The 55,380-nt window shown below is 69.3% G+C and carries 57 protein-coding genes and 1 tRNA gene (2 of these 58 only partly in view); 37 read left to right on the top strand and 21 right to left on the bottom strand.

Translation table 11 applies throughout. From position 1 onward, the window contains the following. The 3 genes from BP05_RS01485 to BP05_RS01475 form a co-directional block, all read left to right on the top strand. Positions 1 to 53 (top strand) — tRNA-Ala (locus tag BP05_RS01485) (it extends 23 nt beyond the left edge of the window). A gap of 178 nt (positions 54 to 231) precedes the next feature. Further along, positions 232 to 1,221, top strand: a complete 990-nt coding sequence (locus BP05_RS01480) for a cyanophycinase (RefSeq protein ID WP_496359729.1) — start codon at positions 232 to 234, stop codon at positions 1,219 to 1,221. A 155-nt stretch (positions 1,222 to 1,376) separates the two neighbouring features. After that, complete coding sequence (locus tag BP05_RS01475; RefSeq protein WP_496359727.1) at positions 1,377 to 1,820, top strand: FHA domain-containing protein; 444 nt, start codon at positions 1,377 to 1,379, stop codon at positions 1,818 to 1,820. 26 nt (positions 1,821 to 1,846) lie between these two features. Here BP05_RS01475 and BP05_RS01470 read toward each other — a convergent pair whose 3' ends face one another. Continuing rightward, positions 1,847 to 3,256: an aminotransferase-like domain-containing protein gene (locus BP05_RS01470; RefSeq protein WP_496359725.1), complete on the bottom strand. Its 1,410-nt coding sequence runs from the start codon at positions 3,254 to 3,256 to the stop codon at positions 1,847 to 1,849. A 177-nt stretch (positions 3,257 to 3,433) separates the two neighbouring features. Here BP05_RS01470 and BP05_RS01465 point away from each other — a divergent pair, with 177 nt between their 5' ends. From BP05_RS01465 to BP05_RS01410, 12 genes are all read left to right on the top strand, one after another. Continuing rightward, a complete protein-coding gene (locus BP05_RS01465; protein WP_496359723.1) occupies positions 3,434 to 3,793 on the top strand; it encodes a hypothetical protein in 360 nt (119 codons plus the stop codon). Further along, complete coding sequence (locus BP05_RS01460; protein ID WP_496359721.1) at positions 3,790 to 3,996, top strand: twin transmembrane helix small protein; 207 nt, start codon at positions 3,790 to 3,792, stop codon at positions 3,994 to 3,996. The genes BP05_RS01465 and BP05_RS01460 overlap by 4 nt, the downstream gene beginning before the upstream one ends. Positions 3,997 to 4,098: 102 nt before the next feature. Continuing rightward, on the top strand, positions 4,099 to 5,502 hold the full coding sequence (gene hemN, locus BP05_RS01455) for an oxygen-independent coproporphyrinogen III oxidase (protein WP_496359720.1): 1,404 nt from the start codon (positions 4,099 to 4,101) through the stop codon (positions 5,500 to 5,502). Between the two features lie 7 nt (positions 5,503 to 5,509). Then, positions 5,510 to 6,274 (top strand): cyclic nucleotide-binding domain-containing protein, encoded by a 765-nt coding sequence (locus BP05_RS01450; protein WP_496359718.1) that lies wholly within the window; start codon positions 5,510 to 5,512, stop codon positions 6,272 to 6,274. Positions 6,275 to 6,551: 277 nt separating this feature from the next. After that, complete coding sequence (locus BP05_RS01445; protein WP_496359716.1) at positions 6,552 to 8,873, top strand: nitric-oxide reductase large subunit; 2,322 nt, start codon at positions 6,552 to 6,554, stop codon at positions 8,871 to 8,873. A 138-nt stretch (positions 8,874 to 9,011) separates the two neighbouring features. Then, positions 9,012 to 9,251 (top strand): hypothetical protein, encoded by a 240-nt coding sequence (locus BP05_RS01440; protein WP_496359714.1) that lies wholly within the window; start codon positions 9,012 to 9,014, stop codon positions 9,249 to 9,251. A gap of 13 nt (positions 9,252 to 9,264) precedes the next feature. Further along, the gene (locus BP05_RS01435) at positions 9,265 to 10,479 is read left to right on the top strand and encodes an NnrS family protein (RefSeq protein ID WP_496359712.1); all 1,215 of its coding nucleotides are present in this window, start codon (positions 9,265 to 9,267) and stop codon (positions 10,477 to 10,479) included. Then, positions 10,476 to 10,877: a SirB2 family protein gene (locus BP05_RS01430; RefSeq protein WP_496359710.1), complete on the top strand. Its 402-nt coding sequence runs from the start codon at positions 10,476 to 10,478 to the stop codon at positions 10,875 to 10,877. Before BP05_RS01435 ends, BP05_RS01430 begins: the two co-directional genes overlap by 4 nt. 125 nt (positions 10,878 to 11,002) lie before the next feature. Further along, the gene (locus tag BP05_RS01425) at positions 11,003 to 11,680 is read left to right on the top strand and encodes an alternative oxidase (protein ID WP_496359708.1); all 678 of its coding nucleotides are present in this window, start codon (positions 11,003 to 11,005) and stop codon (positions 11,678 to 11,680) included. Between the two features lie 182 nt (positions 11,681 to 11,862). Beyond that, complete coding sequence (locus BP05_RS01420; RefSeq protein ID WP_496359706.1) at positions 11,863 to 13,830, top strand: pyridoxal phosphate-dependent decarboxylase family protein; 1,968 nt, start codon at positions 11,863 to 11,865, stop codon at positions 13,828 to 13,830. A 9-nt stretch (positions 13,831 to 13,839) separates the two neighbouring features. Then, on the top strand, positions 13,840 to 14,979 hold the full coding sequence (locus tag BP05_RS01415; RefSeq protein ID WP_496359704.1) for a PLP-dependent cysteine synthase family protein: 1,140 nt from the start codon (positions 13,840 to 13,842) through the stop codon (positions 14,977 to 14,979). A 79-nt stretch (positions 14,980 to 15,058) separates the two neighbouring features. Then, positions 15,059 to 16,153 (top strand): GGDEF domain-containing protein, encoded by a 1,095-nt coding sequence (locus tag BP05_RS01410; protein ID WP_496359702.1) that lies wholly within the window; start codon positions 15,059 to 15,061, stop codon positions 16,151 to 16,153. Between the two features lie 13 nt (positions 16,154 to 16,166). Here BP05_RS01410 and BP05_RS01405 read toward each other — a convergent pair whose 3' ends face one another. Beyond that, complete coding sequence (locus BP05_RS01405) at positions 16,167 to 16,520, bottom strand: DUF2249 domain-containing protein (protein WP_496359700.1); 354 nt, start codon at positions 16,518 to 16,520, stop codon at positions 16,167 to 16,169. Between the two features lie 134 nt (positions 16,521 to 16,654). Here BP05_RS01405 and BP05_RS01400 point away from each other — a divergent pair, with 134 nt between their 5' ends. Next, positions 16,655 to 18,145, top strand: coding sequence for a UbiD family decarboxylase (locus BP05_RS01400; RefSeq protein WP_496359698.1), 1,491 nt, complete (start codon positions 16,655 to 16,657; stop codon positions 18,143 to 18,145). Positions 18,146 to 18,294: 149 nt separating this feature from the next. Here the strand turns inward: BP05_RS01400 and BP05_RS01395 are convergent, their stop codons facing one another. Continuing rightward, positions 18,295 to 18,771, bottom strand: coding sequence for a DnrO protein (locus BP05_RS01395; protein WP_496359696.1), 477 nt, complete (start codon positions 18,769 to 18,771; stop codon positions 18,295 to 18,297). 137 nt (positions 18,772 to 18,908) lie between these two features. Here BP05_RS01395 and ubiU point away from each other — a divergent pair, with 137 nt between their 5' ends. Together ubiU and BP05_RS01385 are read left to right on the top strand one after the other, a co-directional pair. Beyond that, a complete protein-coding gene (ubiU, locus tag BP05_RS01390) occupies positions 18,909 to 19,907 on the top strand; it encodes a ubiquinone anaerobic biosynthesis protein UbiU (protein WP_496359694.1) in 999 nt (332 codons plus the stop codon). Between the two features lie 5 nt (positions 19,908 to 19,912). Further along, positions 19,913 to 20,806, top strand: coding sequence for a U32 family peptidase (locus BP05_RS01385; RefSeq protein WP_496359692.1), 894 nt, complete (start codon positions 19,913 to 19,915; stop codon positions 20,804 to 20,806). Positions 20,807 to 20,851: 45 nt separating this feature from the next. On the opposite strand, the gene BP05_RS01380 is transcribed toward BP05_RS01385, so the two are convergent. After that, positions 20,852 to 21,739 (bottom strand): right-handed parallel beta-helix repeat-containing protein, encoded by an 888-nt coding sequence (locus BP05_RS01380; RefSeq protein ID WP_496359690.1) that lies wholly within the window; start codon positions 21,737 to 21,739, stop codon positions 20,852 to 20,854. A gap of 350 nt (positions 21,740 to 22,089) precedes the next feature. On the opposite strand from BP05_RS01380, the gene BP05_RS01375 reads away from it, so the two are divergent. Beyond that, positions 22,090 to 22,503 (top strand): SRPBCC family protein, encoded by a 414-nt coding sequence (locus BP05_RS01375; RefSeq protein WP_496359688.1) that lies wholly within the window; start codon positions 22,090 to 22,092, stop codon positions 22,501 to 22,503. Between the two features lie 261 nt (positions 22,504 to 22,764). Next, the gene (locus BP05_RS01370; protein ID WP_496359686.1) at positions 22,765 to 24,846 is read left to right on the top strand and encodes an alkaline phosphatase D family protein; all 2,082 of its coding nucleotides are present in this window, start codon (positions 22,765 to 22,767) and stop codon (positions 24,844 to 24,846) included. 100 nt (positions 24,847 to 24,946) lie between these two features. Here BP05_RS01370 and BP05_RS01365 read toward each other — a convergent pair whose 3' ends face one another. From BP05_RS01365 to BP05_RS01320, 10 genes are all read right to left on the bottom strand, one after another. Then, a complete protein-coding gene (locus tag BP05_RS01365; protein WP_496359684.1) occupies positions 24,947 to 25,651 on the bottom strand; it encodes a hypothetical protein in 705 nt (234 codons plus the stop codon). A gap of 117 nt (positions 25,652 to 25,768) precedes the next feature. Next, entirely contained in the window at positions 25,769 to 26,035 is a 267-nt protein-coding gene (locus tag BP05_RS01360; RefSeq protein ID WP_496359682.1) for a hypothetical protein, read from the bottom strand. Positions 26,036 to 26,571: 536 nt separating this feature from the next. After that, entirely contained in the window at positions 26,572 to 27,807 is a 1,236-nt protein-coding gene (gene fabB, locus BP05_RS01355) for a beta-ketoacyl-ACP synthase I (protein WP_496359680.1), read from the bottom strand. Then, positions 27,807 to 28,322, bottom strand: coding sequence for a 3-hydroxyacyl-[acyl-carrier-protein] dehydratase FabA (fabA, locus tag BP05_RS01350; RefSeq protein WP_496360598.1), 516 nt, complete (start codon positions 28,320 to 28,322; stop codon positions 27,807 to 27,809). The genes fabB and fabA overlap by 1 nt, the downstream gene beginning before the upstream one ends. A gap of 130 nt (positions 28,323 to 28,452) precedes the next feature. Further along, the gene (nadB, locus tag BP05_RS01345) at positions 28,453 to 29,925 is read right to left on the bottom strand and encodes an L-aspartate oxidase (protein ID WP_496359678.1); all 1,473 of its coding nucleotides are present in this window, start codon (positions 29,923 to 29,925) and stop codon (positions 28,453 to 28,455) included. Further along, a complete protein-coding gene (gene nadA / locus BP05_RS01340; protein ID WP_496359676.1) occupies positions 29,922 to 30,935 on the bottom strand; it encodes a quinolinate synthase NadA in 1,014 nt (337 codons plus the stop codon). Before nadA ends, nadB begins: the two co-directional genes overlap by 4 nt. Then, positions 30,932 to 31,795, bottom strand: coding sequence for a ubiquinone anaerobic biosynthesis accessory factor UbiT (ubiT, locus tag BP05_RS01335; RefSeq protein ID WP_496359674.1), 864 nt, complete (start codon positions 31,793 to 31,795; stop codon positions 30,932 to 30,934). Before ubiT ends, nadA begins: the two co-directional genes overlap by 4 nt. Continuing rightward, positions 31,785 to 32,219, bottom strand: a complete 435-nt coding sequence (locus BP05_RS01330; RefSeq protein ID WP_496359672.1) for a putative zinc-binding protein — start codon at positions 32,217 to 32,219, stop codon at positions 31,785 to 31,787. The genes ubiT and BP05_RS01330 overlap by 11 nt, the downstream gene beginning before the upstream one ends. Next, positions 32,216 to 33,469: a hypothetical protein gene (locus tag BP05_RS01325; protein ID WP_496359670.1), complete on the bottom strand. Its 1,254-nt coding sequence runs from the start codon at positions 33,467 to 33,469 to the stop codon at positions 32,216 to 32,218. The genes BP05_RS01330 and BP05_RS01325 overlap by 4 nt, the downstream gene beginning before the upstream one ends. Then, positions 33,450 to 33,872, bottom strand: a complete 423-nt coding sequence (locus tag BP05_RS01320; protein ID WP_496359668.1) for a DUF2249 domain-containing protein — start codon at positions 33,870 to 33,872, stop codon at positions 33,450 to 33,452. The genes BP05_RS01325 and BP05_RS01320 overlap by 20 nt, the downstream gene beginning before the upstream one ends. Before the next feature lie 258 nt (positions 33,873 to 34,130). On the opposite strand from BP05_RS01320, the gene BP05_RS01315 reads away from it, so the two are divergent. The 5 genes from BP05_RS01315 to azu all read left to right on the top strand — a co-directional run bounded on the left by BP05_RS01315 (position 34,131) and on the right by azu (position 37,755). After that, positions 34,131 to 34,280, top strand: a complete 150-nt coding sequence (locus BP05_RS01315; protein WP_496359666.1) for a hypothetical protein — start codon at positions 34,131 to 34,133, stop codon at positions 34,278 to 34,280. A 17-nt stretch (positions 34,281 to 34,297) separates the two neighbouring features. Beyond that, positions 34,298 to 35,821: a copper-containing nitrite reductase gene (gene nirK, locus BP05_RS01310; protein WP_496359664.1), complete on the top strand. Its 1,524-nt coding sequence runs from the start codon at positions 34,298 to 34,300 to the stop codon at positions 35,819 to 35,821. Positions 35,822 to 35,824: 3 nt separating this feature from the next. Continuing rightward, positions 35,825 to 36,604 (top strand): formylglycine-generating enzyme family protein, encoded by a 780-nt coding sequence (locus BP05_RS01305; RefSeq protein WP_496359662.1) that lies wholly within the window; start codon positions 35,825 to 35,827, stop codon positions 36,602 to 36,604. Further along, positions 36,601 to 37,203, top strand: coding sequence for an SCO family protein (locus BP05_RS01300; protein ID WP_496359660.1), 603 nt, complete (start codon positions 36,601 to 36,603; stop codon positions 37,201 to 37,203). The genes BP05_RS01305 and BP05_RS01300 overlap by 4 nt, the downstream gene beginning before the upstream one ends. A 93-nt stretch (positions 37,204 to 37,296) precedes the next feature. Further along, entirely contained in the window at positions 37,297 to 37,755 is a 459-nt protein-coding gene (gene azu / locus BP05_RS01295; protein ID WP_496359658.1) for an azurin, read from the top strand. Between the two features lie 133 nt (positions 37,756 to 37,888). On the opposite strand, the gene BP05_RS01290 is transcribed toward azu, so the two are convergent. Next, positions 37,889 to 39,124 carry an MgtC/SapB family protein gene (locus BP05_RS01290; protein ID WP_496359656.1) on the bottom strand — a complete coding sequence of 412 codons (1,236 nt, stop codon included), beginning with the start codon at positions 39,122 to 39,124 and terminating at the stop codon, positions 37,889 to 37,891. A 111-nt stretch (positions 39,125 to 39,235) separates the two neighbouring features. On the opposite strand from BP05_RS01290, the gene BP05_RS01285 reads away from it, so the two are divergent. Further along, complete coding sequence (locus BP05_RS01285) at positions 39,236 to 39,508, top strand: DUF6868 family protein (RefSeq protein WP_496359654.1); 273 nt, start codon at positions 39,236 to 39,238, stop codon at positions 39,506 to 39,508. Continuing rightward, positions 39,505 to 40,278 (top strand): SDR family NAD(P)-dependent oxidoreductase, encoded by a 774-nt coding sequence (locus tag BP05_RS01280; protein WP_496359652.1) that lies wholly within the window; start codon positions 39,505 to 39,507, stop codon positions 40,276 to 40,278. The genes BP05_RS01285 and BP05_RS01280 overlap by 4 nt, the downstream gene beginning before the upstream one ends. A 37-nt stretch (positions 40,279 to 40,315) precedes the next feature. Here BP05_RS01280 and BP05_RS01275 read toward each other — a convergent pair whose 3' ends face one another. After that, positions 40,316 to 41,131, bottom strand: a complete 816-nt coding sequence (locus tag BP05_RS01275; RefSeq protein ID WP_496359650.1) for a universal stress protein — start codon at positions 41,129 to 41,131, stop codon at positions 40,316 to 40,318. A gap of 136 nt (positions 41,132 to 41,267) precedes the next feature. Here BP05_RS01275 and ccoN point away from each other — a divergent pair, with 136 nt between their 5' ends. The 10 genes from ccoN to BP05_RS01225 are packed head-to-tail and all read left to right on the top strand — an operon-like array spanning position 41,268 to position 50,292. Then, positions 41,268 to 42,773, top strand: coding sequence for a cytochrome-c oxidase, cbb3-type subunit I (gene ccoN / locus BP05_RS01270; RefSeq protein ID WP_496359648.1), 1,506 nt, complete (start codon positions 41,268 to 41,270; stop codon positions 42,771 to 42,773). A gap of 9 nt (positions 42,774 to 42,782) precedes the next feature. Further along, a complete protein-coding gene (ccoO, locus tag BP05_RS01265) occupies positions 42,783 to 43,418 on the top strand; it encodes a cytochrome-c oxidase, cbb3-type subunit II (protein WP_496359646.1) in 636 nt (211 codons plus the stop codon). Between the two features lie 3 nt (positions 43,419 to 43,421). Further along, entirely contained in the window at positions 43,422 to 43,565 is a 144-nt protein-coding gene (locus tag BP05_RS01260) for a cbb3-type cytochrome oxidase subunit 3 (protein ID WP_496359644.1), read from the top strand. Next, the gene (gene ccoP / locus BP05_RS01255; protein ID WP_496359642.1) at positions 43,562 to 44,512 is read left to right on the top strand and encodes a cytochrome-c oxidase, cbb3-type subunit III; all 951 of its coding nucleotides are present in this window, start codon (positions 43,562 to 43,564) and stop codon (positions 44,510 to 44,512) included. Before BP05_RS01260 ends, ccoP begins: the two co-directional genes overlap by 4 nt. Before the next feature lie 24 nt (positions 44,513 to 44,536). Further along, positions 44,537 to 44,827: a hypothetical protein gene (locus tag BP05_RS01250; RefSeq protein ID WP_496359640.1), complete on the top strand. Its 291-nt coding sequence runs from the start codon at positions 44,537 to 44,539 to the stop codon at positions 44,825 to 44,827. Positions 44,828 to 44,864: 37 nt separating this feature from the next. Continuing rightward, positions 44,865 to 46,397 (top strand): 4Fe-4S dicluster domain-containing protein, encoded by a 1,533-nt coding sequence (locus BP05_RS01245; RefSeq protein WP_496359638.1) that lies wholly within the window; start codon positions 44,865 to 44,867, stop codon positions 46,395 to 46,397. A 2-nt stretch (positions 46,398 to 46,399) separates the two neighbouring features. Next, on the top strand, positions 46,400 to 46,924 hold the full coding sequence (locus tag BP05_RS01240) for a FixH family protein (RefSeq protein ID WP_496359637.1): 525 nt from the start codon (positions 46,400 to 46,402) through the stop codon (positions 46,922 to 46,924). A 2-nt stretch (positions 46,925 to 46,926) separates the two neighbouring features. Further along, positions 46,927 to 49,401, top strand: coding sequence for a heavy metal translocating P-type ATPase (locus BP05_RS01235; RefSeq protein ID WP_496359636.1), 2,475 nt, complete (start codon positions 46,927 to 46,929; stop codon positions 49,399 to 49,401). Continuing rightward, positions 49,398 to 49,580: a cbb3-type cytochrome oxidase assembly protein CcoS gene (gene ccoS / locus BP05_RS01230; RefSeq protein ID WP_496359635.1), complete on the top strand. Its 183-nt coding sequence runs from the start codon at positions 49,398 to 49,400 to the stop codon at positions 49,578 to 49,580. The genes BP05_RS01235 and ccoS overlap by 4 nt, the downstream gene beginning before the upstream one ends. Then, complete coding sequence (locus BP05_RS01225) at positions 49,570 to 50,292, top strand: sulfite exporter TauE/SafE family protein (RefSeq protein WP_496359634.1); 723 nt, start codon at positions 49,570 to 49,572, stop codon at positions 50,290 to 50,292. The genes ccoS and BP05_RS01225 overlap by 11 nt, the downstream gene beginning before the upstream one ends. 31 nt (positions 50,293 to 50,323) lie before the next feature. Here the strand turns inward: BP05_RS01225 and fnr are convergent, their stop codons facing one another. From fnr to rbfA, 5 genes are all read right to left on the bottom strand, one after another. Further along, positions 50,324 to 51,085 (bottom strand): fumarate/nitrate reduction transcriptional regulator Fnr, encoded by a 762-nt coding sequence (gene fnr / locus BP05_RS01220; protein ID WP_496359633.1) that lies wholly within the window; start codon positions 51,083 to 51,085, stop codon positions 50,324 to 50,326. Positions 51,086 to 51,226: 141 nt separating this feature from the next. Next, entirely contained in the window at positions 51,227 to 53,335 is a 2,109-nt protein-coding gene (gene pnp / locus BP05_RS01215; RefSeq protein ID WP_496359631.1) for a polyribonucleotide nucleotidyltransferase, read from the bottom strand. A 246-nt stretch (positions 53,336 to 53,581) separates the two neighbouring features. Continuing rightward, positions 53,582 to 53,842: a 30S ribosomal protein S15 gene (gene rpsO, locus BP05_RS01210; RefSeq protein ID WP_386752217.1), complete on the bottom strand. Its 261-nt coding sequence runs from the start codon at positions 53,840 to 53,842 to the stop codon at positions 53,582 to 53,584. Positions 53,843 to 54,028: 186 nt separating this feature from the next. Further along, a complete protein-coding gene (truB, locus tag BP05_RS01205) occupies positions 54,029 to 55,003 on the bottom strand; it encodes a tRNA pseudouridine(55) synthase TruB (RefSeq protein ID WP_496359629.1) in 975 nt (324 codons plus the stop codon). 82 nt (positions 55,004 to 55,085) lie between these two features. Then, on the bottom strand, positions 55,086 to 55,380 hold the 3' portion of the coding sequence (gene rbfA, locus BP05_RS01200) for a 30S ribosome-binding factor RbfA (protein WP_496359627.1). The gene runs 77 nt beyond the window's last position; only the last 295 of its 372 coding nucleotides appear in the window; its start codon lies beyond the right edge, outside the window; it ends in the stop codon at positions 55,086 to 55,088.

Raw genomic sequence — 55,380 nt, 5'->3', positions numbered from 1 at the left:
GCGTCGCGTTCGCAATGCGAAGGTCGGGAGTTCGATCCTCCTCCGCTCCACCAATCCGATCCAGCAAGAACCCCGCCTCGTGCGGGGTTTTTCTTTTTCCGCCCCAGCGCTTCGCCGACTGCCCACCGCGGGCGCCGCGGCTGAGCCCCCGCGCGGCGTGCGGTATAACGGCCCGGCAGTCGCTCGAATCCGCGTTGGACGCTCCCGCCCACACTTGCGCCGAGGATGCCCATGACCCGCCTGCTCGCGTTCCTGTTGCTGCTGCTGGCGACGCCAGCAGTGCTGGCCGCCAAGAAGCCCGCCTACAGTTACTTCCGTATCGGCAATTCCACCGATGTCGCGGCGGCACCCACGCCGGGCATCGTGCTGATGGGCGGCAGCACCGACGTCGACGCGGCGTTCCAATGGATGTGCCAGCGCTCTGGCGGCGGCGATTTCCTGGTCATCCGCGCTACCGGCACGGACGCCTACAACCCGTACATCCGCGACCTGTGCCCGGGCCTCAACTCGGTTGCCACGCTGATCATCCCCGACACCGCCGCGGCCACCAATCCGTCGGTCGCCGCGATCCTGGCGAAGGCCGAAGCGATCTGGATCGCCGGCGGCGACCAGTCCAACTACATCAATTTCTGGACCGGGACGCCGGTGCAAGCCACGCTCAACACACTGATCGACAGCGGCGTGCCGGTGGGCGGCACGAGTGCCGGTCTCAACGTCCTGACCCAGTTCGTCTACACGGCGCAGGCGAGCCTGGGCGTCACCTCCAGCCAGGCCTTGGCCGATCCGTTCAACCGCTACGTGACGCTGGGACGCGACTTCGCCAACCTGCCGCTGCTCGCCGGCATCATCGGCGATCCCCATTTCGGGGCCCGCGATCGGATGGGACGCGACATCGCCTTTCTCTGCCGCATCGCGGCCAACGGCTGGAGCGCCGCCCCCCGCGGCATCGCCGTCGACGAACAGACAGCGCTCCTGGTTCCCTCCCAGGGCATCGCCACGGTTGTCGGCAGCGGCAGTGTCTACTTCCTGCGGGCTCCCGGCCTGCCCGAATCGTGCCGCAGCAGGCAGCCGCTGACCTATCGCAACATCGCGGTGGACCGCATCCGCGCGGGCGACGCATTCGATCTTCCGGCCTGGCAACGCTCGGGCGGCAGCGGGTACATGGTTTCGGCCGAAGCTGGCGTCCTGACGTCCACCCAGGCGGGCGGATCGCCCTATTGAGCTCGGGCCGCAGTGACGTGCGCCACAAGGCAATTGCGTGCGGGCGTCGCACTTTGTGCAAGCCATGCCCCTTGGCGACGATGGCCGCGCCGTTGGCGAATCAATCGGCGCAACGGCCGTGATAGCTTCGCCCGACGCAAACGCACCCGTCTCCGATGAACCAGTTTCCGTCTGATCCCGAATACGTATTGCGCGGCGTCGCAGGCCAGGCATTCGGACGCAGTTTTCCGCTGTTGGCCCCGACCACGGTGGGCCGCGCACCGGAGTGCGACATCTGCCTCAACGGCACGGGCATCTCGCGCATGCACGCGCGGTTGCGCCCGCTCGATTACGGCGTCGAGGTCGAAGACCTCAAGTCCACCAACGGCAGCTTCCTCAACGGACAGCGCGTCACCGTGGGCATCGCCCGGATCGGCGACGAAGTCGCCTTCGACGACCTGCGCTTCCGCGTGGAGCCGCGTCGCGGCCGCCAGTCGACCGGCGACGACCAGCCGCGCCAACGCGAGCAGCCCCGGCGCGGCCGCGGCCTGTGGCTCGGGTTCGGCGCCGCCGTGGTGATCGCTGCGCTGGCTTATGCCGTGAGCCGCTGGCTCGCCTAGCAGCAGCGGCAGTGCGGATCGGAACGCTATCCGCCGGCCAGCGTTCCCAATCGTTGCAGGCCGGCGGTGATCCGCGCATCGAGCGGATGTCCGCAGTTGAGCCGCAGGCAGTTGCCGAACCCGCGCCTGGCCGAAAACATCGGGCCCGGCGCGATGCTGATGCCCTCGCGTGACGCGCGCTGCTGCAGCCGCAGCGCGTCCGCATTCTCCGGCAACTCCAGCCACAGGAAATATCCGCCCGACGGCCGCGTGACGCGCGTGCCCTTTGGGAACGCCTGCGCCAGCGCTTCGATGTAGCGCGTCTGCTGCTCGGCCAGCGTCCGGCGCAGGCGCCGGAGGTGGCGGTCGAACCCGCCGCGTTCGAGATAGCGCGCCAGCGCGATCTGCGTGGGCACGTTGGTGTTGAGCGTGGAGGTGAGCTTGCGCCTTGCGATGTCCTGCGCGCGGCGCCCGGCCGCGACCCAGCCGATGCGGTAGCCGGGGGCGAGGCTCTTGGAGAACGAGGAGCAATGCATCACCAGGCCGTCGCGGTCGAAGGCCTTGGCCGGCAAGGCACGCCGGGGGCCGTAGTGCAGCTCGGCATAGACGTCGTCCTCGACCAGCGGGATGTCGTGGCGGGCAAGCAACGCCACCAGTTCGCGCTTGCGCTCCTCCGGCATGGTGCTGCCGAGCGGATTCTGGAAGGTCGGCATCAGCCAGCAGGCGCGCGGCGCGTGGCGCGAAATCGCGGATTCCAGGGCATCGAGGTCGATGCCGTCGCGCGGGTGGGTGGGCACTTCTATCGCGCGCAGGCCGTTGCGCTCGAGGGACTGCAGGCAGGCGTAGAAGCAGGGCGACTCGACCACGACCGCATCGCCGGGGCTGGTGACGGCGGCGATGCTCAGGTTCAGGGCTTCAAGCGCGCCGTTGGTGACGACGATCTCGTCGGCGCCCACGTCCATGCCATCGATGACGTAACGCAGGGCGATCTGCCGCCGCAGTGCGGCGTTGCCGGGCGTGAGGTCGTCCACCGTGCTCCATGGATCCAGGTGCAGCGCGGCCGTCGCGACCGCTCGCCCGATGCGGTCGAGCGGGAACAGGGTCGGGCTCATGAAGGCCGAGCCCAACGGGACCACGTCGCGATGCATCGCCGACTGCAGGATCTCGAACACCAGTTCGCTGACATCCACCTCGCGCGACTCGCCGTCCGGACGGGAGGGCGTTTCCGGCTCGGGCGGCAATGCGGCCGCGGCGCGGGTGACGTAGTAGCCCGAACGCGCGCGCGATTCGACCAGGCCCTGCGCTTCGAGGCGGTAGTAGGCCTGGAAGACGGTCGCCGGGCTGAGCTTGCGGGCGACGCTGGCCTGGCGCACCGAGGGCAGCCGCTCACCGGGCTTGAGCAGCCCGCTGCGGATGGAGCGGGCAATGTCTTCGGCGAGGGCTTCGTAGCGCTTCATCGGTGGGTCCGTGGGCAGGCCTTCCTGCCGATTGGCTGCGGGCACTCCAGCCCCGCAAGCGGCACACGAGGCGGGCTACCGGGCAATCTGCTCCGGTTTTTTTGTCCAAATGTGATTCTAGGACGACTGATACGGTCAGCCTAGGATGACGGCCACCCCCGCCCCCTGCCTGCCCGCATGAACCCGCTGGTCGAGCTCAACCTGGCCCTGATCCTGTTCCTGCCCTGGTTCACGATCCTGGCCGTGCTGTTCTGGAAATTCCCGCGCCATCCGCGCGGACCCATGCGCCTGCTGTTCGATGCGACGAGCCTGCTGCTCGCGGTCGTCGCGGCGGCGATCGGGATGTACTGGAGCATGGCCACCGCCGACCGCACGTTCGGCCACATGTGGCAACAGGTGCTGGCGACGTCGGTCTCGTATGGGCTGTTCCTGCTCGTGGTCGGAGTGGCGCTGCTGGTGCGCTGGCGCTGGCTGCCGCGCGCCACGCCCTCGCCCGACGCCATCGCATCTTCCGACTCCGAGGTACCGCAGCCATGAAAACGCTCGTAATCGTCGCCTTCCTCGGGCTGATCCTCTACAACCTGGGCGCCGGCCTGTACTACATGCTCGTCGACATGGGCACGACCAAGCGCACGGTGAATGCGCTGACCAAGCGCATCGCGCTGTCGGTGGCGCTCATCCTGCTGGTAGCCGTGGGAATCGCGACGGGATACATCGAGCCGCATGGGGTCGGACGCTAGGCCTCGTTCCGAGGGCCTGGATCGCCTGCCGCGCGGACCAGCCCGCCTTCATTTGACCCCAGTCAAGGCAGCCCCCCCTGCCCGCCCTCTACCTTGCCGGCCATGGCAAACGACACCATGGCCTTCGACTCCGACCTGCTGCGCCGCTACGACCGGCCCGGGCCGCGCTACACCTCATACCCGACCGCGCCGCAGTTCCATGCCGGCTTCGGCGAGGCGGAACTGCGCGACGCGGCCATCGCGAGCAATGGCGATCCGATCCCGCGACGGCTGTCGCTGTACGTGCACGTGCCGTTCTGCACCAGCCCGTGCTTCTACTGCGGCTGCAACCGCATCATCACCCGCGACAAGGCGCGCGGCGAGGCGTACCTGGCCCGGCTGTACCGCGAGATCGCGCTGACCGCGCAATTGTTCGACCGCGACCGCGAGGTGATCCAGCTGCACTTCGGCGGCGGCACGCCCAATTTCCTGTCGCCGCAACAGCTCCGCGACGTCGTCGATACGCTGCGCAGCCATTTCCGCTTTTCCAGCTCGCGCGAGCGCGACATCTCGATCGAGCTGGATCCGCGTTTCGTCACCCCCGACGACATCGCGCAGCTCGCCGATTCGGGTTTCAACCGTGCCAGCTTCGGCGTGCAGGATTTCGATCCGGCCGTGCAGGAGGCGGTGAACCGCATCCAGAGCGTCGAGGAGACCCGCGCGGTGGTCGACGCCTGCCGCGCCAACGGCTTCCGTTCCGTCAACGTCGACCTCATCTACGGCCTGCCCAAGCAGAACCTCGGGGGCTTCGCGCGGACGCTCGACATCGTCACCGGCATGCGCCCGGACCGCATCGCGGTCTACAGCTATGCGCACCTGCCGCAGTTGTTCAAGCCGCAGCGCCAGCTCAACGCCGATGACCTGCCCGACGCCGAGACCAAGCTCGCGCTGCTGCAGCTGGCCATCACCAGGCTCACCGCGGCGGGCTACGTCTACATCGGCATGGACCACTTCGCCCTGCCCGACGACGACCTCGCCATCGCGCAGGCACGCGGCGGGCTGCACCGCAATTTCATGGGCTACACCACGCACGCCGACAGCGACCTGATCGGCCTGGGCGTCAGCGCGATCAGCCACGTGGGCGACAGCTTCAGCCAGAATCCGCGCGACCTGCCCAGCTGGCAGATCGCGCTGGACGAAGGCCGCCTGCCGGTATTCCGCGGCATGCGCCTGAGCGAGGACGACCAGCTGCGCGCCGACCTGATCCAGGCGCTGATGTGCCAGGGCGAGATCCCGGTGCGCGCGCTGGAGCGGCGCTATGGCATCGACTTCGCCGACTACTTCGCCGACGCCCTCGACAAGCTGCACCCGCTGGCCGAGGACGGCCTGGTGCGCGTGGAGGCCGACCGGATCCTCGTCACATCGCGCGGACGGCTGCTGTTGCGTAACATCGCCATGTGCTTCGACCGCTACCTAGACCAGCCAGCCGCCACCCTGACCGCTCCGCGTTTCTCGCGCGCGATCTGAGCCGCTCATGGAGCCTTGCGTGAAGCACGCGGAATTCCCGCGCACCGATGCACGCACGCTGTCGGACGACGGCGACGCCCTGCACTTCTGCTCGACCTGCGCGTTCTCGCAGGCCTGCCTGGCCGAGGGCATGGACAAGTCCTCGCTGATGGACCTGCACGTGCTGGTCGAGCACGTCGGTCCGTTCCACGCCGGCGAGCACATTTTCCGCGAAGGCGACCCGTTCGAAGCCATCGCGGCGGTGCGCGCGGGCACGGTCAAGACCTACGTGATCGACCGCGAGGGCCGCGAGCACGTGCTCGGCTTCCACCTGCCCGGCGAAGTCATCGGCCTGAACGCGATCGATGGCGACCACTACCCCTGCAACGCCGTGGCGCTCGACACGGTGATGCTGTGCCGCTTCTCGTTCCCGAAGATCGCCATCCTGGCGACCCGGTTGCCCGGGCTGCAGCGGCAACTGTTCCGGCTGCTCAGCCGCGACATCGGCCGTGCCGCGCTGCTCGCCGGCGACTGGTCGGCGGACCAGCGCATGGCGGCGTTCCTGATCGGCCTGTCGCGGCGACTCGCCGCGCGCGGCTTCTCCGCCAACCGCTTCCAGCTGACCATGGCGCGCACCGACATCGCCAACTACCTGCGCCTGGCGCCGGAAACTGTGAGCCGCGTGCTGAAGCGCTTCCAGGAGGACGGATTGCTGCGCGTGGACCGGCGCGAGCTCGAACTCGTCGGCCGCGAAGCGCTCGAGGCGATGGCGGCGCCGATCCTGCGCGACTAAGTCCGCGACCACTCCAGCGCGCCCAGTCCTACACGAGGGGCGCAAGGTTGCTTCCATCGATGGGTTTCGCCTTCGGCTCAACCGATCCTACGGCCTGCGCCTATCCGGGCCTCGAGTGATCTCCTCCGCGGCCGCGAAACTCGCGTGCATCTCGACCCACGGTTAACGACCACCACCCTCCGGTCGTTCGGGAGCATGCGAAGGGCACCTTGACCTGAATCAATGCACGCAGTGGGTTGGGGAACGACCATGCTCGCCACGTAATGGGAGAACCATCATGAGCAATACGAGGAAGTTGTGGCTGGGCCTCGCGGCCCTGCTCATCGTCTCGTTCGGGGTGTTGCTGTGGGCGGGCACGGAGATCTTCCGTACCGCGCCGCCAGTACCCGAACGCGTGGTGAGCGAGAGCGGCCAGGTGGTCTACACCAAGGCCGACATCGAACGCGGCCGCCAGGTGTGGCAGTCGATGGGCGGCATGCAATTGGGTTCCATCTGGGGCCACGGTGCCTACGTCGCGCCCGACTGGAGCGCGGACTGGCTGCACCGCGAAGCCACCAACGTGCTCGACCTGTGGGCGCGCTCCGACGACGCTATGGCGACGTACGCGCAGTTGCCGGCCGAACGCAAGGCCGCGCTGCAGGGTCGCCTGCAGGAGATGATGCGCAAGAACACGTATGACGCCGCGACCGGCACGATAACGCTCAGCAACGATCGCGTCGTCGCGCTGTCGAATGTCGCCGCGCACTACGAGAGCCTGTTCGGCAACGACCCGACGACGCAGAAGCTGCGCGAAGCCTACGCGATGAAGAACGACACGGTGCCCGATGCGGACCACCGCCGCGCGCTCACCGCGTTCTTCTGGTGGACGGCCTGGGCCGCGACCACCGAGCGTCCGCGCGAACCGGGCGATGCGATGGTGCCCACGCAGGCCGGCGTGGTCGACCAGCAGGTCACCTACACCAACAACTGGCCGAGCGAGCCACTGGTCGGCAACCGCCCGGCCGCGCCCCTGTGGCTGTGGTCGGCCTTCAGCGTGCTGTTCCTGATCGCCGGCATCGCCCTGCTCGGCTGGCACCACGCCCGCACGCACGGCGAGGACGGCCCGGTGAAGCTGCCGGCGACGGACCCGCTCGCCGCGCTGCGCATCACCCCGTCGATGCGCGCCACCGCGAAGTATTTCTGGGTGGTGCTGGCGCTGTTCCTGGTGCAGATCCTGCTCGGCGCGATGACCGCGCACTACCAGGTCGAAGGCCAGGTCGCCTACGGCTTCAACCTCTCCAACATCCTGCCCTACTCGATCACCCGCACCTGGCACACGCAGTTGGCGGTGCTGTGGATCGCGGTCGCGTGGCTCGGCACCGGCCTGTACATCGCGCCGGCATTGAGCGGGCATGAGCCGAGGTTCCAGCGCCTGGGTGTCAACTTCCTCTGGGTCTGCCTGCTGGTCATCGTGGTCGGCTCGTTCGCCGGGCAGTGGCTGGCGGTGATGCAGAAGCTCGGCCTCGACCTGAACTTCTGGTTCGGCCACCAGGGCTGGGAATACGCCGACATGGGCCGCTTCTGGCAGTGGTTCCTGTTCGTGGGCCTGCTGGTATGGCTGACCCTGGTCGGTCGCGCGCTGTGGCCGATCCTGCGCGGCCCTGCCAGCGACACCAAGGCGATCGTCGGCCTGCTGTTCCTGTCCACCGTGTGCATCGGTCTGTTCTTCGCCGCGGCGCTGATGTGGGGCGAGCACACGCACATTTCCGAGGTCGAGTACTGGCGCTGGTGGCTCGTGCACCTGTGGGTGGAGGGCTTCTTCGAGGTCTTCGCCGCGGCGGTGATGTCGCTGATCTTCGTCAAGCTCGGACTGGTGAACACGAAGACCGCGACCACGGCGGTGCTGTTCGCCACCATCGTGTTCATGGCCGGCGGCGTACTCGGCACCCTGCACCACCTGTACTTCGTCGGCACGCCGACCGCGGTGGTCGCGCTGGGCGCGAGCTTCTCCGCGCTGGAAGTGGTGCCGCTGGCCTACATCGGCTTCGAGGGCTACCACACTTACAAGCTGGGCAAGGCGACGCCGTGGATGGCGCGCTATCGCTGGCCGATCCTGTTCTTCATCGCGGTGTCGTTCTGGAACCTGGTGGGCGCCGGCCTGTTCGGCTTCCTGATCAACCCGCCGCTGTCGCTGTACTACATGCAGGGCCTCAACCTCACCCCGCTGCATGGCCACACCGCGCTGTTCGGCGTGTACGGCATGCTCGGCATCGCGCTGGTGCTGTTCTGCATGCGCGGGCTGCGTGGGCAGATGGTATGGGACACCCGGGCGCTGAAGGTGGCGTTCTGGTGCTTCAACATCGGCCTGGGAATGATGGCGGTGTTCACCCTGCTGCCGCTGGGCACGATGCAGTTGCTGGCGGCGATCGAGCACGGCTACGCCTACGCCCGCTCGGCCGAGTTCATGCAGAAGCCCATCGTCGACATGCTGGTGTGGATGCGCGTGCCGGGCGACACGGTTTTCAGCGTGGGCGCGCTGGCGCTGTGCTGGTTCGTGTTCAGGCTGTGGGTCGCGCCCAAGCGCGCGACCGTGGAGGGCGCGGCGGAAATCGAACGCTGAGCCCTTCAGGTTCCAGGCAGCCCCGGCTTCGGCCGGGGCTTTGCTTTTGGCCGGCACGCAAAGGCGGCTGATTTGGATCAAGGCGGGCCAGCGGCGCCGACGGGACACTGTCGCCATCGCTCCAGAGGAACGACTGCCATGGAATTCCGTTACCACGTGACCGGCCCCGCGCCGGACCTGCCCGCGATCGAAAGCGCGATTGCCGCGCTCGACCCCGCCGTGCTGCTCGATGCCGACGCCTCCGGGCGCGCGGTGCGCATCTCGACCATGCTCGATGAATTCGACCTGCTCGCGTGCCTGCGCCGCGCCGGCGTCGCCGCCGCGTCCGCGGACCTCGAACGGATCCCCTCTGTGTGCTGTGGTGGCTGCGGTGGATGATCGGGTGACGCCTATGGCGTGGACACCGCTGTCGCCCGCGCTGCTGGGCGCGGCGCCGCACCGGCTGATGTTCTTCGTCGGCGCCAGCAACGTGCTGCTGGCGATGCTGTGGTGGGCGGCGTGGCTGGTCTCGTCCGCCTCGGGCCGCTTCGCGATGCCGCAGCCCCAGCCCTATGCCGGTTGGCTGCACGCCTTCGTGATGCAGTACCAGATGCTGGCGAGCTTCATCTTCGGCTTCCTGCTGACCGTGTTCCCGCGCTGGATGGGCCTGCGCGATTTCGAACGCTGGCGCTATGCGCCGGTGGGCGTTGGCCTGTTCGGCGGCCAGCTGATGACGCTGCTCGGCGCGATGGGCTGGAGCGCAGGCATCACCGTCGGCCTGTTCATGACGCTCGCCGGCTGGATCGCCGCGCTGGCGACGCTGGCGCCGCTGCTATGGCGCGAGAAAGGCACTACCTGGCATGCGCGTTCGTGCTTCGCCGCGCTCGCGCTCGGACTCCTCGGCCTGCTGGCGTGGACGGCGTTCGTGCTGGGCGCCGCGCCGATCTGGGCATTCGTGAGCATCAAGCTCGGCAGCTTCGGCCTGCTGTTGCCGGTGTACGTGACCGTCGCCCATCGCATGTTCCCGTTCTTCGCCGGCAACGCGGTGCCCGGTTACAAGCCGTGGCGGCCGCTGTGGCTGCTGGCGGCGTTGTGGGTCCTGGCGCTGGTGCATCTCGCACTGGAGCTGGTGCACGGATACGGCTGGCTTTGGCTGGCCGACGTGCCGCTGTTCGCGCTGACGATCGCGCTGTGCGTGCGCTGGTGGCCGAGCGGCCCGAAGCCGGCGTTGCTGACGGTGCTGTTCCTCGGGCTCGCCTGGCTGCCGATCGCCTTCGTGCTGTATTCGGCGCAGAGCTTCGCCTACCTCCTGAGCGGCGTGTACGCGCTCGGCCGCGCGCCGGCGCACGCGCTGTTCGTCGGCTTCTTCGGCAGCATCCTGGTGGCGATGGTCACGCGGGTCACGCAGGGGCATTCCGGCCGCGCGCTAGTGATGCCAAAGGCGGCGTGGTTCGCCTTCGGCGCGATCCAGCTGGTGGCGCTGACCCGCATCGGCGCGGAGTTCGCCCGCGATACGATGCAATGGCAGGCCATTGCGGCCGTGGGCTGGCTGGTGGCGCTGGCGCCATGGGTCGCGCGCCTCGGCCGCATCTACCTGTCGCCGCGCAAGGACGGCAAACCCGGATGAACGAGTTCTACCCGCAGATCCGCCAGTTCCACATCTTCGTCGCGCTGCTGAGCGGCACGCTGTTCGCGCTGCGCGGGGCCTTCGCGCTGGGCGGCGCGCGCTGGCCGATGGCGTTGCCGGTGAAGTGGTTCAGCTACGCCGTCGACACCGCGCTGCTGACCGCCGCGCTGATGCTGCTGACGATCCTCCCGGGCGCGATGTTCGCCAACGGCTGGCTCACGGTGAAGGTCGCGCTGGTCGTCGTCTACATCGTGCTGGGCGTGTTCGCGCTGAAGCGCGCGAAGACGCAGCGGGCGCGGCTGGGGTGCTACCTGGCGGCGCTGGCGACGTTCTTCACCATCTATTCGATCGCGCGCGCCCACAACCCGCTCGGCGTCTTCACTTACTGGTTCAGCTGACTGATGCGCCGCTGAATCGATCCGCATCGCCGGGCGCGCCTTGACTCGGGTCAAGGGTGTCCGGCGTCATCGGCGTAACGTGTGCCGCAGCAGAAGACAAACGCTGATCGAGACACGAAACCCGCATGAATACCGCACTGATCACCCCCGTCGTCCAGACCCCGGCCATCGTCGCGCTGGACACGCACCACAGCACCCGCGACTGGTCCGACCGGCTCGCGTACGGCATCACCCGCGGCCTGCGCTTCATGGCCGACACCTTCTTCGCCAAGCGCTACGGCAACCGCGCCATCGTGCTGGAAACGGTCGCCGCGGTGCCCGGCCTGGTCGGCGCCGCGCTGATCCACCTGCGCTGCCTGCGCTGGATGAAGCACGACCACGGCTGGATCCGCGCACTCATGGAGGAAGCCGAGAACGAGCGCATGCACCTGATGACCTTCATCGAGATCGCGCGCCCGAACTGCCTCGAGCGCGCGCTGGTGCTTGGCGCACAGGCCGGCTTCTTCACCTTCTTCCTCGCGCTGTACCTGCTGTCGCCGCGCACCGCGCACCGCCTGGTCGGCTACTTCGAGGAGCAGGCGGTGGTGAGCTACAGCCAGTACCTGCAGGAGATCGACAGCGGCCGCGTCGAGAACGTGCCCGCGCCGAAGATCGCCCGCGATTACTGGCAGCTGCCGGCCGATGCCCGCCTGCGCGACGTGGTGCTGGCGGTGCGGGCCGACGAAGCGGGCCACCGCGACGTCAACCATGGCTTCGCCAACCAGTTGCGCCCACAGGTGCAGGCGACGCGCCTGGCCGGCTGAAAGCACAATGGTGGAATTGCGGGTCCGGAGACGGACCCGCTTTTTTTTGCCCGCGTCGCCGGCGCGGTGCGTCGTCGCAAGCACTCGCGCGGGTTTGACCTGAGTCAACGCCATCGCACGATCCCCCGCCTACGCTGGCCCCAGATCGCGCTGCGCCGGGTGGCGCCGGCCACGGAGACCGCATGAACATTCCCCTCGCCGCCAGCGCCCACGCCGCGAACGAACCGCCGGGCCTTGGCCGCGACGCGCTGGACGCCTGCTTCCTCGGCCCCTATGGCGAGAACGACTCGCTGCTGGAAAAGCTCGTCGTCGAATTCCTGCGCGACCACGTCTACTGGCGGCGCAACTTCCATCCCGAGGATCCGCCGGCGATCCCCACGCGCGCCGCGCAGCAGCCCGGATACCAGGCGTTCGAGGCGCACATGCGGCGCGAGCTGCACGCACTGTCGGCAGCGCTGAAGAAATCGGTGCCTTTCCACAGTCCGCGCTACATCGGCCACATGGCCTCGGACCTGCTGCTGCCGGGGCTTGCCGCGCAGCTGCTCACCCTGCCCTACAACCCCAACAACGTCAGCGAGGACGCCGCGCCCGTCACCGTCGAGATGGAAGTGCGCGCCGGCCTGCAACTGGCGCGCATGCTCGGCTATCCCGACGATCCGTCGCGCGCCGACTGCGCCTTCGGCCATCTCACTTCCGGCGGCACGCTCGCCAACTACCAGGCACTGCGCCTGGCCCTGGCCCTGAAGGCATTTCCGGTCGCGCTGCGCGCCGCCGGCGTGCCGCGCTCGGAACTGCCCGGCCTGTGCGTGCCGGAAGACGACTGGACCGCATTCAACCTCGGCCCCGCCGCCGGCATCGCGTTGCTGGATGGCTGGCAGCGCTGGCTCGCCGCGCTGCCCGCGGCGCAGCGGCGCGACTGGCAGGCGCGCGTGCAGGCCGAACGCATCGAGACGCTGGGGATGGTCGGGTTCTTCCAGCGCCACTCGACGCTGCAACCACCGCGCGTACTGGCGCCAATCACCGCGCACTACTCCTGGAGCAAGGGACTCAAGCTGCTGGGACTGGGCCGCGCGCAACTGGAACTGCTGCCCGAGCGCGGCATGCGCCTGGACGCCGACGCGCTGCGGGCGACGCTGGAGCGCTGCCTGCGCGAACGCCAGCCGGTGCTGATGGTGGTCGGCGTGCTCGGCACCACCGAGTACGGCACCGTCGACCCGATCGACCGCATCCTTGCCGCGCGTGCGTCGGTGCAGCCGCGCGGGCTGGGCTTTTCCGTGCACGTGGACGCGGCCTGGGGCGGCTATCTGGCCACGCTGTTCCGCAACGGCGATGGCAGCCTGCGCAGCCGCGCCGACGTCGGCGCGGATTTCGCCCAGTTCCCGCAACCCGAGGTGCACGCCGCGTTCGCCGCGCTCGGCGGCACCGACTCGGTCACCGTCGACCCGCACAAGCTCGGCTACCTGCCGTATGGCGCGGGCGCCTTCATCTGCCGCGACCATCGTGCGATGGCACTGCTCGCCGAGGAAGCCGACTACGTGTTCGACGGCGCCGGCGCGGATGACTACATGGCGCGCTACCGGCGCCTGGGCCAGTTCATACCGGAGGGCTCCAAGTCCGGCGCGGCCGCCGCGGCGGTGTACGTCACCCACCGCGTGCTGCCGCTGGACCATGCGCACTTCGGCCAGTTGCCCAAGCAGACCGTGCTCGCGGCCGAGGCGTTTCACCGCCGCGCGCAGCGCTTCGCCACGGAACTGGACGGCCGCGTGCATGCCTGCGTGCCCTTCGCTCCCGACAGCAACCTGGTGTGCCTGGCGCTGAATCCGGCCGGCAACCACGACGTCGCCGCCGCCAACGCATTCGTGCGCCGCCTGCACGAGGAACTGCGCTGCGATCCGCAACGCCCGCTGCAGATGAAGGAATTCTTCGGCTCGATGACCACGCTGCGGCCCGATGTCATCGGCGCGGAGGACATGTGCCGCATCGCCGCGCAGCTGCAGCTGGATCCGGCGAGCTTCGACGAGACCGCCGACCGCCTGGTGATCCTGCGCCACACGCTGATGAACCCGTACCTGATCGATCGCGAGAACGGCATCAGCTACATCGACCGCTACTTCGATTACCTGGCCGCGCGCGTGCGCGCACTGGCCTGAGGGAAAGCCATGGACGCCGCCCGTGCCGCATCGAGTGCAGCCGCACCCTGCCTCGCGCCCGTGGCGAACGACGAACGCACGTGGTGCCGGGACGCGCTGGCCAGGCTGCGCCAGGAAGCCGCGCGTTCGGCGGACACCCACCTGCTGAAGCTCGACCTGCCGGGGTTTCCCGGCATCGCCTTCTACTTCAAGGACGAAGCCGCGCATCCCACCGGCAGCCTCAAGCACCGCCTGGCGCGCTCGCTGTTCCTGTACGCGCTGTGCAACGGCCGCCTGCAGCGCGGCCAGCCCGTCGTGGACGCGTCCTCGGGCAGCACCGCGATTTCGGAAGCCTGGTTCGCGCGCCTGCTCGGCCTGCCGTTCACCGCGGTGATGCCGGCCTGCACCGCGCCGCGCAAGATCCGCGACGTCGAGGCGCTCGGCGGTACCTGCGACCTGGTCGACAACCCGGCCGACGTGCATGCGCGCGCCGCGTGGCACGCCGCGCGCGGCGCCTGCCACCTCGACCAGTTCGGCCTGGCCGAACGCGCCACCGACTGGCGCGGCAACAACAACATCGCCGAATCCATCCTGCAGCAACTGTCGCGGGAACGCGACCCGGAGCCGGCGTGGATCGTGTGCGGCGCCGGCACCGGCGGGACCTCGGCCACGATCGGCCGTTACCTGCGCTACCGCGGCGTGGCCACGCGACTGTGCGTGGCCGATCCCTCCGGCAGCGGCTTCGCCAACGGCTGGCACGCGCGCGACCGCGCCGCGCGCGCAACCCGCCCCACGCTGATCGAGGGCATCGGCCGCCCGCGCGTCGAGCCGGGCTTCGTCTTCGAAGTCGTCGACGCCGTGCTCGAAGTCGACGACGCCGAATCCATCGCCGCGACCTGGCTGCTCGAAGACCTGCTGGGCCGCCGCTATGGCGGTTCGTCCGGCACCAACCTTGCCGCCTGCCTGCGCCTGGCCGCGGGCATGCGCGCGCGCGGCGAACGCGGCAGCATCGTCAGCCTGCTGTGCGACCGCGGCGAGCGCTACGACGCCACCCTGTTCGACCGCGACTGGGTGCGCGCACGCGGCGTCGATCCGCAGCCGCTGCACGAGCGGCTATCGCGCCTGATCGCGACCGGGGTGCCGCAAGGAAGCACGGTGGCGGCCCCCTGAAATGAGGGCCGGCCTCGCCAGGGCCTCCGCACGCGCCGCGACTTCATCGCGGCAGTGGCGCCGCGCATGGCGCGCATTCGTGCGCGGTTGCCGCGTTCCCGCCGAGTGCCGGCCGGCGCAGGAAGCCCTGATCCGCAAGCGCATCGCCGCGTTGGCGCCGGTACTCGCCTTGCTTACCCTGGCATGGATTCCCATGGACCTGGTGTGGCTTGATCCAGCGCATTCGCTACGGGCGCTGCCGTTGCGCGTGGCCATGGCGTCGATCCTGCTTTCCATCGGCCGCGGCGCGGAGCGGATGCCCGCCGCGATGGCGGTGCTCGCCTTCGCCTGGTCGCAGGCGATCGGATTCGCATTCCTGCAATGGCTGGTCGGGCCCCTGCAGGGCGCGGCGCTCGAAATCGGCTACGGGCTGTTCCCGTTCGTGCTGGCCGCGCAGCTCGCGGTGCTGCCCCTGCCCTGGGGCCGCAGCGTGCTCGCCGCCCTCGCGCCCGCGGCGAACCTGGCGGCGGCCCTGGCCTTGCAGCAGGAGCGCGAGGTCGCCGATGCGTGGAGCGATGCGTGGCTGTTCGTGCTGCTGGCGGGGATGGCCGCGTGGGCCGGACACGCGCAACTGCGCCTGCTCGTCGACCTGCTGGGCGCGCGTCGCGATGCCGCGCACGACGCGCTCACCGGATTGCCCAACCGGCGCAGCGCGAGCGAGCGCCTGGAAGCCGAACGCATGCGCGCGCAACGCCTCGGCGAGCCGCTGTCGGTGCTGATGATCGACATCGATCGCTTCAAGGCCGTCAACGACCGCTGGGGCCATGCGCAGGGCGACCATGTCCTGGTAGCGCTGGCCGAGGTGTTGCGCGCCGAGCTGCGCGGTGCGGACCTTGGCGCGCGTTACGGCGGCGAGGAATTCCTGGCGATCCTGCCGGACACGCGCATGGCGCAGGCGCAGGAAGCCGCGGAACGCATCCGCGAACGCATCGCCGCGCTGCGCATCGCACTGGACGGCGCCACGCTGGCGATCACGGTCAGCATCGGCGTGGCCCAGCTGGCCGATGGCGAAAGTTCAAGCGCGCTGATCGCGCGCGCCGATGCCGCGCTGTATGCGGCCAAGGCCGGCGGACGCAACCGCTGCGTCGCGGGGGAAGCGGGTACCGCGGGCAGTCTGCCGCCCGCGGAAGGCTGAGGCGGGGCGCCGCTCAGCCGCAACTGCCGCAGCAGCCGCAGGACTCGTCGCCGTCCTCGCCGCCCTTCTCGAGCATGGTCAGGTCCATGACGAATGCGCCGGGTTCGCGCTGCCGCGCTTCCACCAGCAGCCCGTCGCCGTAGCGCTCGCGCAGCTGCGCCAGCAGTGGCAGCGGCTCGTGGTCGTTGACGAAGCGCATGGTCTCGCCCGGACTGAGCGCGTCCAGCGCGCCGAAGATCGCGGCGTGGCGGAAGCGCCGGCCGATGCCGCGCGCATCGAAGGGATAGACCTGCTGGACGGGGTTGAGGGAAATCATCACGGGTGCCCTGCTGTACGGAAGCGCCAGCATCGCGCGCGGTGCGGACATTGCCATTGACCTGGATCAGGCCGGGCGGCAATCGGCCGCGTGCTTCGGCGCAGCGCGGCGCTTGACCGGCGTCAGGGCGTCGGGCGACCAACACGGCGAGTCTTGCCGCGGCTCCTGACCGCGGCGGACTACGAATGCACCACCACGACCTGCGCTCCTTCCTCGCCCGCCTGGAGCGCGATGGCCAGCTTGCGCGGGTGCACTCCGCCGTCGATCCCGACCTGGAAACCACGGCGCTTTGCCTGCGCGCATTGCGCGAAGGCGGTCCGGCGCTGCTGATGGAACATCCGGCCGGCGCATCGCACCGGTTCCTCGGCAACCTGTTCGGCCACCGCGACCGCATCGAAGCGGCGCTCGCGGGACGGCCGCTCGCGTCGCTGCGCGAACTGGGCGAACTGCTCGCGGCGGTGAAGGAACCGCGCTGGCCCTCGTCGCTGAAGCAGGCGCTGACGACCTGGCCGGAACTGGCGCAGCTCGCGCACGTCGCGCCACTGCCGGTAGGCGATGCGGGCTTTCTCGACGAGACGCGCGCCGGTGGCGACGTCGACCTGTCGGTGCTGCCGATCCAGCGCTGCTGGCCGGGCGATGCCGGCCCGCTGATCACGCTCGGCCTGGTGGCCACGCGCGGTCCGCACAAGCCGCGCCAGAACGTCGCGATCTACCGCATGCAGGTGATCGGGCGCGACCGGGTGATCATGCGCTGGCTGCCGCACCGCGGCGGCGCGCTGGACTTCCGCGACTTCCAGGCCGCGCATCCCGGCGAGCGCTTCCCGGTGCTGGTCGCGATCGGCGCCGACCCCGCGACCACGCTCGCGGCGGTGGCGCCGGTGCCCGACACGCTGGGCGAATACGAATTCGCCGGCCTGCTGCGCGGCCAGCGCACGCGGGTCTGGCGCAGCGCGCTCACCGGGCTGGATGCGCCCGCGGGCGCCGAGATCGTGCTGGAGGGCTTCATCGAGCCCGGCGAGACCGCGCTGGAAGGCCCGTTCGGCGACCACACCGGCTACTACAACGCGCAGGACCACTTCCCGGTGCTGCGCATCGAGCGCATGCGCATGCGCCACGGCGCGATCTACCAGGGCAGCTACATGGGCCGGGCGCCGTTCGACGAGCCCTCGGTCCTGGCACATGCGCTGAACGACGTGTTCGTGCCGATCCTGCGCAAGGTGTTCCCGGAAATCGTCGACTTCTTCCTGCCGCCGGAGGCCTGCTCCTACCGCATCGCGGTGGTATCCATCCGCAAGCAGTATGCCGGCCACGCGCGCCGGATCATGATGGGCGTGTGGTCGTACCTGCGGCAGTTCACCTACACCAAGTTCGTGATCGTGGTGGACGACGACATCGACGCGCGCGACTGGTCGCAGGTGGTGTGGGCGATGGCCACGCGCGTGGATCCCGCGCGCGACACCCTGCTGGTCGAGAACACGCCGATCGACTACCTCGACTTCGCCAGCCCGGTCGCCGGCCTGGGCTCCAAGCTCGGCATCGACGCGACCAACAAGTGGCCGGGCGAGACCACGCGTGCCTGGGGGCGGCCGATCGTGTCCGACGCGGCCGTGGAGCGTCGGGTGGATGCCTTGTGGGCGGGCGTCTGCGCTGGTAGCGAGCGGGCGTCGGTCGCGTAACGCACGAGGTAGCGTCCGCTCGCGCCCTGCCGGTGCGCGCGCTCGCGGCGACGGCTGCCTGGCGTGTTCCGCGCCCCCGACCGAACCAGCGGAGTGGCGTGCGCTATCGCCCTCTCCCCGCGCGGGGAGAAGGCGTGCGCGACGCCGCGTCAGTGCTGTTCGGGTGCGTCCTCGACCGTGCCCCGGGCGTGGTCGAACTGCCGGTCGTACTGCGCCAGTGCCTCGCGCATCGGCGCGATCACGTCCAGCTTCTTCGGATCCTGTTTCAGCGCGGCCGCGCCGGACATCAGCGGCACCAGGATCGCGTGCAACGCCGCGTCCGCATCGGGCGGCAACTTGCACTGGGCGATGATCTCGTTGGCGTGGCCCTGGATCTTCGTCGCCGCGGCCACCGCCTGCTCGGGTCCCATGTGCCCGTGTTCGTAATGACCCAGGGCGTCCACCGCGGTGCGGATGCCGCGCATGTTGCGGCGCAGGGTCGCGTCGGCGGTCCAGCGTTGGGTGCTCGCGGGCGCGGGAGCGGCGGCCGGGGCCGCATGGTGCGCGGCATGGTCCTGCGCGAGCGCGGGCGGGGCCGGCCGGGCGGCGGCCAGTACCAGGGTGAGCGTGAGCAGGGACAGTCGCATGACGGATTCCTCGGTCGGTTGCCTTGATGGCTTGCGTGCATCCTCGCGCCGCGCGGCGCCGCGCGACCTGATCCAGGTCAACGACAGCGCCGATGAACGGCCGCGATCATGCGGACCCCATCCGCAGGAGTGCGCGCATGCAACTGGTCTGTCCCGCCGGCAACCTGCCGGCCCTGCAGGCGGCGGTCGATGCGGGCGCCGACGCGGTCTACGCCGGCTTCCGCGACCAGACCAACGCGCGCGCCTTCCCCGGCCTCAACTTCGACGAGGCCGAACTGCGCGCCGGCATCGGCTACGCCCACGCTCGCGGCGCCAAGGTCTATCTCGCCCTCAACACCTACCCCGACAGCGCGCGCCTGTCCGGCTGGTTCGCCGCGGTCGACCGCGCCGCGGAGCTGGGCTGCGACGCCATCATCGCCGCCGAGATGGCCGTGCTCGACTACGCCAGCCGCATGCATCCGCAACTGCCGCGTCACCTGTCGGTGCAGGGATCGGCCACCACCCTGCCCGCCCTTCGCTTCATGCACGAGCGCTTCGGCATCAGCCGCGCCGTGTTGCCGCGCGTGCTCTCGATCCAGCAGGTCGAGCGCCTGTGCGAGCGCTCGCCGGTGCCGCTGGAAACCTTCGCCTTCGGCAGCCTGTGCATCATGGTCGAGGGCCGCTGCCAGCTCTCCAGCTACGTCACCGGCGCCTCGCCCAACCGCCACGGCGTGTGCTCGCCGGCGAAGTTCGTGCGCTGGGACGAACACGCCGACGGCGGCCGCACCGTGCGCCTCAACGGCGTGCTGATCGACCGCTTCGCGCCCACCGAACCGGCCGGCTATCCCACGGTGTGCAAGGGCCGCTTCGAAGTCGATGGCGAGACCTTCCACGCGCTGGAGGAACCCACCAGCCTCAACACCCTGGAACTGCTGCCGCGCCTGCAACGCGCCGGTGTCGCCGCGTTGAAGATCGAAGGCCGCCAGCGCGGCGTCGCCTATGTCTCCGCGGTCACCCGCACCTGGCGCGCGGCGATCGACCGCCTGCACGCACGGCCGCAGGCGTGGACGGTCGAGCCCGCCTGGCAGCAGTCGCTGGCCAGGCACGCCGAGGGCCACCAGACCACGCTCGGCCCCTACCATCGCGCGTGGCACTGAGGGACATGACCGACATGAAGCTCAGCCTCGCCCCGCTGCAGTACTTCTGGCCACGCGAGCAGACGTTCGCGTTCTACCGCGGCCTCGCCGCCTCGAGGCTCGACATCGTCTACCTCGGCGAAACCGTCTGCAGCAAGCGCCGTGAACTGCGCACGCGCGACTGGATCGCCCTCGCCCACGAGCTGCGCGACGCCGGCAAGGACGTCGTGCTGTCCTCGCTTGCGCTGATCGAAGCCGAATCCGAGCTGGGCGCGCTGACGCGCCTGGTCGAGCAAGGCGGCGCCTGGATCGAAGCCAACGATCTCTCCGCGGTGCAGCTGTGCCGCGAGCGCGGCGTGCCCTTCGTCGCCGGGCCTTCGCTCAACGTCTACAACCACCGCGCCCTCGCCCTGCTGGTCGAGGACGGCCTGCGCCGCTGGGTGCCGGGCGTGGAACAGGGCCACGTGCTGATCGCCGAGCTGCGCGACGCGTTGCGCGCCGATGGCATCGCGATGCCGGAACTGGAGGTGCAGGTGCTCGGCCGCCCCGCGCTCGCCTACTCCGCCCGCTGCTTCACCGCGCGCGCGCTCGACGTGGCCAAGGACCAGTGCGGATTCCGCTGCATCGAACATCCCGACGGCCTGCCGCTGGCGACGCGCGACGGCGCGCCGTTCCTGCGCATCAACGGCATCCAGGTGCAGGGGGAGGATATCGTCGACCTCGGGCCGGAACTGCCGGCGCTGCGCGAACTCGGCGTCGACGTGCTGCGCATCGCACCGCGCGACGAGGCGAGCACCCTCGAGGCGATCGCGCACTTCGACCTTGCCCGGCGCTCACCCACCCCGCCACCCGCGATCGCCGCGCGCAGCGGGTATTGGCACGGCGAGGCGGGGATGGCGTTTCCACCGCCGCCAGGCTAACAACGTCGGCGGATTAGAACCCGCCGCCACACCGCGACGAGAGACTCAGGGTGCAGCCAGCCCCTTGCGAGGGGCGATCGTGTTGTCGAAAGCATTGCAGCCCACGACTGCGCGATCAAAGCCCACGATGAGGTTGGCAAAGACCGGGCCCGATCCCCCCTCGACCGCGCACTGGATACCGATGGTGCTGACCCCTCCGGAGAAGCGACCCGGATTGGCATTCAAGTGGTTTCCGCTCACCTGCAGGGATGCGCCGGTTTCAGAGAGGCTGATGCCGCTGGTGGTCACGTCCCGGACGTGGTTGCCGCTGACGCTGCCAGCGGTATTGTTCAAGACGGCAATGCCGGTCCCGATTACGCCACTGATCGTGTTGTCGACGATGTCGATGGAGTCCGCCATGACCATGGCCTGCGCGATCATGCCGGGCCTGCCGGTGTCGCGCACGACGTTGCGTCGCACCACGGAATCATCGCCAACCACCTCCATGCCAATGATGTTTACATCGAGCTGGTTGTCCTCGACCAGATGGCCGCCGCGCCCCCCCAGGAATTCGCGGGACAAGTTCACGCCAAACTGGAAGCCGCGAATTTTGCACCGGCGAATCGTGATGTTCTGGCGGTTGTCGGAGTGGATCCCTTTCGCGAAAGAGTCGGGGCCCGCCTCCAATCCGTCGATCTTGAAGTTGCTGCAATCGATCGTGACGTTGTCGCTGGTGACGGCAATCGCGTTTCCGCGGTCGATGGCGGTGCTTAGATCGCGCCGAAGGCACCAGGTGCCCGGGGTAGAGATCGTCGCTGGCAACGAATCGATGAAGCCGGCGCATTGGTCGAAGCCGCGGGCGGCAGGCGTCGAGATCTGGGCTTCAGGGGCCGATGCAGGAAAGGTGCTGGCCGCGACAATCAGGCCAATGGCGATGTGGCGAACTGCATTCATCATCCCGCTCCCGGCAGGTCACGTGCTGGCGAGGACGCCGCGGTTTTGAGCTGATCCGTCCGAGGCGTTCGAAAGATCATGGAGCAGATATCGTGATCTTCGTCGTGCGGAGCAATCGATGAGAGAAATCGGCGTGACGCCGAAGTAAGTTTCTCGTAGGACGCGGATGAACGGCTTCGCCGTTGAGCCAACGCACCGTTTGGTGGCGCACCACGTTGGCGGGTTAGAACGCGGCCCTGCAAAACCCGCCAACAAGTGCCCTCTGTTTCGGCAGACAACTACCTGACCATGACGGCATTGGGTTCACCGTGCCCTCCCGAATGCGGCGTTCGCCGCGCAGGAGTCCGCACATGGCGTCGATACGCAAGCAAATCCATGTGGCCGTCGCAGCGGCTCGTGCTTGGGATGCGTTGCGTGACGTCGGCCGAATCCACGAGCGGCTTGTGCAGGGCTTCGTGACCGACTGCCGTCTCGACGGCGACGCGCGCGTGGTCACGTTCGCCAACGGCATGACCGTGCGCGAGCGGATCGTGGACGTCGACGACGCGCAGCGCCGCGTGGCCTGGGCCGTCGCGGACGCGCCGTTCGAGCACTACAACGCATCGGTGCAGGCGTTCGACGAAGGTGGCGACCGCACGCGGTTGGTGTGGATCGCGGACCTGTTGCCGAATGCATTGAAGGATCGCATCGCAATGATGATTGATCAGGGCATGGCAGCGATGAAACAGACTCTGGAAGGCGCTGCTGCGGGCGGGTCTGCCTGAGCACTGCGGTCGCCGCATCGACCTTCGAGCCCGACTTTCGACCTCCCAGGGCCCGTAGGCTGGGTTGGCCCCATCAACCCAGCGTCTGGAAACAACAATCGATGCTGGGTTGGCGGAGCCAACCCAGCCTACGTGCTCAGTCCTTCGGCATGCCGTGGCTTCACCGCGGTACTTCCGGCACGTTTCCCACTCATGTTCGAGGTCTAGCTTGCTGCGCATCGACAACCGCAGCGCACCGACAATCGCAAAGGGTGGTCCGACATGCCGACACTCGACCGTCGCCAGTTTGTGAAGCTCGCCGCCGCGATGGGCGCGAGTCTGGCCTGGGGCTGCGCGACGGTGCGCCCTTCCTCGAGCGGCTGGCGCGAGCGTCGCGACCTGTTCCCGCAAGGCGTCGCCTCGGGCGATCCCGATGCCCACAGCGTCCTGCTCTGGACTCGGCGCCCCTACAGCGATGGCCGCGAGCGCGCCACACTGCTGGTCGAAGTGGCGCAGGACGCGGCATTCACGCGCGTGATCGCGACCACGGCGGCGCCGGTGCTGGCGCAGGCCGACTGGACCTGCCGCGTGCTGGTCGGCGAGCTGCCGCCGGCCGGCGAGTACTGGTACCGCTTCGTCGACGAGGAGGGCAACGGCAGCCGGATCGGCCGCACGCTGACCGCCCCCGCACCCGACGATCCGCGCCCGGCGCGCTTCGCCTTCGTCAGTTGCCAGAGCATTCCCGAGGGCTACGGGAATGCCTACCGGAAGATGATCTGGGAAGACGAGCGAGCCGCGCCGGAAGAACGGATCGGCTTCGTGCTGCACCTGGGCGATTTCGTCTACGAAGTCGTGCAATACCCCGACCAGGTCAAGAGCGGCCATCGCTACGACCGCCTGATCAAGTTCCCGATCAAGTTCCCGAAGGGTAAGACGGTCGCGAAGAACCGCTTCTGGGTGCCCGACTCGCTGGACGATTATCGCGTCCTCTACCACGCCTATCTGCAGGATCCCGACATCCAGGATGCGCGTGCGCGCTGGCCCTTCGTGGCGATCTGGGACAACCACGAGTTCTCCTGGAACGGCTGGCAGTCGATCCAGGAATTCCCCGGCACGGACGGCTGGGTTCCCGCGCAGACGCTCAAGGTCGCGGCCAACCAGGCCTGGTTCGAATACCAGCCGGCGCGGGTGCTGCAGCCGGGTTCGAAGCTGGACACTTTCGACGCGCCGCACGTTGTCGACACGCTGGTCAAGGAGTTCGACGACAGCGGCCTGGGAACCGAGCCCAACAACCTCGCCGCGATCGAAAGCCTGATCGCCTATCGGGCCCTGCGCTGGGGCCGGCACATCGACCTGATCGTCACCGACAACCGCAGCTTCCGCTCGCGCGATCCCGGCAACCACGACGAGATCAATCCGCTGTTCGAAGGCGACACGCTGGGCTTCGTCCCCGAGGAATTGTGGGCGCAACTCGACGCCGGCCGCGACTACGCCAACGGCCATCCGCCTTCGAAGCTGTCCCTGGGCGACAAGAGCGTGGCCAATTACCGCGCCGGCGAAGCCGCACAGACGATGCTGGGGGCGAAGCAGAAAGCCTGGTTCCTGGAGCGCCTGCGCAATGCGTCGGCCACCTGGAAGATCTGGGGCAATTCGCTGGGCGCGCTGGACTGGCGCGTCGATGCGCAGAATCTGCCGCCGGAGCTGGGCAAATGGAAAGGCGCCGGCTATGGCCTCATGGCGACCTACGACTGGGGCGGCACCTGGCACGAGCGGGCCGAGATCTTCGACGCCGTGCGCGACGCCGGCATCACCGGATTCGCGATCGTCGCCGGCGACCGCCACAGCTTCTGGGCGGGCTACGCGGCCAAGGCCTTGCCGCCCGCCGCATTCGAGCCGGTGGGCGTCAGCTTCGTCGGTGGCTCGCTCATTTCCCCGGGCATGGCCGAAGGCAACGAACACAACCTGAAAGAAGACAATCCGTTGCGGCCGCTGTACGTCGCCAATCCGGGCGGCGGAGCGCCGCAGCCTACCGTCAACCTGCTGCTGCACCACGGTGTGCGTTCGGCGCTGGAGTACGCCAGCAGCGGCGATCTAACGAAGGCGCATGCAGTCAGCAATCCCGAGCTGGCCCCGCACCTGTCGTTCGTCGACATGGGCGGACACGGCTACGCCACGGTGCGTGTCGACGCCAGCACGATGGCGACCGAGTTCGTCTGCATCCCGCGTCCGATCGAACGCAGCCCTGGCGTGGACGGCGGGCCGCTGCGGTATCGCGTCCGCCACGAGGTATCGCTCTGGCAGCGCGGCGAACGGCCACGGATGCGGCAGACCATCCTCGAAGGCGATGCCGGGCTGGCGGTATGAGCGCGTAGTGCGTCGAGGATGCGGTGGCCGCATGGAGCCGGAAGCGAGCGCTCACTCACTTCATCAAGGGTTAGATAGCAACACCCCGACGCGCCCCAAACTAGCGGGCAGGCCGTGCGTGTCGTCCCTCGTTGCGTTGCGTAGTCGCGCGACTTTGCGCGAACTCCGGGAAGGTCTCCGCCATCGGCGCCTCATCCGGCAGGATGTAGAACACCCCGCCCCGCTCGAACGTCGGAACGATGATCCCCTCGTAGAACTCGGGCGAGACGTTGATGCAGCCATGAGTGACGCGGTTGTCGTCCGGCGAAGGCGATGCAAGGCGTTCGGGGCGTCGCTCGGCCGGGACGCCCGTGGCGGTCGGGTGGATGGAGACCGCGGAATCGTAGTCCACCCACAGCACGCGCCCAGCGTCGATTGACGGACCAAAACCGCCCACGAAACGACCCGCAGGCGTGGTGCGATCCCGGCCCGGAATCTCGCGTAGCGCGAGGCCGGCGACGCCGGGGGCCGTATGATCGCCGATCGCCGAACCGAAGAGCCCGGGTGCTGCGCCGCGAAGCCGGCCGTCGCCGCCGAACACCAGGATCTGTGCGGCGGCCTTGTCAATGACCGCGAACGGATAGCCTTGGTTGTCCTTGGTTGCGACAACCCAGCCAGCGAGCTCGATCACCGTGCCGGACACCTCCTGGCCTCGCGGAAGCTGGTCGACGGCGGCGACCGGTTGTGCGGGGGTATCTTCAGCGGCGGCCACGCCGAAGCTCGTGAACGCCAGCGCGAGCGCGACGGCCTGGATTGCGGGGTGCATACAAGTACGGATGGGACGGTTCCTTAGTACGAAGACTGGGTACAGACAAGAAACCGGTGGCCCGCAAAGGCCACCGGTCCCGGTTCAGGCCGTTCGTCGCGAGTTGTGCAAGAGCGACTAACCGCGAGGCTTGCGGCGCGGCGCGGCTTCGAGCTGCTGGACGCGGCCTTCGATTTGATCCAGCCGTTGGTTGGCCTGCTGCGCGGACTGATTGGCGGATTCGGCGCTTTGCGCCGCGTTCTGCACCTTCGTGTCGAGCTGGTCGAGTCGGGAGTTGATCGTTGCAAACTCGTCCTTATAGGTGGCGCAGGCGCCAAGGCTCAGAGCAATGATCGCCACGCCGAGCGTACGCGCTGTTAGCAGATGTTGCTTGGTAAGAAACATGCCAATCCTCCTTCGTCTGGGGTACCGGAAATATAGCCGCCTTTTTGCCGGAGTCATGATTCCGCATTCATCTGACGCTGCATTACGTTGATGGACTGTGAAGGCGTAGCAGCTTGCGCGAGTCACCGCCGGCCGACGCGCGGCCACCACTTCGCCTGGCTCTTGCTCGCGGTAAATGAGCGGAATGTGAAGGTTGCTGGTCACCAACAGCATCGGCTCGACTACCCGACGCCGCCGGGTCCGGCTCGGTTTGGCCTACTGCCGGAGGCTTGTCTCCTGGAAGAGCTGTCACATCAGGGAATTTCACTGAAGTTGTGAGCGGCTCGCGCAAGACCTTCGAGCCTTACCATCTCCATCACGCGGGTCGCCTCCAGGTATCGCCGGCGTCTCGCTGGTAGTCACGATGACCTGCGCTTCGGGGTAACAGCAGCGTCTGCTACCGGTCGCGAGCCCACACGCGGCCCGTTCCCTCGAGGCTTGAACAGCGACGCCCCCCTATCGGGGGGGTCGTCCTTCTATTGGTAGTCGCGCGCCGCTCAGACCGAGCGGAACACCAGCGTCCCGTTGGTTCCGCCGAAGCCGAAGCTGTTCGACATCACCGTGCGCAATGCCGCGTCGCGCGTCTCTCGCAGCACCGGGAAGCCTTCCGCCGCCGGGTCCAGCGTCTCGATGTTGGCCGAGGCCGCCATGAAGCCGCCCTGCATCATCAGCAGGCTGTAGATCGCCTCGTGCACGCTGGCCGCGCCCAGCGAGTGGCCGGTCAGCGCCTTGGTCGACGACAGCGGCGGCACGTCGCCATCGAACACCGCGCGTACCGCCTGCATTTCGACGATGTCGCCGGCCGGCGTCGAGGTGCCGTGGGTGTTGAGGTAGTCGACGCGGCCGACGCCCTGCCCGTCCAGGCCTGCCATCGCCATGCGCATGCAGCGCACCGCGCCTTCGCCGCTGGGCGCGACCATGTCGGCGCCGTCGGAGGTGACGCCGTAGCCGACCAGCTCGGCGTGGATGCGCGCGCCACGCGCCTTCGCATGCTCGTAGTCCTCCAGCACCAGCATGCCGCCGCCGGAGCCGATGACAAAGCCGTCGCGCTGCGCGTCGTACGGACGCGAGGCGCGCTGCGGCGTGTCGTTGTAACGCGTGGACAGCGCGCCCATCGCGTCGAACTGGCAGGTCATGCCCCAGTGCAGTTCCTCGCCGCCGCCGGCGAACACGACGTCCTGCGCGCCGTGGCGGATCAGGTCGGCCGCGGCGCCGATGCAGTGCGCGGACGTCGCGCACGCGGCGGACAGCGCGTAGCTGACGCCGCGGATGCCGAACGCGGTGGCGAGGTTGGCCGACACGGTCGAGCCCATCGTGCGCGGCACCATGTACGGACCGACCCGGCGCACGCCCTTCTCGCGCAGCAGGTCCGCGGTCTCGATCTGCCACTGCGGCGAGGCACCACCGGATCCGGCGATTACCCCGGTGCGCGGGTCGCGCACCGTTTCATCGCCGAGGCCCGCGTCCGCGATCGCCTCGCGCATGGCCACGTACGCGTATGCGGCGGCGTCGCCCATGAAGCGCTTGAGCTTGCGGTCGATCGCGCCCTCGAGATCGATCCCGCACGCGCCGGCCACCTGGCTGCGCAGGCCGCGTTCGGCGTACTCGGGCATCGCGCGCAGGCCGCTGCGGCCCTCGCGCAAGGACGCCGCAACGGTGGCGCAGTCGTTGCCCAGCGGCGCGACGATGCCCATGCCCGTGACTACGACGCGTCGTTCGGAAGCCGTGCCCATCAGAAGCCCTCCGTCGACTGGAACAGGCCCACGCGCAGGTCCTTGGCCTCGTAGATCAGGCGGTCGTCGACGTAGGTGCGGCCGTCGGCGATCACCAGCCGCAGCTTGCCGCGCACCACGCGCTTCACGTCGATCTCGTAGCGCACGACCTTCGCATCGGGCAACACCTGGCCGGTGAACTTCACCTCGCCCACGCCGAGCGCGCGGCCACGGCCGGGTTCACCGAGCCACGGCAGGTAGAAGCCGGCGAGCTGCCACATCGCATCCAGGCCGAGGCAGCCGGGCATCACCGGATCGCCTTCAAAATGGCAGGCGAAAAACCAGAGGTCGGGACGGATGTCGAGTTCGGCGATCAGCTGGCCCTTGCCGGCGGCGCCGCCGGTCTCGCTGATGTGGGTGATGCGGTCGAACATCAGCATCGGCGGCGCCGGCAGGCGCGCGTTGCCGGGGCCGAACATCGCGCCGTGCGCGCATTCGAGCAGCTGCGTGTAATCGAGTGAAGCGGGACGCGTCATGACGTGGCCGTTGGTGGAGAACGACACAGTGTGACGCCTCCGCGGGGTGCTTCGGGTGATTGGGATCAAGAGACCAAATCCATGCGGTGACGCATGGTGGCTGCACCTCGGGAAAGCGCGCTACATAGCCTCAGGAAACCGCTTCCATGCGCCGACGCACGGTCGCCGGCGCGTCGCTGCGGAAGTGCGCGCCCAGGCTCTCGCGCCGTCGCAATGCCGCCGCCAGCAAGGCCGCCGCGACGCGCGCCTGCCAGCCCCGCGTCTGCAGTTCGACACACTCGGCAAAGGCGGCGCCGAGCGTTGCGCCGTCGCGCTGCGGCCCGGCGGCGTTCCACAGCAGCGTGTGCAGGCGCCGCGTGTGGGCCAGTGGCTTGCCGCGCTCGCGCCAATGCGCGGTCGCCGATGTGCGGACAGTGGTGGATTCGCGCAGGTGCGCACCCAGGCGCCGGCCGCAGGCGATCGCTTCGAGCAGCGAGTTGCTCGCCAGGCGGTTGGCGCCGTGCACGCCGGTGCAGGCCGCCTCGCCCACCGCGTGCAGGCCCGGCACGGAGGTCGCGCCGTCGCCGTCGACCGCGACGCCGCCCATGTGGAAGTGCGCCACCGGCGTCACCGGCAGTGCCTCCCGGCGAGGATCGAATCCGTGCCGCGCGCATGCGGCCAGCACGGTCGGGAAGCGTCGCGCCCAGTCGCCCTCCACCCCGCGTGCGTCGAGCCAGGCGCCGCCGTCGCGGCGGGCCTGCCATACGTGGCGGGCGACGATGTCGCGCGGCGCCAGGTCGCCGAGCGGATGCACGCCCGTCATCAACGGATGGCCGCGCCGGTCGAGCAGCGTGGCGCCGGCCCCGCGCAGCGCCTCGGTGAGCAGCGGCAGGCTCTGGCCTTCGACAGCCAGCGCGGTGGGATGGAACTGCACGAATTCGAGATCGCGCATGCATGCGCCGGCCGCCATCGCCAGCGCCAGCCCCGCGCCGTCGGCGCCGGGCGGATTGCTGGTGCGCGCGAACAGCGCACCGATGCCGCCAGTGGCAAGCACCACGGCCGACGCCTCGATCTCCTGCACCGCGCCCGCGGCATCGCGCACGCGCACGCCGCAAACGTGGCCGCCGCGCATGAGCAACGCGTCGCAGTCCACGCCGCCGAGCCATTCCACATGGTCCGCGCGACGCGCCTGCTCGCGCAGCGCGCGCACGATCTCCGCGCCGGTGGCGTCGCCACCCGCGTGGACGATGCGCGACGCGTGGTGGCCGCCTTCTCGCCCAAGCAGCAGTGCGCCGGCACCGTCGCGGTCGAAGGCGACGCCCTGTTCGACCAGCCACGCCACCGTCGCGGGCGCCTGTTCGCACAGCCACGCCACCATCGACGCGCGGTTGTGGCCGGCGCCGGCAAGCAGCGTATCGGTGGCGTGGGCGCGCACGTCGTCGTGCGGGCCCAATGCGGCGGCGATGCCGCCCTGCGCCAGTGCGCTGGCGCTACCGCCGCCGTCGGCGTCGCGGCACAACAGCAGCACCGGCGCGGGCGCGGCGGCAAGTGCCGTCGCCAGCCCGGCGGCGCCGGCGCCGATCACGACAATGGGCGCACGCGCCGCCGGAGTGGCGCCGCTCACGCGCGTTCGCCGCGACCGACCGCGAGCATCCGTTCCAGCGCGCGGCGCGCGCGCGGCGCGACGTCGTCGGGCACGGTCACTTCATGGCGAAGGTCGCGCAGGCAGGCATGGATGTTGGGCAAGGTGATCCGCTTCATGTGCGGGCACAGGTTGCAGGGCTGCACGAACTGCACCTGCGGGAAGCGCGCGCGCAGGTTGTCGGCCATCGAGCATTCGGTGATCAGCGCCACCCGGCTCGGCCGCGCCTGCTCGATCCAGGCGCCCATCGCGCTGGTGGAACCGACGAAGTCCGCCTCGGCCAGCACGTCCGGCGGGCACTCCGGGTGCGCGACCAGGGCCGCGTCGAGTCGTTCGCGCGCGTGCCGGGCCTGCTGGCCGGTGAACTTGTCGTGCACTTCGCACTGGCCGTTCCACAGCACCAGTTCGACCTCCGTCTTCGTCGCGACGTGCGCGCCGAGGAAGCGATCGGGCAGGAAGATCACCTTGTCCGCGCCCATCGCTTCCACCACCTGCACCGCATTGGCCGAAGTGCAGCAGGCATCGGATTCGGCCTTCACCGCGGCCGAAGTGTTGACGTAACTGACCACCGGCGCACCGGGATGGCGCGCGCGCAGCGCACGCACGTCGGCCGCCGTGATCGATGACGCGAGCGAACAACCGGCCTCGGGGTCGGGAATGAGCACGGTCTTGCCGGGCGCCAGCAGCTTGGCGCTCTCGGCCATGAAGTGGACGCCGCACAGCACGATCAGGTCGGCGTCGCAATCGGCGGCGGCCTGCGCCAGTGCCAGTGAATCGCCGGTGATGTCGGCGACGCCGTGGAAGATCTCCGGCGACTGGTAGCTGTGGGCCATGATCACCGCGCCGCGCTCGCGCTTGAGCGCATTGATCGCATCGATCCACGGCAGGTGCAGCGGCACTTCCAGGCACGGCAGCAGTTGTTCGAGCTTCTCGACGAGCGGCGCGTAACGGGTCTCGAGCGCGGGCGTCCAGGCGGGCGCAGTGGCGTTCATCGGGCGACTCCGGAATCTGCGCGCTCGCGGTACGCGGCGCGTGCGGCCTGCGCGAGGCGCGCGCCGCGGTTGAGGCCGATGCGCAGGCCCAGCGGCACCTGCTCCCACGGCAGGCGCTCGAGCAGGTTGCGCGCGGTGAGGCCGAGCTCGGTGTCGCCGGTCAGCACCAGGCGGCGCTGGAAGAAAAGCGTGTCGGCATCCTCGAGGCGGCCGGCGAGCAGCAGCAGGTCGGTGGCGGTGCCGCGCACGCTGGCTTCGGCGGGTTGTTCGACCGCGCGCAGGTGGGCGCCATCCAGCGTGACCACCCAGCGCAGCGCCAGGTCGGTGACCTCGATGCCCAGGCGCCGGCCCTGCAGGAACGCGAGTGCACCGGACGCCAGCGGCGCCGCCAGCACGCGCGCCATCGCGCGTTCCAGCAGGCGCTGCTGCAGTGCGGGTGGACAGGCGCGCAGCAGCGCGGCCCAGCGCGCGGGCGGTGGCAACAGGCGCAGCAGGCGCGCGTGCGGATCGGCAGATGAGGTCGTATGCATGGCGAGCGGGATGATGCGTGGCGTGCCGGTTTCGCAGCCTTGATCCAGGTCAGGCGCGAGGCCTTGTGCGCGGCAGGCATCGTCGATGGCCAAGGCGATCGCGCGGCGGGCCGTGGCCGCGGGCAGGCCGATGCGCGCGGCGAGTGCGTCGGCGCGCGCCTGCACGCGCGCCTCGCGTGCGGGATCGCGCGGCGGCAGTCCGGCGGCGCGCTTGCAGCGCGCGGCGTGGCGCACCAGCCGCAGGCGCGCGGCGAGCAGGAGCAGGACGGCATCGTCGATGCAATCGATCGCATGGCGTACGCGCGCGAGGGCGGATGGTTCAGTCCGCATCGCCGGCACCCTGGATGGTCGCCTGGTCCTGCCAAGCGCCGACGCGGCTGCGGCTGCGCTTTGCCAGCGCACCCGCCGCAGGCAGCACCTGGCGTACGTACACCTCGGTGGCCTGGGTCTCGTCGAAGGCGGCATGCCGGCGTTTCTTCACCCCGTGATCGGAGAGCACCAGATGGGCGTCGGCGACGACGCCAGCGCGCGCCAGGGAGGCCGACACGCAGGCCAGCGCGCAGCCGTCGAGCGCGAGGATCGGTCGCCCGCCTTGCGCGGTCCGGACCAGCCCGGCGACGCCACCGCCGACGCCGGCAATGCACGACATCTCCGCCACGCCATTGCGGTCGAGCCACACCGCGAGCTGGTTGGCCATCTGCGCCGCGCTGGAGCAGCCCGAACACGAATACACCAGCGGCAGTTCCTTGTTCACGCGGTTGCCTCCAGGGAAGCCAGGAATCGACGACTGCGGCGGCCCACGCCGCGCAGGGCCAGGAACAGCGCGGCATGGGCGCCCGCGAGTACGGCGCCGGCCAGCCGCGCCATCGCCGCGTGCGGCCATGCCACCGCGGCCAGCAGCGATACGGCGGCAGTCGCCAGTAGCAGGACGACGCGCGCCTTGTCGTCGTCGGGCAGCAGCTTCTGCACCGCTGGCAGGCGCACGCCGCGGCCGCCGCGGCGGTGCAGTTCGATCCAGCCCAGGAACGCGACGATCTCCAGTTGCATGCCGGCCACCAGCAGCGGCAATCCGATCGCGATCGCCAGCAGGCCGACCAGCAGCGGCGGGCCGCCCGATCCCAGCACCAGCGCCGCCGCGAGCAGGGCGAGCAGGCCGGCGCGCCAGGCGCGCACCAGCCAGCCGTTGCGCTTGTGTCGCGCCTGCCGTTGCCGCCACAGCGCGGACGCCACGAAGGCCGCCACGCAGGCCGCGCAACCCCAGCGCAGCACCGCGGGTTCGCCGCGCAGCGCGCCGAACGCGCCTGCCGTCAGCGCGACCACGACGGCGCCGAGCCACGCGCCCTGCACGGCCGGCCGCGACGGCGCGGTGCCCTGGAACATCGGCATCACGACCTGCGCGACGCTCGCGACGAGGAGGCCGACCCAGCCCAGTAGTCCGCCCGCTGCGTGCACGTCGACCCACGGCGACAGCGGCAAGCCGCCACGCATGCCTGTGAGACCCAGCAGCATCGCCACGCCAAGCGCAGCGGTGACCAGGCCGGCAAATATTGAAATCGCGATGCCGCGGCAGAGCAGTCGCTGCAGCGTCGTCGTGATGAGGCCGGGCAGCGTGATCACCGCCAGTCCCGCGAACGCAAGCGCCAGGCAGGCCGCCGCAAGCAACAGGCAATGCGGCTGCGACAGGCGCAGACCGGCGCACAGTCCCAACGCGCCGGCATTGAGCAATACATGCAGGCCATAGCCCGCGACGTTGCCACCGCGCACGCGCACGCCGGCGGCGGCCGGCAGGAACTGCAGCAGGCTGCCGAACATCGCGTTGCCCAGCACGCCGAGCGTGAACGCATGTACCAGCGCCAGCGTGGCCGGCGTCCAGCGCGAGAGCAGCGCGACGTCGGCATCGAACACCAGCGCCAGCCCGGTGGCCACGCCCCACAGCGGCGAAGTCAGCAGGAAGCGGCGTGGCAATGCGGCCGGTGGCGCGTGCTCAAGCGCGAGTTTCGCCATCGCCGCCCCCGCGCGACGTGGCTGCACTGCGCGAAGGACGCTCGACCTGCACCCGCGCCGTGCCGTCCGCGAGCACCTGCGCGCGCGCCTCGAAGCCGCGCTCGGCCAGCGCCTGCAGCAAGGGCACCGGCAGCATCGGCGTGCGCAATACCAGTTGCGCGCCCGCGGCGAGGGCGTCCACCGCGGCCAGTGCGCGCAGCATCGGCTCGGGTGCGGGCAGCGCACGCAGGTCCAGCTCGACGATGGAAGCCGGCCGGGCGGCGATCGCGTCGCTCGTATCGATGGTGTGCGGCGGAAGCGCCTGCGGGCAGGCCGCGTCGATGCCCGCGGCGTGCAGCGATTCGGCCACGCCGCTGGCTGGCAGCAGCGCGAATCCGGCCAGTTCGAAAGCATTCGCGCTCATGGCCGCGCCGCTTTCGGTTGCGGCCGGGTCCAGCCGATGGCGAACCGCGGCACTGGAGGGTATAGCATCGGGCGGCATCTCCTGTGGTTGGGTACAGGTTGCCGCCGGCTCGTGCTGCCGCCTTGACCTCGATCAACCGGACGCATGCGCAGCCGGGCTCCGTCGCCTGGCTTGACTCAGATCAGATCGACGGCTTCACCACAAGCTCACACTGCGCGCATCCGGAATTCCATCCACGATGCAATCCAGGGGTCTGCAATGAAAGTCAGCCGTTCTTTCCAGGCGCTGTTCCTCGTCCTCGCCATCGCCGGCCTGTCCGCCGCGGCATTGGCCGCGTACGCCAGCCGCGCCGAATCCGCCACGCAAGCCGTCGCAGTCCAACCCACCGGAATGTCCGTTCCGTTCTGAAGGCTAAGGAGTTGGCAATGAGAGCAGTGATCCGGCACCACCATTCGTTGTTCCTCGCCGTCGCGCTCAGCACGCTAGCGCTGGCCGGCTGCAAGGGCACTACCGACGACGCCGCCAAGGCGCCCGTCGCCGCCACCGACACGGGCGGCTCGCTCAAGGGCGACTTCGGTCCGCCGCAGGGCGAGCCCATCAAGGCGGTACTCACCAGCCCGCCGAACGTCCCACCCCCGATCAAGCGCGACCATCCGGCCAAGGTCATCGTCGAACTCGACGTGGTCGAAAAGGAAATGCCGATCTCCGAAGGCGTGACCTACACCTTCTGGACCTTCGGCGGCACCGTGCCGGGCAGCTTCATCCGCGTGCGCCAGGGCGACACCGTGCAGTTCCACCTGCGCAACATGCCCGACAGCAAGATGCCCCATAACATCGACCTGCACGGCGTCACCGGCCCCGGTGGCGGCGCGGCGTCGAGCTTCACCGCGCCCGGCCATGTCAGCCGCTTCACCTTCAAGGCGCTCAACGCGGGCCTGTACGTCTACCACTGCGCCACCGCGCCGGTGGGCATGCACGTGGCCAACGGCATGTACGGCCTGATCCTGGTCGAGCCGCCGGGAGGCCTGCCCAAGGTCGACCGCGAGTACTACGTGATGCAGGGCGACTTCTACACCACCGGCAAGTACCACGAGAAGGGCCACCAGCCCTTCGACATGGAGAAGGCGATCGAGGAGCACCCGACCTACGTGCTGTTCAACGGCCAGGAAGGCGCGCTCACCGGCGACAAGGCCCTGAAGGCCAACACCAACGAGACCGTGCGCCTGTTCGTCGGCAACGGCGGCCCGAACCTGGTGACGAGCTTCCACGTGATCGGCGAGATCTTCGACAAGGTCTGGTTCGAAGGCGGCACGCGCTTCCAGGAGAACGTGCAGACCACGCTGATCCCGGCGGGCGGCGCGGCGATCATGGACTTCCACGTCGAAGTGCCCGGCACCTACATCCTGGTAGACCATTCGATCTTCCGCGCCTTCAACAAGGGTGCGCTGGCGATGCTCAAGGCCGAGGGCGCCGATCGCAAGGACATCTACTCGGGCAAGGAAGTCGACGCGATGTACACCGGCGGACGCGCCGCGCCCAACCTCGCCGCCGTCGCCACCGCGGCGCAGGCGAACGCGGCCGGCACGCTCACGCAGGAAGACCAGGTCAAGGCCGGCCAGGCGCTGTTCGCAGGCACCTGCTCGACCTGCCACCAGGCCGGCGGCGAAGGCCTCAAGGGCGTGTTCCCGCCCCTGGCCGGATCCAGCGTGCTCAAGGAGAACCCCAAGCGCATCGTCGACATCATCCTGCACGGCCTCAGCGGCCCGGTCACGGTGAATGGCGAGCAGTACAACTCGGTGATGCCGCCGATGAGCCAGCTCACCGATGACGAGGTGGCCAACATCAGCACCTACGTGCTCAACAGCTGGGGCAATCCGGGTGGTCGCGTCGAGAAGGCCGAAGTCGCCGCCAAGCGCGGTAGCGGCGCCGCCCCGGCCGCGGAGCACTGAACCATGCGTCGGCTCGCCGCCCTGCTGCTGTGCGTACTGCCCCTTGCCGGCCTCACGGCCGGCATCGCGGGCACCTACGCGGCGCTGCCAGGCGGCAGCTTCCGCACCGCATTGAAGTACGAGGACCGCAAGGGCGCGAACATCCGCGTCGCGCCCTTCGCGCTGATGAAGAAACCCGTCACCAACGCCGAATTCCTCGCGTTCGTGAAGGCGCACCCGCAATGGCGGCGCGATCGCGTCGCCAGCGTGTTCGCCGAGCCGCGCTACCTGTCGCAATGGCAGGGCGCGACCGAACTCGGGCCGAAGGCGCTGCCGGAGCAGCCGGTAACGTGGGTCAGCTGGTTCGCCGCGGATGCCTACTGCCAGGCGCAGGGCGCGCGCCTGCCGACCTGGTCGGAATGGGAATATGCCGCCGCCGCGGACGAGACGCGCCGCGATGCGCGCAACGACCCGGCCTGGCGCGAGCGCATCCTGGCCTGGTACTCGCGTCCTTCCAGCAGCGTGCTGCCACGCGCTGGCCTGCAGGCGCCCAATGCCTACGGCGTGCAGGACCTGCATGGCCTGGTGTGGGAATGGACCGACGACTATTCGTCGCTGCTGGTGTCGGGCGACAACCGCAACCAGGGCGACACCGACAAGGCGAAGTTCTGCGGCGCCGGCGCTTTGTCGATGGACGACCGCGAGAACTACGCCGTGCTGATGCGCGTGGCGATGCTGTCCTCGCTCGAAGGCAGCGATGCCACCGCCAACCTGGGATTCCGCTGCGCGAGGAGCGCACGATGAAACCGATCCGCACCCTGATATTCGCTGTGCTCGCCGGACTGGCGTTCACGCTGCTCAGCGCGGCCGCCCTGGCCGGCCCCGCGACGAAACAAGCGCCGCTTCCGGGCGACTCGGTCTACCAGCTGCCGCTGGTGCTCACCGACCAGTCGGGCCGGGCCCGCGACTGGCGCACGCGGCGCGGCAAGCCGCAACTGGTGTCGATGTTCTACACCTCGTGCCAGTACATCTGTCCGCTGATCGTGGATTCCGGCAAGGCCGTCGAGAAGAGCCTCACGCCCGCGCAACAACAACGGCTCGGCATCCTGCTGGTGAGCATGGATCCCGAGCGCGACACGCCCAAGGCGCTGCAGTACATCGTCGACAAGCGCAAGCTCGACACGGCGCGCTGGACGCTGGCCTCGCCTTCGAGCGACGACGTCCGTGCCGTCGCCGGGGTGCTGGGCATCCGCTACCGCAAGCTCGCCGACGGCGAGTTCAACCACACCAGCGCGCTGGTCCTGCTCGATGCCGATGGCCGGATCCTCGCGCGCACCGAACAGGTCGGCAGCCGCCCCGATCCCGAATTCCTCGCCGCCGTGCGCAAGGCCACGACGCCGTAACGTCCCTGCCCGTCGCCTCCGCCGAACAAGCCGGGCCTCCGTCAATCGCGGCGGCGGTGGCGGGCCCCTTCCCTTTCGTCCAAAGAGATCGCCATGAAGACCACATCCGTCCGTTGCCTCGGCCTCGCCCTGTTGGCCGCCTCGGCGTTCGCGCATGCCGCGCCCAACTGCACGATCCGGCTGAAGGGCAACGATGCGATGCAATTCGACCTGAAGACCGCCACGGTCTCGGCGTCGTGCCCCAGGATCACCATCGAGCTCACCCACACCGGCAAGATGGCCGCGCAGGTGATGGGCCACAACGTCGTGGTCAGCCAGACGGCGGACATCAATGCGATCACGGCCGCCGGCATGAAGGCGGGCGCGGCGGCAGGTTACGTGCCCAAGGGCGATGCCAGGGTCCTCGCGGCCACGCCCGTCATCGGCGGCGGCGCGACCACGAAGGCCTCGTTCGCCGGCAGCAAGCTCAAGGCCGGCGGCGATTACAGCTTCTTCTGCTCGTTCCCGGGCCACTCGGCGCTGATGAAGGGCAAGCTGGTGGTGACCAAGTAGCGATTCGTTCGCCGCGCACCTCCCCTCGCCCCGCGCGGTCGCGCAACACCTACCCTCTGCTTCTCCCCGCTCGCGGGGAGAAGCTGTCCGCAGCAGGGCAGACGCGGGACGCAGCCACGACCTGCTACACCGGCTACACCAGCCAGGCCACCAACCCGAACGCCAGCACCATCGAGACAAGGCCCGGCATCAACCGCAACGCATAGCCGCGGCCGCCGGTGAGGAACGCCATCACCAGCTTCATCGTCGAGTTGGCGGCAAACGCCAGGGCGATTCCCGGCGCCGCCGTTTCCGCCCCGATCCGTCCCACCGCCACCAGCTGCGCAGCCGATGCCGCGGCCGCGTGCACGTCGGCGAGACCGGAGGCGGCAAGCGTCCATTCCAGCGCGGCATCGCCGAGCCAGGACAGCATCGCCGCCGACGCCAGCATCACCGCCGCGACGATCGCGACGAAAACCAGCGCGTGCTTCGGTTCGAACGCACGACCGGCGACCTCGCCCCCGTGCGCATCCACCTTGCGCGTGGCCCAGGCCGCGCCGAGGGCGAACACCATGATCACCGCGCCGGCCGCCACGATCGGCGGCCACAACGCGTGCAGGAGCGGCGGTGACAACGTGCCTGTGATCACGGCCAGCTGCACGATCGTGCTGACATTGGACGCCACGCCGGCGCCGGCGCACGCGGTGGCCAGCGCCGGATGTTCCTTCGCCCGCATGCCCATGCTCGCGATCGTCGCCGTGCTCGACGCGAATCCGCCGGCCAGGCCTGCCAGCAGCAGGCCCGTGCGCGCGCCGAATGCACGCAGCGCCACGTGGCCGGCGGCGTTGATCGCCATGATGATCACCGCCAGCAGCCACAGCTTGTGCAGGTTCAACACCTGCCACGGATCGATCGCGCGATCCGGCAGCAACGGCAGCACGATGGCCGCGGCGGCGGCCAGCAGCAGCGCGTCGTGCAGTTCCTGTTCCGTCAGCACCTTGCGCACGAACCGGTGCACGCGCGACTTCGCCGACAACAACAGTGCCACGGCGACGCCGAGCGCGGCGGCCAGGCCCATTTCGCGCATGGCCAGCACGCCCAGCAGGAACACCACCAGCATCGCGACTTCCGTGGTCAGGCCCGGGTCGCGCGCGCGGCTGTGGCGGTAACTGGCCAGCGCGGCCAGCGCCGTGAACGCGCCTGCGACGGCGATGCCGACCCCGCCCAGCAGTTCCGCGACCGCGCCGGCCAAGCCAAGCAATGCGAACGTGCGCACGCCGGCGGCGCCAGCGGCCGGCGCGACGCCCTTGCGGCGCTCGCGTTCGATCCCGACCAGCAGGCCCACGCCAAGCGCGACCGCCAGCCCCTTGAGCATGTCGACATCCACCATGGCGCCAGCTTGGTGCAGCGGCGTCGGGCGCGCAATCGCGGTATTGACCGGGATCAAGCCAAGCCGGAGGCGGCGTCCTACAGTGGCCGCATTCCGCCCGCGAGTTCCGACATGCCCCTCGCCCAGATCACCCTGGAGCAATTGCGGTCGTTCCTGCTGTGGAGCGCCTTGCTCAACTACGCCGTGCTCCTGTTCGCCACCCTCGCCTGGGTGCTGGCCGGCGACGCGTTGTACCGGTTGCACGCACGCTGGCTGCCGATCGAGCGCGCCCACGCCAACACGGCCATCTACCTGATGCTCGGGTTGTACAAGCTCGGCATCTGGCTGTTGTTCCTGGCGCCCTGGCTGGCGCTTGGCATCGTCTTCCCCGGAGGTGCGCGATGAATCGGCTGAAGGACAAGGTCTGCGTCATCACCGGGGCCGCGCTGGGCATCGGCCGCGCGTGCGCGTTGCGCATGGCGGAAGAAGGCGCGGACGTGGCGCTGTTCGACATGCTCGATGCGGAGGGCGAGGCGCTGGCGGCCGAGCTCGTGCGCCAGGGCCACCGCGCCGCCTACTGGCATGTCGACGTCGCCAGCGAGGCGGACGTGGCGCGCGCCATCGACGCGGTCGCCGCCCGCTTTGGCGCGGTGCACGTGCTGGTCAACAACGCCGGCATCGCCGGGCCCAGCAAGCCCACGCACGAGATCACCGAAGCGGAGTGGGACCGCGTGCAGGCGGTCAACGTCAAGGGCGTGTTCTTCTGCACCAAGCACGCGATCCCGCACCTGCGCCGCGCCGGAAGCGGCAGCATCGTCAACCTGTCCTCGATCTACGGCCTGGTCGGCGCGCCCGACGTGCCGCCCTACCACGCGTCGAAGGGCGCGGTGCGCCTGATGAGCAAGACCGATGCGCTGCTGTACGCGGCCGACGCCATCCGCGTGAACTCGGTGCACCCGGGCTACATCCGCACGCCGATGGTCGAGCACCACCTGCGCGACAGCGGCGCCACCGACCTGGAGGCCGCGATCGCCGAGGTCGGCAAGCTGCACCCGCTTGGCCACATGGGCGAGGCCGACGACATCGCTTGGGGCGTCGTCTACCTGGCCTCGGACGAAGCCAAGTTCATCACCGGCGCGGAACTGGTGATCGACGGCGGCTACACCGCGCGCTGACGCTATTCCATCGCACGGTCGGTGGCGCGCGGCGGCGTCAGTGCCGCATCAGCAGCGGCAGCTCGTTCTGCTGCAGCATGTAGCGGGTCACCCCGCCGAGCATGCGTTCGGCGAAGCGCGAGCGGCCGTAGGCGCCCATCACCAGCAGGTCAGCGTAGGCGGCGCGCGCGGCTTCGTGGATCGGTCGTCCCTCGTCCGCGTCTTCCTCGAGCATCTCGAACTCCACCGCCAGGTCGTGCCGACGGAACCACGCTTCCAGCGCGAATTCCGGCGTCGGAACCGGCGGCAGCACGGTGCGGCGCTTGCCCATCAACAGGACGATGCGCCCGGCCCGGCGCAGCAGCGGCAACGCGCCGTGGACGGCGCGAATCGCCTCGATCGAGCCGTTCCAGGCGATCGCGATGCAGTCCAGTTTCAGCTCGGTGTGGCCTGCCGGCACGATCAGGCAGGGCTGGCCGACGTGCAGCGCCACCGAGGCCAGGGCGGCCGGATTGCCCCACGGGTCCTCGTCATTGCGGGCCAGCACGACCAGGTCGTGCCAGTTGGCGGCGTAATGCAGCGCGTCACCGACATGCCCCTGCGCCACCAGCCACTGCGGGAACACCGCGCCCAGTGACTCGGCCCAGGCCTCGAACAAGGGGCCGGCAGAGCGGGCCAGTCCGACCTGTTCATCGATCGCGGCCGCGTATTCAGCCAGCAGCACGCCGGCGTCGTAGTCCCACACCGGCGGCATGCTGCCTTCCACCACGTGCATGGCGGTCAGGCCCGCACGCAGTTGCCCGGCCAGGCGCGCGGCAAACACCACGCCGGGATCCCATTCGGGATAGCGGAATGCGCGAACCAGCAGATCCATGGCGCTCTCCTGCAGCCGGTCGTTTCCGGCGCCGGACCATGCTCCGCGAGGCCCGGGAGGGGCGACTTGATTTGGATCAAGTCGGGGAACCGACCGCGTCGCGACAATTTCGCCAACATCTGGATGGGACATTTCCATGACTCCTAACGACGCGGCGCAACCGCAGGTCGGTGGTGCGCCGGCCGTATTCAGCGCCGCCAAGCCCCCGGGGCGCGATGGCTTCTACAACGACAAGGTGGTGCTGCAATTTTCGGTGGCCACCGTCGTCTGGGGCATCGTCGGCATGGCCGTGGGCGTGCTGATCGCGGCGCAGCTGTACTGGCCGACGATCGGCGAAGGCATCCCGTGGCTCAGCTACGGTCGCCTGCGCCCGCTGCACACCAACGCGGTGATCTTCGCCTTCGGCGGCAGCGCCCTGTTCGCGACCTCGCTGCACGTGGTGCAGCGCACCTGCCATGTGCGGCTGTTGTCCGACCGTCTTGCCGCATTTGTCTTCTGGGGCTGGCAGGCGGTGATCGTCGCCGCCGCGATCACCCTGCCCATGGGCCTGACCCAGGGCAAGGAATACGCCGAACTGGAATGGCCGATCGACCTGCTGATCGCGGTGGTCTGGGTCGCCTACGCGGTGCTGTTCTTCGGCACCATCGCCAAGCGCAAGGTCAGGCACATCTACGTCGCCAACTGGTTCTACGGCGGCTACATCCTCGCGATCGCGCTGCTGCACATCGTCAACAACATCGCCATCCCGGCCGGCTGGGGCAAGTCGTACTCGGTCTACAGCGGCGCGGTCGATGCGATGGTGCAGTGGTGGTATGGCCACAACGCGGTGGGCTTCCTGCTGACCGCCGGCTTCCTCGGGATGATGTACTACTTCGTGCCCAAGCAGGCCGAGCGACCCGTCTACTCGTATCGCCTGTCGATCGTGCACTTCTGGGCGCTGATCGCGGTGTACATGTGGGCCGGCCCGCACCACCTGCAGTACACCGCCCTGCCCGACTGGGCGCAGTCGGTGGGCATGGTGTTCTCGCTGATCCTGCTGGCGCCGTCCTGGGGCGGCGCGATGAACGGCATCCTCACGCTCTCGGGCGTGTGGCACAAGCTGCGCACCGACCCGATCATGAAGTTCCTCATCGTCGCGATCAGCTTCTACATGATCGCCACCTTCGAGGGACCGATGATGTCGATCAAGACGGTCAACTCGCTGTCGCACTACACCGACTGGACCATCGGCCACGTCCACGCCGGCGCGCTGGGCTGGGTGGCGATGATCTCGATCGGCTCGCTGTACGCGCTGATGCCGCGCCTGCTGGGCCAGAAGTCGATGTACTCGACCAAGTGGATCGACGTGCACTTCTGGATCCACACCCTGGGCGTCGTGTTCTACATCGCCTCGATGTGGATCGCCGGCGTGATGCAGGGCCTGATGTGGCGCGCGACCAACCCCGACGGCACGCTGACCTACAGCTTCGTCGAGGCGCTCAACGCCACCTACCCGTACTACCTGGTGCGCTTCGGCGGCGGCCTGCTGGTGCTCGCCGGCATGGGCCTGATGGCCGTGAACACCTGGAAGACCTTCGCGATGGCGAAGGACCGCGCCCCGCAAGCGGTGCTGGTCCCCGACATGAACGACGCGCGCGCCTGAGGACCGGACATGAGCGACAAGCAGGAAAAGAACAGCAACGCGCACGAGAAGATCGAGAAGAACGTCGGCCTGATGGCCGTGCTGATCGCGGTCGTGGTGTCCTTCGGCGGACTGGCCGAGATCGTGCCGCTGATGCACCAGGCCGAAACCATCCAGCCGCTGCCCGGCGTGAAGCCCTACCCGGCGCTGCAACTGGCCGGCCGCGACGTCTACGTCCGCGAAGGTTGCTACAACTGCCACTCGCAGATGGTGCGCACGTTGCGCTTCGAGACCGAACGCTACGGCCACTACTCGCTCGCGGGCGAATCGGTATACGACCGTCCGTTCCAGTGGGGCTCCAAGCGCACGGGTCCCGACCTGGCCCGCGTCGGCGGCCGCTATTCGGACGACTGGCACCGCGTGCACCTGACCAATCCGCGCGACGTGGTGCCCGAGTCGAACATGCCCAGCTTCCCGTGGCTGGCGAACAACGAGCTCGACGGCCAGCAGGTCGCCGCGCACATGCAGGCACTCAAGACCCTGGGCGATCCGTACAGCGACGCGCAGATCCGCAAGGCGGCCGACGAGGTCGCCGGCAAGACCGAACTCGACGCCGTGGTCGCCTACCTGCAGGGCCTCGGCAAGCACGCACCGCGGGGAGGCTGAGACATGGTTTCGGGAATTGTGACCGCGACGTTGCTGGTGGTGTTCCTGGCGGGCTGGGCGTGGGCCTGGAGCCCGCGCCGCCGGCGGGATTTCGATGAGGCGGCGCGCCTGCCGCTGGATGAAGGCAATGGGGAGGGTGAACGATGAGTAGCGGCTGGTCCTGGTATGTCATCGCGCTCGTCGTCCTCAACATCGCCGGCTGCGGCTGGCTGCTGTGGTGGACGGCCAAGCGCCGCCCGGGCGATCCCAAGCCCGAGGACACCAGCCACGTATGGGACGGCGACCTCACCGAGTACAACAAGCCGCTGCCGAAGTGGTGGATCAATCTGTTCTGGCTCACCATCGTGTTCGGCGTGGGCTACCTGCTGTGGTACCCGGGCTTCGGCAATTTCGCCGGCTATGGGCGCTGGTCGTCCAAGCAGGAACACGCGCAGCACAAGGCCGCTTACGACGCGACGCTGGAAGGCACCTTCGCGCCGTTCAAGAACCAGCCTATCAACATGCTCGCGGCCGATCCGGAGGCGCTCAAGCTCGGGCGTTCGATCTTCAACAACACCTGCGCGACCTGCCACGGTTCGTCCGCGCAGGGCGCGACCGGCTACCCGAACCTCACCGACGACATCTGGCATTGGGGCGGCAGCCCCGAGCGCGTGCTGGAAACCGTGCTCGACGGTCGTGAAGGCGTGATGCCCGAATGGGGCACGGTGCTCACCGGCATGGGCGGCGACAATGCCGTCGATTACGTGGTCGCCTACGTCCGCGCCCTGGGTACGCCGGGGCAGTCGCTGCAGAACGACTACATGGCCGCGCAGGGCAAGAAGCTGTACGAAGGCATCTGCGTGGCGTGCCACGGCGTCGACGGCAAGGGTAACCAGCAGATGGGCGCGCCCGACCTGACCGACGACTACTGGCTGTACGGCAACAGCAACGCGGCCCTGCACCAGACCATCGCCAAGGGCCGCCACGGGACGATGCCGGCGCATCGCGAACTGCTCGGCGAAACGCGCGCGCGCCTGGTCGCGGCGTACGTATGGTCGCTGTCGAACACCAAGGCGGGCGCCGGCGCGCCGCAGCCTGGGCGCGCGGCACAATAAGGCCCCGCCCTCGCAGCCGCCGCCATGACCGACTTCACGCAGCCCGCCTTCGACCACCCGCCGCGCCCGCTGGCGCAGCGGGTCGGCGCGATCGCCTGGCCCAGCTTCTTCGCCGCTGGCGTGGCGACGATGGTGTTCTTCGCCTTCGTCGATCCGCTGGAGCTGCGCGACATGACCTTCCCGTCGTTGCCGTTGACGCGGGAAGTCGGCTACACGATCGGCTTCTTCATGTTCTGGCTCGCGACCGCGTCTTCGAGCCTGTTCACCTGGTGGCTGCTGCGGCCGCCAAGCCGCTTCAACCGTGCCCTGCGCTGAGGCGCGGGGGCGCGGGCCGTCGTTGAGGAACACGTAGTTGAACAAGTCCATCGACATTGCACTGGCGGACGACGAAGGCTCGTTCTACGTCAGCGAACGCAAGGTCTATCCGCGCGACGTCAGCGGCCGCTTCGACCACCTGCGCAAGGCGGCGGTCGCATGGCTGCTGGGCATGTTCTACCTGTTCCCGTGGTTGCGCTGGGACGGGCGGCAGGCGGTGCTGTTCGACCTGCCGGCGCGCAAGTTCCACGTGTTCGGGCTGACGTTCTGGCCGCAGGATTTCCCGCTGCTGGCCTTGTTGCTGATCATCGCCGGCGTCGCCCTGTTCTTCTTCACCGCGCTCGCCGGCCGCCTGTGGTGCGGCTACGCCTGCCCGCAGACGGTGTGGACCGAGGTGTTCCTGTGGATGGAGCGCTGGACCGAGGGCGACCGCGGCGCGCGCATGAAGCTGGACGCCGCGCCGTGGAGCGCGCGCAAGCTCCTGCGCAAGGGCGCCAAGCACACGCTGTGGCTGGTGTTCGCACTGTGGACCGGCTTCACTTTCGTCGGCTTCTTCACCCCGATCACCGACCTGGGCGCGCGCCTGCCGTTCAACCTGGGCGGCTGGGAGGCGTTCTGGATCCTGTTCTATTCGCTCGCCACCTGGGGCAACGCGGGCTTCCTGCGCGAGCAGGTGTGCAAGTACATGTGCCCGTACGCGCGCTTCCAGAGTGCGATGTTCGACCGCAACACCCTGCTGATCGCCTATGACCCGATGCGCGGCGAGCCGCGCGGGCCGCGCAAGCGCGGCCTCGGCGACGTCATCGCGCGCGGACGCGGCCTGCTCGACAAGGCCCTGGCCTACGACTACGTCTTCCGCGCCAGCCGCCATCCCACCGCCGCCGACGCGCGTCTGCAGGCCCAGGGCACGATCACCTTCGCTGGCCCCGGCGAAGTCGAGCCACTGCCCAAGTTCTCGCCCGAGCAGCTCGGCGACTGCATCGACTGCACGATCTGCGTGCAGGTATGCCCGGTCGGCATCGACATCCGCAACGGCCTGCAGTACGAGTGCATCGCCTGCGGCGCCTGCGTGGATGCGTGCGATGACGTGATGGCGAAGATGGGCTTCGCCAAGGGCCTGGTCCGCTACACCACGCAGAACGCCCTCGACGGGCAAGGCACGCGCGTGTTGCGGCCGCGCATCTTCGTGTACGGCGGCCTGCTGCTGGCGCTGCTGGGCGCCTTCGCCTGGGGCGTGGGCACGCGTTCGCCGCTGATCGCGGAAATCCTCCGCGACCGCAACGCGCTCTACCGCGAAACCGCCGCCGGCATCGAGAACGGCTACACCCTCAAGCTGGTGAACAAGACCGAACGCGCGCAGCGCTACGACGTCGCGTTGCAGGCGGACGGCGCGCTCGCGCTGGCCGCGATGCCGGCGATCCAGGTGCCGGCCGGCGAAGTCGTCGCGGTGCCGCTGACGGTAACCGCGCCGGCGGGCACGCGGGGCCGGCGCGAGGTGCATTTCGAGGTCCGCGCCAGCGATGGCAGCGTGACCCGGAGCGTGGACAGCAGCTTCTTCGGACCGATGTGATGATGACCCTCGACAACCGCGTGCGCGGCACCGAAAAACGCAGCCCCTGGCGCGAACCGATGGTGTGGCTGATCGCGGCGATCCCCGCGGCCGCGGTAATCGCCACGATCGCGCTGCTGGTGACCGCATCGCGCTCCTCCGGCAACAACGATGCCGTCGCCGACCGCGTGCAGCGCACCGCGCAGGTGCAGGTGGCCGACCTCGGGCCCGACGCACGCGCGCGGCAACTGCACCTGAGCGCGATCGTGCGCGTCGGCAAGGACACGGTCGAAGTACTGCCGGTGGACGGCAGCTTCGATCGCGCGGCCGAGTTGACCCTGTCGCTGCACCATCCCTCGCGCGCCGACCTGGATCGCACGATCCGCCTGGCGCCGACGAAGACCGGCTGGCGCGCCGCCGGTGCGCTCGAACTGGGCCACGACTGGAACGCGCAACTCGGCCCCGCCGACGGCGCGTGGCGCCTGCAGGGACGCTGGAACGCCGGAGAGCAGGCCGCGTACCTGCATCCTGCGGTCGAGAGCGACTGAGCATGACCGCGTCGTCCGCCACCTTCGTCGCTGCCGGCGCCGGTTCGCGATCGCGCGGGGCGGACGCCTGCTTCCATTGCGGCGAATCGCTGCCGGCCGCGCCCGCCCGCGTCCGCGTCGACGGCGTCGATCGCGCCTTCTGCTGCGATGGCTGCGCGGCCGCCGCGCAGTGGATCCGCGACGCGCGCCTGGACGACTACTACCGCCTGCGCAGCTCGCCCGCCGCGCGCGTGGCCGCGGACGACGCCGACCTCGCCGTGTGGGACCGCGAGGACGTGCTCGCCGGGCACGCGCGCGCCATTGCCGGCGGACGCGAACTCACCCTGCTCACCGACGGCATGCGCTGCGCGGCCTGCGCCTGGCTGATCGACCGCGCGATCGCCCGCGAACCCGGCGTGCTCGAGGTCAGCGCGAACGCGGTGACCGGGCGCATCCGCATCGCCTGGGATCCCGAGCGCACCACGCTGTCGTTGCCGCTGCGCCGCCTGCTCGCGCTGGGCTACCGGCCGTACCTCGCCACCGGCGAAGCAAGCGAGCGCGCGCGCCGCGCCGAGCGCAACCGCTGGCTGCTGCGGCTGGGCGTGGCCGGACTGGGCGCGATGCAGGCGATGATGTTCGCCGAGGCGCTGTACCTGGATACCGCCGGGACGATGTCGCTGGCGATGCGCGACTTCCTGCGCTGGGTCGCCTTCCTCGTCTCCACGCCGGTGGTGTTCTACGCCGGCTGGCCGTTCCTCGCCGGCTGCGCGCGCGAGTTGCGCCAGCGCCACTTCGGAATGGACACGCTGATCGCCACCTCGACGCTGCTGGCCTATTTCGCCAGCTTCGTCGAGACGGTCCGCGGCGGTCCGCAGGTCTGGTACGACGCGGCGGTGATGTTCGTGTTCCTGCTCCTGGCCGCGCGCATGCTCGAGCAGCGGGCGCGCGCGGTGGCCACCGCGCAGGTGGACGCGCTGGCGCGGGCGCGGCCCGCATTCGCGACGCGCGAACGTCCGGACGGAACGCGCGAACAGGTTCCGCTGGCCATGCTCGGCGCGGGCGACATCGCCTGCATGGCCGCGGGCGAAGGCGTGCCGGCCGATGGCGTCCTCCTTGATGCCGGCGCCAGCTTCGAAGAGGCCCTGCTGACGGGCGAGCCGCATGCGGTGCACAAGGCGCCGGGAGCGCCGGTATTCGCAGGCACGGTGTGCCGCGAGCGCCCGGCGCGGATGCGCGTGACCGCAACGGGCGGCGCGACCCGGCTCTCGCAGCTCGCGCACCTGGTCGAACAGGCCCAGGCGCACCGGCCGCCGCTGGCGCTCGCCGCGGACCGGATCGCGGCATGGTTCGTGTGCGCGCTGCTGGTCGCGGCGACGGTCACGTTCCTGGCTTGGCGGATCCACGATCCGGCGCGTGCATTCGAAGTCACCCTCGCCCTGCTGGTCATCAGTTGCCCCTGCGCGCTGTCGCTGTCGGTACCGGCTGCGCTCGCCACCGCGAACGGCGCGCTGGCCAGGCTCGGCGTCCTGCCGATGCGCGCCGACGCGCTCGACCGGCTGGCACGCGTGGACGACCTGGTGTTCGACAAGACCGGCACCCTGAGCGATGGCAAGCCGCAGCTGCGCGACGTGCAGGTATTCGAGGACATGACCCCGGCGCACGCGTTGGGAATCGCCATGGCGCTCGAGCGCGACAGCGGCCACCCCTTGGCGCATGCGTTCCGCGCCGCCACCCGCGGCAGTGACCTCGCCTTCATCGCCACCGGCGTGGCCGTGCATCCCGGGCACGGCATCGAAGGCGTGGTCGGCGAGCGGCAATGGCGCCTCGGCCACGCCGGCTTCGCCTGCAACGGCGAGGACGACGGCGCGCTCTGGCTGGGCGATGGGCTGCGGGCCCACGCACGCTTCGAGATCGACGAATGCGAACGCAGCCACGCGCGCGAAGCCGTGCAGGCATTGCGCAAGACCGGTATCCGCCTGCACCTGGCCAGTGGTGACGCGGCCGCCGCGGTTACGCGCTTCGCAACCCGCGTCGGCATCGAGGGTGCGCGCGCACGCCAGACGCCCGAGGCGAAGCTCGCCTTCGTGCGCGGCCTGCAGCAGCAAGGCCACCGCGTGGCGATGGTCGGCGACGGCCTCAACGATGCCCCCGTGCTTGCCGGGGCGGACGTCTCCATCGCGATCGGGGAAGGCGCCGCGCTGGCGCAGCGGGCCGCCGACCTGGTCCTGACTTCGCCCTCGCTCACCCGCATTCCGGCCGCGATCGCGCTGGCACGGCGCACGCGATCGATCGTGCGCCAGAACCTGGCCTGGGCGCTCGGCTACAACCTGCTGGCGTTGCCGCTGGCCGCGGCGGGCCTGGTGACGCCGTGGGCGGCCGCGCTGGGCATGACGCTGTCGTCGCTGGCGGTCACGCTCAATGCCCTGCGCCTGGCGCGCGGCGGCCGTGATCCGCGCAAGCAGGACGTGGCCGTGGCCGCACGCGAGGTGCACGCATGAACATCCTGCTGCTGCTGGTTCCGCTCAGCCTGATGCTGCTCGCGCTCGCGATCGGCGCCTTCGTGTGGGCGGTGAAGCGCGGCCAGTTCGACGACCTGGACACGCCGGCGCTGGACATCCTCGCCGACGACCGCGAACCGGAGGTTCGCCGGGAACCGGAGCCGCCCCATGCCGATTGACTGGCTGGTGCTGGGTGGCGCCCTGCTCAGCGGCCTGCTCGGCGGCGCGCATTGCGCGGCGATGTGCGGCGGCATCGCCACCGGCTTGTCGATGCAGCAGCGCGGCGGCTGGTGGGTGGCCCTGCAACCCAATCTGGGCCGCATCGGGGGCTACGTGTTCGCGGGCGCGCTGGTGGGCGGCATCGGCCACGGCCTGCTCGACGTCGCCCGCATGCCGGCGCTGACGCTGGCCTTGCGGGCGACGGCGGGCCTGGTGCTCATCCTCGCCGCGCTACGCCTGCTCGATCGCAACGGCCGCCTCGCCTTCCTCGGCGCGACTGGCGGACGCATGTGGCAATGGCTGCGGCCGCTGCAGCGCCGCCTGCTGCCCGCCAATACGGCGGGCCGGCGCATCGCGCTGGGCCTGCTGTGGGGCTGGATGCCCTGCGGGCTGAGCACGACCCTGCTCGCCGCGGCATGGCTGCAGGCCAGCGCGCTGCACGGTGGCATGACGATGGCGGCATTCGGCTTGGGGACATTGCCGGTGATGCTCCCGTTGACCTGGGCCGGCGCGCGCATGGGGCAACGCCTGCAGCGTGGCGGCTGGCGCACGGCCATGGGACTGTGCGTGATGCTGGCGGGCGTGCTCACGCTGACCGCGCCGCTGCTGATGCAGGCGCCGGCGCTGCACGGGGTGCTGGCGGCACTGGGCTGCCGCAGTCTCCCGGTCTAGGCAGGCACGACCGGGGCGTTGGGAAGCTGAATCAGGCGCGGCCGCGGCGCCGCGGTTCCTCGTGCTCGGCGCTGTGCGCCAAGCGGTCGAGCTCGGCCGGGTTGCAGATGTCGACGCGGCGTCCGACCACTTCGATCACGCCGTCGTCCTGCAGCTTGGTGAAGCCGCGGCTGACGGTTTCCAGGGCCAGACCGAGGTAGTGCGCGATGTCCTCGCGACTCATCGGCAGCTTGAACTGGGTCGCCGACTGGCCGATCGCGCGGTAACGCTCGGACAGGCCATGCAGGAACAGGGCGATGCGCTCGCCGGCCTGGCGCCGCACCAGCATGCCCAGGTGGTCCTGGTCGCGACCGACGCTCTGGCCGATCACGCGCAGCAACTGGTGCTGCAGCGAAGGCAGTTGCGCCGCCACCGACGCCAGTTGCTCGAACGGGACGTCGCACACGTTCGCCTCGGTGAGCGCCACCGCTTCGCAACGGTGGACGCCCGCGCCCAGGGCGTCGAGCCCGATCAGTTCCCCAGGCAGGTGGAAGCCGATGACCTGCTCCTCGCCTTCCTCGCTGATGCTCACGGTCTTGAACGCGCCATCGCGGGCCACGTACACGGCGGTCAATGGATCGCCGGTGCGGTACAGGCGTTCGCCGCGGGCGATCGGTCGGCGTCGCCGCACGATGGCGTCCAGCTGCTGCAGTTCCTGCGGACTGATGCCGGCCGGCAGGCACAACTGCTGCAGCGAGCAGTGCGAACAGCCGCGCCGGAGGGTCGCAAGGTCGAGCACGGGGGCTTCGTTCATGGGGCTATGGTGCCACGTGCCGAGTGGAGGCTTCATGTTCCTGGGTGCGAATGCCCGCATCCGCCCGTCCGGACGCCTGCTCAGGCAAGAAAAAAGCGGGCCGAAGCCCGCTTCTTTCGCGCGATCGGTGCATGCAGGGGCTTACGCCGCCGGCACGCCCTCGCCTTCTTCCACGGCCTTCATCGACAGGCGGATACGACCCTGCTTGTCGACTTCCAGCACCTTGACCTTGACCACGTCGCCTTCCTTGAGCTTGTCGGAGACCTTCTCGACGCGCTCGTTGGAGATCTGCGAGACGTGCACGAGGCCGTCCTTGCCCGGCAGGATCGTCACGAACGCACCGAAGTCCATGATCTTGGCGACCTTGCCTTCGTAGATGCGGCCCGGCTCGACGTCCGAGGTGATCTGCTCGATGCGGGCCTTGGCGGCTTCGGCGGCGGCGGCATTGACCGAGGCGATGACGATGGTGCCGTCGTCCTGGATGTCGATCTGCGTGCCGGTCTCCTTGGTGATGGCCTGGATGGTCGAGCCGCCCTTGCCGATCACTTCGCGGATCTTGTCCGGGTGGATCTTCATCGTCAGCAGGCGCGGGGCCCACTCGCTCAGCTCGCCACGCGGGGTGGTGATGGCGTTGGCCATCTCGCCGAGGATGTGCAGGCGGCCTTCCTTCGCCTGGGCGAGGGCCGTCTTCATGATCTCTTCGGTGATGCCCTGGATCTTGATGTCCATCTGCAGGGCGCTGATGCCTTCCTTCGAGCCGGCGACCTTGAAGTCCATGTCGCCCAGGTGGTCTTCGTCACCCAGGATGTCCGACAGGACGACGAAGCGGTCGTCTTCCTTCACCAGGCCCATCGCGATGCCCGCGACCGGCGACTTCACCGGCACGCCGGCGTCCATCAGCGCGAGCGAGGAGCCGCACACCGAAGCCATCGACGAGGAGCCGTTCGACTCGGTGATTTCCGAGACGACGCGGATGGTGTACGGGAACGATTCCAGCGACGGCATCGTTGCCAGCACGCCGCGCTTGGCGAGGCGGCCGTGGCCGATTTCGCGACGCTTCGGGCCCATCATGCGGCCGCACTCACCGACCGAGAAGGGCGGGAAGTTGTAATGGAACAGGAAGTTTTCCTTGTACTCGCCGGCGACGGCATCGATGATCTGGCCGTCGCGGGCGGTGCCCAGGGTGACCACGACAATCGCCTGCGTCTCGCCACGGGTGAACAGCGCCGAACCGTGGGTACGCGGGAGCACGCCGACCTTCGAGGTGATCGGGCGAACGGTGGTCAGGTCGCGGCCGTCGATGCGGACCTTGGTGTCGAGCACCGAGTCGCGCATGGTGCGGTACTCGAGCTCGCCGAATTCCTTGGCCATGTCGCCGGCATTCCAGCCGTCGGCGGCGGCGCGGCCGGCCAGGGCTTCCATCGTGTCCTTGCGGATCGCCGAGATGGCGTCACGACGCTGCAGCTTGTCGTGGATCTTGAAGGCCTCGGCGAGCTTGCCGCCGACCGCTTCCTTAAGCGCCGCGATCATGGCGGTGTTCTTTTCCGGGGCGACCCAGGTCGACGGCTTGGTGCCGGCTTCGACGGTCAGCTCGTTGATCGCATTGATGACCTTCTGCATCTCGCGGTGACCGAACATCACGGCGCCGAGCATCACTTCTTCCGACAGCATCTTCGCTTCGGATTCGACCATCAGCACGGCGTTGGCGGTGCCGGCGACGACGAGTTCGAGGTCGGAATCGACGAGTTCGGACGTGGTCGGGTTGAGCAGGTACTGGCCGTTCTTGTAACCGACCTTGGCGGCGCCGATCGGACCCTGGAACGGCGTGCCGGCCAGCGCGAGCGCGGCCGAGGCGCCGATCAGGGCCGGGATGTCACCATCGACTTCCGGATTCAGCGACATGACGGTCGCGATGATCTGGACTTCGTTCTTGTATTCCTCGGGGAACAGCGGACGGATCGGGCGGTCGATCAGGCGCGAGGTCAGCGTTTCCTTCTCCGTTGCGCGGCCTTCGCGCTTGAAGAAGCCACCCGGGATGCGGCCACCGGCGTAGAACTTTTCCTGGTAGTCGACGGTGAGCGGGAAGAAGTCCTGGCCCTCACGCGCGCTCTTGGCGGCGACGGCGGTGACGAGCACGACGGTTTCGTCCATCTTGACGATGACCGCGCCGCTGGCCTGGCGGGCGATCTCGCCCGTTTCCAGCGTCACAGTGCGGTTGCCGTACTGGAAGGTCTTGGTGATTTTTGCCACGTTGGATATTCCTGTTTTCTGATTCGTTCCACGCGGGCCCCTGCCCGGCGCGGTTTGGCTGCGTTGCAGCCGGTGTTCGTGGTTGTTACTGGTTGAGCCGGTGAACCTTCTACGCCTCAAGCAGTTAACGCTTGGTGGTTCGCCATCAATGGCCGCTGCGGCGGCTTCGGGTGTTCCGCAACTTCATTCCGGCCGCGGCGCGACCGAAAAAAACCGCGGCGCATCGCTGCGCCGCGGTTGGTTCTCTTATCGGCGCAGACCGAGCTTCTCGATCAGGGCCTTGTAGCGCTCGTTGTCCTTGCGCTTGAGGTAGTCGAGCAGGCTGCGGCGGCGGTTCACCATCTGCAGCAGGCCACGACGGCTGTGGTGATCCTGCTTGTGGACCTTGAAGTGGCCCGTGAGCTGCTCGATGCGAGCGGTGAGCAGGGCGACCTGGACTTCCGGGGAGCCGGTATCGCCCGCGCCGCGCTTGTGTTCTTCGATGATCTTGCTGGTGTCGATGGACATTCGTTTGCCTTGTAGATGCGGGGCCCGCAGAACGCGAATCGGCAAAAGCTTTGCCGACGCACCGCCTGGTCCGCCGTTTGCTGGTAGGTGATGCTTTCCAAAGTCCTTGAAAAGCGCGCGGATTGTAGCGCGCCGCGGGGAACCGCGGCAACGACAGCGTCCGGCGCGCCGCAGCGCGCGTCGAAATCAGGCCGCCGGGAAGGGGCCAGGCGCCCCGCGAGCGCCGGGCGCCGCCTCGGTGGCCCATGTGAACAAGCGACTGGGGCGCAGGATGCCGCCGGAATCGACCTCGCCCAGCCCCAGGACACGGCCCGTCTCGTCGAAGATCGCGACGCATCCTGCCGGGCCGCCCCCTTCCAGGTGCAGCCGCTGGCCTTGGCCCAGGCGCCGGGACTCCACCGCGCCCAATTGCACCCGCGCATAGCCCGACAAGCCGGCCTCGATCGGTAGCAGAAGCGCCTCCAGCGCGGCTTCGCCCCCGCTGACGTACAGCGCCTGCAGCTCGTCGAGCGTGAACATGCGCGGCTGCTCGAACGGATCGACCCACAGGCGCCGCAGCGTGGCGACGTGCGCACCGCAGCCCAGGTTCTCGCCCAGGTCGCGGACGAGGCTGCGCACGTAGGTCCCGGAACCGCATTCGACCAGCAGTTTCGCGCTGTCGGGGCGGCGCTCCAGCACCTGCAATCGCTGGACATCGACGTCGCGTTCCGGGGCCTGGATGGCTTCGCCGCGGCGCGCCTTGGCGTACAGCGGTTCCCCGCCCTGCTTCAACGCGGAGTAGATCGGCGCGCGCTGGCGAATACGCCCACGCAGCGGCGCCAAAGCCGCTTCGAGGCGGGCATCGTCGAGGTCCGGGACGCCACGCCGCAGCAGCGGCGCGCCATCGGCGTCGTCGGTGTCGGTGGTGAGGCCGAACGCGGCCGTGGTTTCGTAGGCCTTGCGCGAGCCGAGCAGCAGTCCGGCGATCTTGGTCGCCTCGCCGAAGCACACCGGCAGCAGCCCGGTGGCGAGCGGGTCGAGGCTGCCGGTATGGCCCGCCTTCTCCGCGCGGAACAGATGGCGCACGCGCTGCAGCGCCTGGTTGGAGCTGAGCCCCTGCGGCTTGTCGAGCAGGAGGATGCCGTCGAGCTTGCGAAAGACGGTTCTGGGTTTCTTGCTCATCGCGGGCGGACGTGGCGGCGTGAGGCGGGCGTCACCCGCTTGTCGTGGACGGCCAGGCAAGCGGTCGCCCGCCTGCCGCGGGTCAATCGGAGTCGCTCTCGCCGGCGCCGGCCGGGTTGTCGCGCAGCAGGTTGTTGATGCGTTCGCCGCGGTCGACCGAGTCGTCGTAGTGGAAATGCAACTCCGGCACGTGGCGCAACTTCATCGCCTTGCCCAACTGGTAACGCAACTGGGGCGCGAGTTCCTTCAGCGCCTTCACCGCTTCCTTGGAGCGCTCTTCCTGCAGCGCGGTCACGAATACCTTGGCATGCGCCAGGTCGCGCGTGACTTCAACGTCGGAAACGCTGACGGACGGCAGGCCGTGCTCGCGCACGGCC

Source organism: Lysobacter oryzae DSM 21044, assembly GCF_059568595.1.
The sequence above is the reverse complement of the archived record's forward strand: the minus strand, read 5'-3'. Positions and strand labels throughout refer to the sequence as shown.

Bases quoted from the DNA above. Each gene is read 5' to 3' on its own strand.
- BP05_RS01480 (WP_496359729.1), top strand. From the start codon at position 232: ATGACCCGCCTGCTCGCGTTCCTGTTGCTGCTGCTGGCGACGCCAGCA.
- BP05_RS01475 (WP_496359727.1), top strand. From the start codon at position 1,377: ATGAACCAGTTTCCGTCTGATCCCGAATACGTATTGCGCGGCGTCGCA.
- BP05_RS01470 (WP_496359725.1), bottom strand. From the start codon at position 3,256: ATGAAGCGCTACGAAGCCCTCGCCGAAGACATTGCCCGCTCCATCCGC.
- BP05_RS01465 (WP_496359723.1), top strand. From the start codon at position 3,434: ATGAACCCGCTGGTCGAGCTCAACCTGGCCCTGATCCTGTTCCTGCCC.
- BP05_RS01460 (WP_496359721.1), top strand. From the start codon at position 3,790: ATGAAAACGCTCGTAATCGTCGCCTTCCTCGGGCTGATCCTCTACAAC.
- hemN (WP_496359720.1), top strand. From the start codon at position 4,099: ATGGCAAACGACACCATGGCCTTCGACTCCGACCTGCTGCGCCGCTAC.
- BP05_RS01450 (WP_496359718.1), top strand. From the start codon at position 5,510: ATGGAGCCTTGCGTGAAGCACGCGGAATTCCCGCGCACCGATGCACGC.
- BP05_RS01445 (WP_496359716.1), top strand. From the start codon at position 6,552: ATGAGCAATACGAGGAAGTTGTGGCTGGGCCTCGCGGCCCTGCTCATC.
- BP05_RS01440 (WP_496359714.1), top strand. From the start codon at position 9,012: ATGGAATTCCGTTACCACGTGACCGGCCCCGCGCCGGACCTGCCCGCG.
- BP05_RS01435 (WP_496359712.1), top strand. From the start codon at position 9,265: ATGGCGTGGACACCGCTGTCGCCCGCGCTGCTGGGCGCGGCGCCGCAC.
- BP05_RS01430 (WP_496359710.1), top strand. From the start codon at position 10,476: ATGAACGAGTTCTACCCGCAGATCCGCCAGTTCCACATCTTCGTCGCG.
- BP05_RS01425 (WP_496359708.1), top strand. From the start codon at position 11,003: ATGAATACCGCACTGATCACCCCCGTCGTCCAGACCCCGGCCATCGTC.
- BP05_RS01420 (WP_496359706.1), top strand. From the start codon at position 11,863: ATGAACATTCCCCTCGCCGCCAGCGCCCACGCCGCGAACGAACCGCCG.
- BP05_RS01415 (WP_496359704.1), top strand. From the start codon at position 13,840: ATGGACGCCGCCCGTGCCGCATCGAGTGCAGCCGCACCCTGCCTCGCG.
- BP05_RS01405 (WP_496359700.1), bottom strand. From the start codon at position 16,520: ATGTCCGCACCGCGCGCGATGCTGGCGCTTCCGTACAGCAGGGCACCC.
- BP05_RS01400 (WP_496359698.1), top strand. From the start codon at position 16,655: ATGCACCACCACGACCTGCGCTCCTTCCTCGCCCGCCTGGAGCGCGAT.
- BP05_RS01395 (WP_496359696.1), bottom strand. From the start codon at position 18,771: ATGCGACTGTCCCTGCTCACGCTCACCCTGGTACTGGCCGCCGCCCGG.
- ubiU (WP_496359694.1), top strand. From the start codon at position 18,909: ATGCAACTGGTCTGTCCCGCCGGCAACCTGCCGGCCCTGCAGGCGGCG.
- BP05_RS01385 (WP_496359692.1), top strand. From the start codon at position 19,913: ATGACCGACATGAAGCTCAGCCTCGCCCCGCTGCAGTACTTCTGGCCA.
- BP05_RS01380 (WP_496359690.1), bottom strand. From the start codon at position 21,739: ATGAATGCAGTTCGCCACATCGCCATTGGCCTGATTGTCGCGGCCAGC.
- BP05_RS01375 (WP_496359688.1), top strand. From the start codon at position 22,090: ATGGCGTCGATACGCAAGCAAATCCATGTGGCCGTCGCAGCGGCTCGT.
- BP05_RS01370 (WP_496359686.1), top strand. From the start codon at position 22,765: ATGCCGACACTCGACCGTCGCCAGTTTGTGAAGCTCGCCGCCGCGATG.
- BP05_RS01365 (WP_496359684.1), bottom strand. From the start codon at position 25,651: ATGCACCCCGCAATCCAGGCCGTCGCGCTCGCGCTGGCGTTCACGAGC.
- BP05_RS01360 (WP_496359682.1), bottom strand. From the start codon at position 26,035: ATGTTTCTTACCAAGCAACATCTGCTAACAGCGCGTACGCTCGGCGTG.
- fabB (WP_496359680.1), bottom strand. From the start codon at position 27,807: ATGGGCACGGCTTCCGAACGACGCGTCGTAGTCACGGGCATGGGCATC.
- fabA (WP_496360598.1), bottom strand. From the start codon at position 28,322: ATGACGCGTCCCGCTTCACTCGATTACACGCAGCTGCTCGAATGCGCG.
- nadA (WP_496359676.1), bottom strand. From the start codon at position 30,935: ATGAACGCCACTGCGCCCGCCTGGACGCCCGCGCTCGAGACCCGTTAC.
- ubiT (WP_496359674.1), bottom strand. From the start codon at position 31,795: ATGCGGACTGAACCATCCGCCCTCGCGCGCGTACGCCATGCGATCGAT.
- BP05_RS01325 (WP_496359670.1), bottom strand. From the start codon at position 33,469: ATGGCGAAACTCGCGCTTGAGCACGCGCCACCGGCCGCATTGCCACGC.
- BP05_RS01320 (WP_496359668.1), bottom strand. From the start codon at position 33,872: ATGAGCGCGAATGCTTTCGAACTGGCCGGATTCGCGCTGCTGCCAGCC.
- BP05_RS01315 (WP_496359666.1), top strand. From the start codon at position 34,131: ATGAAAGTCAGCCGTTCTTTCCAGGCGCTGTTCCTCGTCCTCGCCATC.
- nirK (WP_496359664.1), top strand. From the start codon at position 34,298: ATGAGAGCAGTGATCCGGCACCACCATTCGTTGTTCCTCGCCGTCGCG.
- BP05_RS01305 (WP_496359662.1), top strand. From the start codon at position 35,825: ATGCGTCGGCTCGCCGCCCTGCTGCTGTGCGTACTGCCCCTTGCCGGC.
- BP05_RS01300 (WP_496359660.1), top strand. From the start codon at position 36,601: ATGAAACCGATCCGCACCCTGATATTCGCTGTGCTCGCCGGACTGGCG.
- azu (WP_496359658.1), top strand. From the start codon at position 37,297: ATGAAGACCACATCCGTCCGTTGCCTCGGCCTCGCCCTGTTGGCCGCC.
- BP05_RS01290 (WP_496359656.1), bottom strand. From the start codon at position 39,124: ATGGTGGATGTCGACATGCTCAAGGGGCTGGCGGTCGCGCTTGGCGTG.
- BP05_RS01285 (WP_496359654.1), top strand. From the start codon at position 39,236: ATGCCCCTCGCCCAGATCACCCTGGAGCAATTGCGGTCGTTCCTGCTG.
- BP05_RS01280 (WP_496359652.1), top strand. From the start codon at position 39,505: ATGAATCGGCTGAAGGACAAGGTCTGCGTCATCACCGGGGCCGCGCTG.
- BP05_RS01275 (WP_496359650.1), bottom strand. From the start codon at position 41,131: ATGGATCTGCTGGTTCGCGCATTCCGCTATCCCGAATGGGATCCCGGC.
- ccoN (WP_496359648.1), top strand. From the start codon at position 41,268: ATGACTCCTAACGACGCGGCGCAACCGCAGGTCGGTGGTGCGCCGGCC.
- ccoO (WP_496359646.1), top strand. From the start codon at position 42,783: ATGAGCGACAAGCAGGAAAAGAACAGCAACGCGCACGAGAAGATCGAG.
- BP05_RS01260 (WP_496359644.1), top strand. From the start codon at position 43,422: ATGGTTTCGGGAATTGTGACCGCGACGTTGCTGGTGGTGTTCCTGGCG.
- ccoP (WP_496359642.1), top strand. From the start codon at position 43,562: ATGAGTAGCGGCTGGTCCTGGTATGTCATCGCGCTCGTCGTCCTCAAC.
- BP05_RS01250 (WP_496359640.1), top strand. From the start codon at position 44,537: ATGACCGACTTCACGCAGCCCGCCTTCGACCACCCGCCGCGCCCGCTG.
- BP05_RS01240 (WP_496359637.1), top strand. From the start codon at position 46,400: ATGACCCTCGACAACCGCGTGCGCGGCACCGAAAAACGCAGCCCCTGG.
- BP05_RS01235 (WP_496359636.1), top strand. From the start codon at position 46,927: ATGACCGCGTCGTCCGCCACCTTCGTCGCTGCCGGCGCCGGTTCGCGA.
- ccoS (WP_496359635.1), top strand. From the start codon at position 49,398: ATGAACATCCTGCTGCTGCTGGTTCCGCTCAGCCTGATGCTGCTCGCG.
- BP05_RS01225 (WP_496359634.1), top strand. From the start codon at position 49,570: ATGCCGATTGACTGGCTGGTGCTGGGTGGCGCCCTGCTCAGCGGCCTG.
- fnr (WP_496359633.1), bottom strand. From the start codon at position 51,085: ATGAACGAAGCCCCCGTGCTCGACCTTGCGACCCTCCGGCGCGGCTGT.
- rpsO (WP_386752217.1), bottom strand. From the start codon at position 53,842: ATGTCCATCGACACCAGCAAGATCATCGAAGAACACAAGCGCGGCGCG.
- truB (WP_496359629.1), bottom strand. From the start codon at position 55,003: ATGAGCAAGAAACCCAGAACCGTCTTTCGCAAGCTCGACGGCATCCTC.